Origin of the sequence: Lacinutrix sp. MedPE-SW (genome assembly GCF_001874145.1) — a bacterium.
Classification (GTDB): Bacteria; Bacteroidota; Bacteroidia; order Flavobacteriales; family Flavobacteriaceae; genus Lacinutrix.
In genome coordinates, this window is record NZ_MPCX01000006.1 from 1 (window position 1) to 57671 (window position 57671).

At 30.4% G+C, this 57671-nt stretch carries 45 protein-coding genes (1 of these 45 running past the window's edge); 19 read left to right on the forward strand and 26 right to left on the reverse strand.

All coding sequences use genetic code 11. From position 1 onward, the window contains the following. Window positions 1–102: 102 nt before the first annotated feature. The 4 genes from BM549_RS07105 to recG form a co-directional block, all read right to left on the reverse strand. On the reverse strand, window positions 103–1851 hold the full coding sequence (locus tag BM549_RS07105; RefSeq protein WP_290469633.1) for an FAD/NAD(P)-binding protein: 1749 nt from the start codon (window positions 1849–1851) through the stop codon (window positions 103–105). A 32-nt stretch (window positions 1852–1883) separates the two neighbouring features. Next, window positions 1884–2414, reverse strand: a complete 531-nt coding sequence (locus BM549_RS07110) for a CIA30 family protein (RefSeq protein WP_290469634.1) — start codon at window positions 2412–2414, stop codon at window positions 1884–1886. An 84-nt stretch (window positions 2415–2498) separates the two neighbouring features. After that, complete coding sequence (locus BM549_RS07115; RefSeq protein WP_290469781.1) at window positions 2499–3080, reverse strand: tRNA-(ms[2]io[6]A)-hydroxylase; 582 nt, start codon at window positions 3078–3080, stop codon at window positions 2499–2501. A 36-nt stretch (window positions 3081–3116) separates the two neighbouring features. Continuing rightward, on the reverse strand, window positions 3117–5219 hold the full coding sequence (gene recG / locus BM549_RS07120; protein WP_290469635.1) for an ATP-dependent DNA helicase RecG: 2103 nt from the start codon (window positions 5217–5219) through the stop codon (window positions 3117–3119). Window positions 5220–5377: 158 nt separating this feature from the next. On the opposite strand from recG, the gene BM549_RS07125 reads away from it, so the two are divergent. After that, window positions 5378–7429, forward strand: coding sequence for a M1 family metallopeptidase (locus tag BM549_RS07125; protein WP_290469636.1), 2052 nt, complete (start codon window positions 5378–5380; stop codon window positions 7427–7429). Between the two features lie 46 nt (window positions 7430–7475). After that, window positions 7476–8408 carry a patatin-like phospholipase family protein gene (locus BM549_RS07130; RefSeq protein ID WP_290469637.1) on the forward strand — a complete coding sequence of 311 codons (933 nt, stop codon included), beginning with the start codon at window positions 7476–7478 and terminating at the stop codon, window positions 8406–8408. 51 nt (window positions 8409–8459) lie between these two features. On the opposite strand, the gene BM549_RS07135 is transcribed toward BM549_RS07130, so the two are convergent. The 3 genes from BM549_RS07135 to BM549_RS07145 all read right to left on the reverse strand — a co-directional run bounded on the left by BM549_RS07135 (window position 8460) and on the right by BM549_RS07145 (window position 12190). Beyond that, window positions 8460–8978, reverse strand: coding sequence for a hypothetical protein (locus tag BM549_RS07135; protein ID WP_290469638.1), 519 nt, complete (start codon window positions 8976–8978; stop codon window positions 8460–8462). Between the two features lie 79 nt (window positions 8979–9057). Beyond that, entirely contained in the window at window positions 9058–10623 is a 1566-nt protein-coding gene (locus BM549_RS07140) for an FMN-binding glutamate synthase family protein (protein ID WP_290469639.1), read from the reverse strand. A gap of 220 nt (window positions 10624–10843) precedes the next feature. Next, on the reverse strand, window positions 10844–12190 hold the full coding sequence (locus tag BM549_RS07145) for a LuxR C-terminal-related transcriptional regulator (RefSeq protein WP_290469640.1): 1347 nt from the start codon (window positions 12188–12190) through the stop codon (window positions 10844–10846). Between the two features lie 153 nt (window positions 12191–12343). On the opposite strand from BM549_RS07145, the gene BM549_RS07150 reads away from it, so the two are divergent. After that, window positions 12344–14683, forward strand: a complete 2340-nt coding sequence (locus BM549_RS07150) for an ATP-dependent helicase (RefSeq protein WP_290469641.1) — start codon at window positions 12344–12346, stop codon at window positions 14681–14683. Here the strand turns inward: BM549_RS07150 and BM549_RS07155 are convergent, their stop codons facing one another. Then, the gene (locus BM549_RS07155; protein ID WP_290469642.1) at window positions 14684–15574 is read right to left on the reverse strand and encodes a hypothetical protein; all 891 of its coding nucleotides are present in this window, start codon (window positions 15572–15574) and stop codon (window positions 14684–14686) included. Between the two features lie 74 nt (window positions 15575–15648). After that, on the reverse strand, window positions 15649–16608 hold the full coding sequence (locus BM549_RS07160; protein WP_290469643.1) for an aspartyl protease family protein: 960 nt from the start codon (window positions 16606–16608) through the stop codon (window positions 15649–15651). Window positions 16609–16716: 108 nt separating this feature from the next. On the opposite strand from BM549_RS07160, the gene BM549_RS07165 reads away from it, so the two are divergent. Continuing rightward, window positions 16717–17337, forward strand: a complete 621-nt coding sequence (locus tag BM549_RS07165; RefSeq protein ID WP_290469644.1) for an L-threonylcarbamoyladenylate synthase — start codon at window positions 16717–16719, stop codon at window positions 17335–17337. On the opposite strand, the gene BM549_RS07170 is transcribed toward BM549_RS07165, so the two are convergent. The 4 genes from BM549_RS07170 to BM549_RS07185 form a co-directional block, all read right to left on the reverse strand. Further along, window positions 17334–18698 (reverse strand): cytochrome c peroxidase, encoded by a 1365-nt coding sequence (locus BM549_RS07170; protein ID WP_290469645.1) that lies wholly within the window; start codon window positions 18696–18698, stop codon window positions 17334–17336. The genes BM549_RS07165 and BM549_RS07170 overlap by 4 nt on opposite strands. A 163-nt stretch (window positions 18699–18861) precedes the next feature. Further along, window positions 18862–19722: an OmpA family protein gene (locus BM549_RS07175; RefSeq protein WP_290469646.1), complete on the reverse strand. Its 861-nt coding sequence runs from the start codon at window positions 19720–19722 to the stop codon at window positions 18862–18864. An 84-nt stretch (window positions 19723–19806) separates the two neighbouring features. Next, the gene (locus tag BM549_RS07180; protein ID WP_290469647.1) at window positions 19807–20805 is read right to left on the reverse strand and encodes a glycosyltransferase family 2 protein; all 999 of its coding nucleotides are present in this window, start codon (window positions 20803–20805) and stop codon (window positions 19807–19809) included. A 24-nt stretch (window positions 20806–20829) separates the two neighbouring features. Beyond that, a complete protein-coding gene (locus tag BM549_RS07185; RefSeq protein ID WP_365337177.1) occupies window positions 20830–21276 on the reverse strand; it encodes a type I restriction enzyme HsdR N-terminal domain-containing protein in 447 nt (148 codons plus the stop codon). A 117-nt stretch (window positions 21277–21393) separates the two neighbouring features. On the opposite strand from BM549_RS07185, the gene holA reads away from it, so the two are divergent. The 3 genes from holA to BM549_RS07200 all read left to right on the forward strand — a co-directional run bounded on the left by holA (window position 21394) and on the right by BM549_RS07200 (window position 24503). Beyond that, entirely contained in the window at window positions 21394–22398 is a 1005-nt protein-coding gene (gene holA, locus BM549_RS07190) for a DNA polymerase III subunit delta (protein WP_290469648.1), read from the forward strand. 174 nt (window positions 22399–22572) lie between these two features. Continuing rightward, window positions 22573–23133: a type 1 glutamine amidotransferase domain-containing protein gene (locus BM549_RS07195; protein WP_290469649.1), complete on the forward strand. Its 561-nt coding sequence runs from the start codon at window positions 22573–22575 to the stop codon at window positions 23131–23133. 236 nt (window positions 23134–23369) lie between these two features. Further along, window positions 23370–24503, forward strand: coding sequence for an MBL fold metallo-hydrolase (locus BM549_RS07200; protein ID WP_290469650.1), 1134 nt, complete (start codon window positions 23370–23372; stop codon window positions 24501–24503). 67 nt (window positions 24504–24570) lie between these two features. Here the strand turns inward: BM549_RS07200 and BM549_RS07205 are convergent, their stop codons facing one another. Then, the gene (locus BM549_RS07205) at window positions 24571–25041 is read right to left on the reverse strand and encodes a hypothetical protein (RefSeq protein ID WP_290469651.1); all 471 of its coding nucleotides are present in this window, start codon (window positions 25039–25041) and stop codon (window positions 24571–24573) included. Between the two features lie 173 nt (window positions 25042–25214). Here BM549_RS07205 and BM549_RS07210 point away from each other — a divergent pair, with 173 nt between their 5' ends. Then, window positions 25215–26051: an alpha/beta hydrolase gene (locus tag BM549_RS07210; protein WP_290469652.1), complete on the forward strand. Its 837-nt coding sequence runs from the start codon at window positions 25215–25217 to the stop codon at window positions 26049–26051. Between the two features lie 45 nt (window positions 26052–26096). Here BM549_RS07210 and BM549_RS07215 read toward each other — a convergent pair whose 3' ends face one another. From BM549_RS07215 to BM549_RS07250, 8 genes are all read right to left on the reverse strand, one after another. After that, window positions 26097–26360 (reverse strand): DUF202 domain-containing protein, encoded by a 264-nt coding sequence (locus tag BM549_RS07215; protein WP_290469653.1) that lies wholly within the window; start codon window positions 26358–26360, stop codon window positions 26097–26099. Next, on the reverse strand, window positions 26357–27964 hold the full coding sequence (locus BM549_RS07220) for a class I SAM-dependent methyltransferase (RefSeq protein ID WP_290469654.1): 1608 nt from the start codon (window positions 27962–27964) through the stop codon (window positions 26357–26359). The genes BM549_RS07215 and BM549_RS07220 overlap by 4 nt, the downstream gene beginning before the upstream one ends. Before the next feature lie 99 nt (window positions 27965–28063). Continuing rightward, window positions 28064–30472, reverse strand: coding sequence for a thiamine pyrophosphate-dependent enzyme (locus tag BM549_RS07225; protein ID WP_290469655.1), 2409 nt, complete (start codon window positions 30470–30472; stop codon window positions 28064–28066). Window positions 30473–30634: 162 nt separating this feature from the next. After that, window positions 30635–33460, reverse strand: a complete 2826-nt coding sequence (locus BM549_RS07230) for a metalloprotease (protein ID WP_290469656.1) — start codon at window positions 33458–33460, stop codon at window positions 30635–30637. 74 nt (window positions 33461–33534) lie between these two features. Next, window positions 33535–34224, reverse strand: a complete 690-nt coding sequence (locus tag BM549_RS07235) for a TIGR00730 family Rossman fold protein (protein ID WP_013871455.1) — start codon at window positions 34222–34224, stop codon at window positions 33535–33537. Between the two features lie 181 nt (window positions 34225–34405). Further along, window positions 34406–34573 carry a lmo0937 family membrane protein gene (locus BM549_RS07240; RefSeq protein ID WP_013871454.1) on the reverse strand — a complete coding sequence of 56 codons (168 nt, stop codon included), beginning with the start codon at window positions 34571–34573 and terminating at the stop codon, window positions 34406–34408. Between the two features lie 94 nt (window positions 34574–34667). Further along, the gene (gene uvrA / locus BM549_RS07245) at window positions 34668–37499 is read right to left on the reverse strand and encodes an excinuclease ABC subunit UvrA (protein ID WP_290469657.1); all 2832 of its coding nucleotides are present in this window, start codon (window positions 37497–37499) and stop codon (window positions 34668–34670) included. Window positions 37500–37620: 121 nt separating this feature from the next. After that, window positions 37621–37992 (reverse strand): hypothetical protein, encoded by a 372-nt coding sequence (locus BM549_RS07250; RefSeq protein WP_290469658.1) that lies wholly within the window; start codon window positions 37990–37992, stop codon window positions 37621–37623. Window positions 37993–38139: 147 nt separating this feature from the next. Between BM549_RS07250 and BM549_RS07255 the strand changes: the two genes are divergently transcribed. After that, the gene (locus BM549_RS07255; protein WP_290469659.1) at window positions 38140–38667 is read left to right on the forward strand and encodes a hypothetical protein; all 528 of its coding nucleotides are present in this window, start codon (window positions 38140–38142) and stop codon (window positions 38665–38667) included. Window positions 38668–38670: 3 nt separating this feature from the next. On the opposite strand, the gene BM549_RS07260 is transcribed toward BM549_RS07255, so the two are convergent. From BM549_RS07260 to BM549_RS07270, 3 genes are all read right to left on the reverse strand, one after another. Beyond that, a complete protein-coding gene (locus BM549_RS07260) occupies window positions 38671–39411 on the reverse strand; it encodes a hypothetical protein (RefSeq protein ID WP_290469660.1) in 741 nt (246 codons plus the stop codon). 72 nt (window positions 39412–39483) lie between these two features. Next, window positions 39484–41172 (reverse strand): gamma-glutamyltransferase, encoded by a 1689-nt coding sequence (ggt, locus tag BM549_RS07265; protein WP_290469661.1) that lies wholly within the window; start codon window positions 41170–41172, stop codon window positions 39484–39486. Between the two features lie 19 nt (window positions 41173–41191). Then, window positions 41192–41785 carry an acyl carrier protein phosphodiesterase gene (locus BM549_RS07270; RefSeq protein ID WP_290469662.1) on the reverse strand — a complete coding sequence of 198 codons (594 nt, stop codon included), beginning with the start codon at window positions 41783–41785 and terminating at the stop codon, window positions 41192–41194. Window positions 41786–41908: 123 nt separating this feature from the next. On the opposite strand from BM549_RS07270, the gene glmM reads away from it, so the two are divergent. Further along, complete coding sequence (gene glmM, locus BM549_RS07275; RefSeq protein WP_290469663.1) at window positions 41909–43297, forward strand: phosphoglucosamine mutase; 1389 nt, start codon at window positions 41909–41911, stop codon at window positions 43295–43297. Between the two features lie 27 nt (window positions 43298–43324). Then, the gene (locus BM549_RS07280; protein ID WP_290469664.1) at window positions 43325–44824 is read left to right on the forward strand and encodes an aminotransferase class V-fold PLP-dependent enzyme; all 1500 of its coding nucleotides are present in this window, start codon (window positions 43325–43327) and stop codon (window positions 44822–44824) included. Window positions 44825–44882: 58 nt separating this feature from the next. On the opposite strand, the gene BM549_RS07285 is transcribed toward BM549_RS07280, so the two are convergent. Further along, a complete protein-coding gene (locus BM549_RS07285) occupies window positions 44883–45773 on the reverse strand; it encodes a lysophospholipid acyltransferase family protein (RefSeq protein ID WP_290469665.1) in 891 nt (296 codons plus the stop codon). A 61-nt stretch (window positions 45774–45834) separates the two neighbouring features. On the opposite strand from BM549_RS07285, the gene BM549_RS07290 reads away from it, so the two are divergent. The 8 genes from BM549_RS07290 to BM549_RS07325 all read left to right on the forward strand — a co-directional run. Next, entirely contained in the window at window positions 45835–46482 is a 648-nt protein-coding gene (locus BM549_RS07290; protein ID WP_013871444.1) for a rhomboid family intramembrane serine protease, read from the forward strand. Window positions 46483–46485: 3 nt separating this feature from the next. Further along, a complete protein-coding gene (mnmE, locus tag BM549_RS07295; protein ID WP_290469666.1) occupies window positions 46486–47880 on the forward strand; it encodes a tRNA uridine-5-carboxymethylaminomethyl(34) synthesis GTPase MnmE in 1395 nt (464 codons plus the stop codon). A gap of 71 nt (window positions 47881–47951) precedes the next feature. Further along, a complete protein-coding gene (locus BM549_RS07300) occupies window positions 47952–51722 on the forward strand; it encodes a PAS domain S-box protein (RefSeq protein WP_290469667.1) in 3771 nt (1256 codons plus the stop codon). Between the two features lie 69 nt (window positions 51723–51791). Continuing rightward, window positions 51792–52169, forward strand: coding sequence for a response regulator (locus BM549_RS07305; protein WP_290469668.1), 378 nt, complete (start codon window positions 51792–51794; stop codon window positions 52167–52169). Beyond that, entirely contained in the window at window positions 52153–55527 is a 3375-nt protein-coding gene (locus tag BM549_RS07310) for a sigma 54-interacting transcriptional regulator (protein ID WP_290469669.1), read from the forward strand. Before BM549_RS07305 ends, BM549_RS07310 begins: the two co-directional genes overlap by 17 nt. Window positions 55528–55708: 181 nt before the next feature. Continuing rightward, the gene (locus BM549_RS07315) at window positions 55709–56122 is read left to right on the forward strand and encodes a hypothetical protein (protein WP_290469670.1); all 414 of its coding nucleotides are present in this window, start codon (window positions 55709–55711) and stop codon (window positions 56120–56122) included. A gap of 11 nt (window positions 56123–56133) precedes the next feature. Beyond that, the gene (locus BM549_RS07320; RefSeq protein ID WP_290469671.1) at window positions 56134–56550 is read left to right on the forward strand and encodes a hypothetical protein; all 417 of its coding nucleotides are present in this window, start codon (window positions 56134–56136) and stop codon (window positions 56548–56550) included. Continuing rightward, window positions 56537–57671: the 5' portion of a PAS domain S-box protein gene (locus BM549_RS07325; protein ID WP_290469672.1), read on the forward strand. Its footprint extends 713 nt past the window's final position; 1135 of the gene's 1848 nt are visible here — the first part of the coding sequence; the start codon lies at window positions 56537–56539; its stop codon lies beyond the right edge, outside the window. The genes BM549_RS07320 and BM549_RS07325 overlap by 14 nt, the downstream gene beginning before the upstream one ends.

Here is a 57671-nt window from a genome sequence, read left to right on the forward strand (position 1 = left end):
ATCAATTTTGTACCGGTTAGCAAACAAATTTGGCGGTATATACCAACTTTTATTAAAGTTTGTATATATTTTATTTTTGGCAGGTTATCGCAACTTTTTAGTTTAATTTTTATCATGAATTCGTTCAACCACACCATTTGCCCAATCTTTAATTCTAGGTCCAAAACATTCTAAAATAGCATCTACACCAACAACACTACCTTTTGCAAGCCTACCTAAAACGGCTAGATTAAGAGTTTGTTTTTTGTTTTTAGAAATTACTAATCCGTTAGGTTTAGTTTCTACACCTAATTTACTATGTATAGCTTGTATTAAATTGTCGCTTAATAAATTTGTTACAATTGGAGCGATTACTTTTTCAATTTTAGGGCTGTCTAAAACCGCATTAATCATAGTGTCTACTATAATTTCTTGGTTGTGTTTTTGCAGTTGCCAACCGTTTTCTTTCAATGTAATTTCTGGATTGTTTACAAAGTTTAAATTTAGAGTGCCTTGATAGGTTAAAGCTAAAAGTTGTTGTAAGCTTTCTATTGGTGGTCCAAAGGCGTAGCGTTTCATGCGTTCGTCTAGCGCAATAACTTGGTCTATAACTTGGTCTTTTAATTTAGAGTGCGACATCATAGCGTATAAAGTAGGTTCGCAGTGTCGCCAAACTTGACCTAGACAATAATCTAAACTTATAGGTTTTGTGGCGGTTGCCATGTCTACATAAGCTTGAATAATTACTTCTGGTGCGTTATCATGCGATAGTAGCAGCTCATGTGTATAACTATCGTCTTTTAAATACGCTTCAATAATTGTTTTTATAGCGTTTTCTGTAAAATTATGATGGTAAGCGTGGTTCCCTAATAGCATATACTGGTGTGCAACAACAGTTGCAATGGCTTCAATTAAAAATGTATTACCATTACTGTACGATTCATTATCTCTAATTTGAAGTAATTCTGACTTAAAACTTAAAATTTTAGAAGCACTTGGTGTAAATAATGCGTCTATTTTAGAGTTTAAAGGTTTGCTAGCCATTGGTAAACCATCTAAAGAAAAAGGAATAAGTTTTAATTCGCTTTCTCCTGGATGATATTTCATTTTATGAGTTTCTGTATTAACCACTTCAAAATGGCCGCCATTTACTTTAGTTAAAGCTCTAACAACATCTATAGTTGCTAGTCCAAAACCTCTAAGGCCTACGTTATGCGCTTCGGTTTTATAATCTATAGCAAGTAAATTTTCTATTGGGTACGATTTTAAAAAGAGGTTTACATCACTATTTTCTTTGGCATATTTTAACCAGTCTTTAAGCTGTTGCGAGCATTCGGTTTCTTGGTGGCCAATAGTTAGCACAACGTCGTCTGCATTATAGGTGTTACCATTTTTTGCAGTAATTGTAAAACACGGATTGTTGTTTTCAACCTCTATAACTTCAGTATTAAAAACAGATAAAATATCGTGCTCTTCTAGCGTTTTTGCAATAGAGTTGTAGCGTGCTTTTAAATATTTTCCTATTTCCGATCGTTTTGGGAAGACTTCATGTTTGTTATTTATAATGTCGTCTTTACTTTTTCCTGTCCAATCATGGTAAGATTGAAAACCTTCAATTTTAAAATGCTTAAAATCTAATGCAGGTCTTTGGTCTATAGTTAATGCACGTTCCGAAATATTTAACCAGTTAGTATCTGGTTGGTTTAAATTGTAAATTGAACCACAGCCTAATTGCGACGATTTTTCGAAAATTATAACCTTTGGAAGTGATTTAAACTCGGCTTTTGCTAAAGCAATCATTACATTTTCTAATGCTGAAAGACCTCTTGGTCCACATCCAATTATAGCAATGGTTTGTATGGGTTGGTTCATTTTTAGTTTTTAAAATTTTTACACTGAAAGACTTACTCTAAACTAATACTTTCTATAAGTAGCTTAAATTGTTCTTCTTTTTTATTGCCAATTAAAAACGCAAGTTCTTCTATTGAAGTTTTATCAAAATTTGGAATATCTAGCGTTTTACCTCGAAAAGTGGGATACATAGCATTTAAATCGATACTTATAGTTTGCCATTCGCCAGAGGTAGTAAATGGTTTTATGTACGAATGCCTATCGTTAGTATTTGCTTTTATTCTAAGTTGGTAGGTTTTGCCATCACCTTTTAATTTTACTATAATTTTAGAAGTTGCTTTAACCGCTATGGTTTTCATATTATAGCGTACAGATGAAAAGCCACCATTGTTTTCTAAAGATATTTTACCGCTAAACTCACCATAACCATTATTGTTTAGTGAAAAGGTTCCGTTAGATTTTCCGCCCATAACAACATCGTCTACAATACGCCAGTTAGAAATGTTAGCGTTTTTAGAAAATGTAAAAATAGGAGTAGTGCTCATTACTATAAATAAGGTTAAAATGTTAGCTAATAGTTTCATAGCGTGTTTTTACCAAATTTACATGTTATGATTGTTTTTCTATCTCAATAAAAAGTTAAAAGGTTTAGTAGGAATTAGAGCGCTTTAGCCGTGAATGGTTTCGCTTTTACCGTAGCTTTTAATTAACTCGCCTTCAAATGCTACAAGCTCTTTCCAGCGTTTATCTACATCAATGCCTTTGCCATATTTTCTTGCAAAGGTTATAAATGTAGTGTAATGTCCAGCTTCGCTAATCATTAAATCATGGTAAAATTTAGAGAGTTCTTTGTCTTTTATACGTTGCGATAAAAGTTTAAAACGTTCGCAACTACGTGCTTCTATCATGGCCGAAAATAATAAGCGATCGACAAAGCTTTGTTGTCTGCTTCCGCCTTTATTCATAAACTTATACAATTGGTTTACGTAATGGTCTTTACGCTCACGACCTAAAGTGTAGCCGCGTTTTTTAATAATATCGTGAACCATCTGGAAATGCTCCAATTCTTCTTGAGCTAATTTTATAAGCTCTGTTACCAACTCTTCATGTTCACTATTGTTGGTGATTATTGTTATAGCGTTTGTAGCTGCTTTTTGTTCGCACCAAGCATGATCGGTTAAAATTTCTTCAATATTACTTTCTACAATGGTTACCCAACGTGGATCGGTTTCTAATTTTAGGTGAAGCATGCTCATAATGTACTGTTTTTTGGCAAAGGTATTGTATTAGCTAATATAATTCCAAATATTCTTGTACTTACTCATTTGCCTGTATGTTTCTAGAATTACAGCATTTTCTGGGTGGCCAAGCGATGGATCTTTTTCTAAAACCTTTTTTGCGTAATATCTAGCGTGTTGTAAAATGTCGTTGTCTTTTACAATATCTGCAATTCTAAGATTTAATATACCACTTTGTTGTGTTCCCATAATATCTCCAGGACCACGAAGTTTTAAATCTACTTCGGCAATTTCAAAACCATCATTAGTTCTTACCATGGTTTCAATGCGTTTTTTGCTGTTTTCAGAGAGTTTATGGCTCGTCATTAAAATACAATAACTTTGCTCTGCACCACGGCCAACACGACCACGTAATTGGTGTAATTGTGATAGCCCAAAACGCTCTGCGCTTTCAATAATCATTACCGATGCATTTGGCACATTTACGCCAACTTCAATTACAGTTGTTGCTACCATAATTTGTGTTTGACCTTTAATAAATCTTTGCATTTCGAACTCCTTATCTGCAGGTTTCATTTTGCCATGAACAATAGAAATTTGAAACTCTGGAGCAGGAAAATCTCGGGCAATACTTTCGTAGCCATCCATTAAATCTTTGTAGTCCATTTGAGCACTTTCTTTTATCAATGGATAGACAATATAAACCTGTCTTTTTTTCTTAATTTCAGATCGTAAAAACTGAAAAACTTTTAGCCTATTTGAGTCGTATCTATGAACCGTTTTTATGGCCTTTCTTCCGGGTGGTAATTCGTCAATAATTGAGATGTCTAAATCACCATAAACCGACATGGCTAATGTTCGCGGAATTGGTGTTGCGGTCATCACCAAAACGTGAGGAGGAAAGGTGTTTTTTTTCCATAATTTAGAACGTTGTTTTACTCCAAATCGATGTTGCTCATCTATAATTGCCAGTCCTAAATTTTTAAATTTTACTTTATCTTCTAGTAAAGCATGAGTGCCAATTAAGATGTCTAATTCGCCATTTTCTAGCATGTCGTGTATTTCACGACGCTCTGAAGTTTTACTTGAACCTGTGAGTAATTTTATACTGATATTCAAATCTTTACATAGTTCAATTAAACCGTTATAGTGCTGAACTGACAAAATTTCAGTTGGCGCCATTAAGCAGGCTTGAAAACCATTGTCAAGCGCCATTAACATTGACATTAGTGCAACAATTGTTTTTCCAGAACCAACATCACCTTGTAAAAGTCGGTTCATTTGTGCATTACTACCTAAATCTGCTCTAATTTCTTTGAGTACTCGTTTTTGTGCACCAGTTAATTCAAACGGTAAATGGTGTTTAAAAAAGGTATTAAAAAGAGCTCCAACGTTTTCAAAAGGAAAGCCTTTTATTTTAGATTTATGAATTAAATTTTTTAAAATTAATTGTAATTGTATGTAGAATAATTCTTCAAATTTTAGTCTAAATTGTGCCTTAAAAAGTAGCTCTGGACTCTTAGGAAAATGGATGTTAAAAAGGGCTTCAGATTTAGAAATTATTTTAAGGTTTTCAAGGATGTTTTTCGAGAGCGTTTCAACAAATTTTCCACCCGTTTCTATAAACAGATTTTGCATGATTTTTATCATCATTCTGTTAGTGATTCCTTTGTTTGAAAGTTTCTCTGTAGAAGGATAAATGGGTTGCATTGTAGAGCGTAAATTTTGCTCGTGTTCTGTCTTTAATTCTATGTCTGGATGTGGCATGTTAAACTTGCCACCAAACAAATTTGTTTTACCAAAAATCACGTAAGGCACATTTTTTTTTAGCGATTCACGAATCCATTTTTGACCTCGAAACCAAACCAATTCCATGGTGCCTGTTTCGTCTTGAAAAGTAGCTACTAATCGTTTGCCTCTTTTTTGTGCGACTTCCTTAAAACTTGTAATTTTTCCTATAATTTGTACTTCGGCCGTACTTGGGTTTAACTGGTTAATTTTATAGTATTTTGTACGGTCTAAATAGCGATTTGGAAATAGATTTATTAAATCTTGGTAAGTGTGTATGCCAAGTTCTTTGCGAAGCAAATCGGCACGATTTGGTCCAACACCTTTTAAGTAGTCTATAGGAGTTTGTAGGTTAGTTGCCATTAGAAAACGAAATTAAGGTATTTCTATTTAAAGTGAAAGTATTATTTACACGTCATATTTTAGCTCGAATTAAAAAATTTAAGTTTTTATTGTGTTTTGCAATTTATGTAAAAATGTTAAAAATTGTATTTTGGTCGCATCCTTATAAAATACTATCTATGAAACAGTTCCTATGCATAATAATTGCGTTAATATTTTTTTCCGCGGAAGCGCAACAAACAGAATATGTAGATTTTATCTCGGCTAAAGTAAATGTAGCTACAAAAGCAGTAGATAAAGGAATTGGCGGACAAGTATTATATCAATTTAAAATTCTAAAAAATGTAGATTCTATTTATTTAGATGCTAAAAATTTTGAACAACTAGAATTTAAATTAAATAATAAATCTGTAGCTCATGATTATAATAATAAGCAAATAGTAATTAAACAATCGTTTAAAAAAGGAGATTCTCACAGTTTACTAATTAGCTATTATGTAAAACCTAAAAAAGCACTTTATTTTGTTGAACATAATGATTATAACCAAATCTGGACGCAAGGTCAAGGGAAATATACAAGTAACTGGCTGCCTAGTTTAGACGATACTAATGATAAAATAGAATTTAATTTAACTATAACGCATGACAACGATTATAGCGTTGTGGCTAACGGAAAACTTATAAATAAAGACATAGGAGAAAAAACTACAACTTGGCATTACAACATGCAAAAACCTATGCCTAGTTATCTTGTAGCATTAGCTATTGGTAAATACAATAAAAAGGAAATAACCTCTAAAAGCGGCGTGCCGATTGCGCTGTATTATTATCCTGAAGATTCGACTAAAGTTGAGCCAACATACCGCTACACAAAGCAAATGTTCGATTTCTTGGAAGAAGAAATTGGTTTAGCTTATCCTTGGCAAAACTACAAACAAGTACCAGTAAAAGACTTTTTGTATTCTGGTATGGAAAACACAACACTTACTATTTTTAGCGATGATTTTATGATTGATAAAACTTCGTTTGTAGATAAAAACTACGTAAACGTAAATGCTCACGAGCTTGCACACCAATGGTTTGGCGATTATGTTACAGCTACAGAAGGAAAACACCACTGGCTTCAAGAAGGTTTTGCTACTTATTATGCCTTATTAGCAGAGCGAGATATTTTTGGTGATGACTATTACTACAATACACTTTATGAATACGCAAAAGAGTTAATAAACCAACAAGTAAAAGATGAAGCCACACCATTGTTAGACCCAAAAGCAAGTAGTGTTACCTTTTATAAAAAAGGCGCTTGGGCTTTACATATTTTAAAAGAGAAAATAGGAGAGAAGCTATTTAAAACCGCTGTAAAAAACTATTTAAATAAATATGCGTTTAAAAATGTAAACACAGATAATTTTTTAACTGAAGTTGAAAAGGTTTCTGGACAGAATTTAGATGCTTTTAAAAAAGAGTGGTTACTGTCTAAAGATTTGCCAATTGCTAAAATGAGAACAACTCTAAAAAAGAATGAAAGTATTGCTTTTTTAGAAACTATTGAAGATGCAGATTATTTAAAATACAGAACAGACGAAAACGGTTACATACCATCAAGTCTAGTTATGGAATTACCAAAAGGGTATTATACTGAAAGAATAGCGGTTTTAAATGAAGCGTTAAAGAAGCCAGATTATCCTACTTATAAAGACTTAATTCAAGAGGCTTTTAACTCTAACGAAATAAAAGTAAGACAACTATTAGCAAATAGAATGCCTGAAGGATTTAAAAAAGAAAATGAGTCGTTATTACAAGACGCTTCTTACCTTACAAAAGAGCTTGCTTTAATTAATTTATGGAATAACTACCCTTATGATAGAGTAAAATATTTAGAAGCTACCAAAGATGTTATTGGTTTTAATAATAGAAATGTAAGATGTTTGTGGTTAACATTAGCACTTGTAACAAAAGAATATAATCCTAGATTAAATGCATTGTATATTAATGAGTTAACAAGTTATACTTCGCCAGAATATGGATTCCAAACTCGCGAAAATGCATTTAATTATATAAATAAGCTTCAAATATTTAATGTTGATTCGTTGTTAAATTTAATAGACGCTACATCGCATCATAACTGGCGATTTAAGAGTTTTGCTAGAGATTTATTGAAATCATTAAGCGAAGATGAAAAATATAAAGAGATAATTGTTAATTTGCAGGAGCAATTAAAAGAAAAGTAATTATTCTAATATTGCAACTAAACAATAACTAACTCAACAACTAATATTGAAAGCATTAGTAATTTCTGGTGGCGGAAGTAAAGGCGCATTTGCGGGTGGCGTAGCTCAATATCTCATAGAACAGGAAGGAAAAGAGTACGACATGTTTTTAGGAACCTCTACGGGAAGCTTACTTATTCCTTATTTAGCCACAGAAAATCTTGGTAAACTCTACGATATTTTTACACACGTAAACCAACATTCTATTTTTAGTATCAACCCTTTTGTTGTAAAAAAGAAAAAAGGTAGAGAATATGTGTCTATTAATTATTTTAATACCATGCTTCAGTTTATAAAAAAACGAAGAACATTTGGTGAAAGTAAAGCGCTAAGACGAAATATTAAAAAAAACTTCACTGAAGCAGAGTTTAATCAAATTAGAGCAACTAAAGAAGATGTTGTTGTAACAGTAGCTAACCTATCTAAAAACCGAACAGAATATAAATCTATAAACGATTTTGAATATGAAGAGTTTTGCGATTGGATTTGGATTTCATGCAACTACATTCCATTTATGTCTCTAGTAAAGAAAAATGGTTTTGAGTATGCTGATGGTGGTTTGGGTTGTGTTGTACCAATAAGAGAAGCCATTAATAGAGGTGCAACAGAAATTGACGCTATTATTCTTGAAAGTGAAAACCTAGAATACAATAAAGTATTAGGTAAAAATCCCTTTTCACTTATGATTAATCTTTTTGGCCATTTGCTTGATCAAGTAGAAAGAGGAGATATTACAATTGGAAAATTAGCAGCATTGCATAAAAATGTAACACTTAACTTATACTACACACCAACTAAATTGACAGAGAACTCGTTAATTTTTAATAAAGGATTAATGGAAAAATGGTGGATGGAAGGTTTTCTTTATGCTCAAGAAAAACATGGTGATAATAACCCTAATAGTTCTACAGTGCCTATAAAACCTATAAAAGATGAATAAAAAAAGCGATATCTAAATTTAGATATCGCTTTTTTTATAAAGTATTATAACTTACCAAAGTTCGCTAACTTCTTTTTTAATATATGAGAGTCCCGCGTTACTTGGCGCAGCTTTATCCATCATTTCTGTAATAATAGCTTCTCTAAGTTTTTCAGCAGAATCAATTTTATCGCTCATACTTATTTTTCTAATAAGTTGAATTGTAGCACTTTTTGATGCATTAATAACACTCCAGCAATTATCGCTAACATATATTTGTTGCGCTAAATTGTGATCGAACTCCTGTTCTATATTATTTATCAATAACATTTCATAATCGTTTTTATTTGAAGACACAGGATTTACTCGTAAAATTAATCGATTAGGATTAATACGCTCTAAAAATAGAGATAACCTTTCGTAAGCTTGTAGACGTTGTGGTAGAGATTCTTTTTGTAATTGTTTGTGAATTAAAAATTTACGTCTGTCATCTTCATTTTGAATGTGTTCTCTAAAAAATAAAAATGCTACAGAACCTACAATAAGTGAAGGTACAGCGTACATTAAAAGGTTTAATAATTGGTCTTCCATTAAAGTGTGTTTTAGTTATTAAACAAACTTAATATGTTTAAAAATGTTGTACAAGTAAATTGAAACTACATTTAAAAGTTTATTGTGTTGGTTTTTTATAACCACCTAAATGCTCACAATCTTTTAGAGCTTGCATGCCATTAAAAGGTACTGGTGTTTTATCGTATTGGTATGTAGTGCTTAATTCTGCAGATAAGTTATGGTCGTCAATATTCATTTCAATATCATTCATTTTAAACTGGCATGGATGCTCGTAACCTGCAGCATGAGTGATTTCTAAAAACTCTTTTCTAAAAGATTTAAAATATTGTCCTGCTCGTTCAGATTTTAATGGTACATCTATACCACGTTGCAACCATTTACTTTGAGTAGCAACACCACTAGGGCATCTATTAGTATGGCATACTTGAGCTTGTATACAACCAATACTCATCATGGCTTCTCTAGCAACATTTATAACATCTACACCCATAGAAAAAGCCATTGCTGCTTTACCTGGGAAACCTAATTTACCACTACCAATAAATACAACTTGTTTTTCTAATCCTTTTCTTTGAAATAGTTTGTATAAATCTCCAAAGCCATATACCCAAGGTAAACTAACATGATCTGCAAAGCTTGGTGGAGCTGCTCCGGTTCCACCTTCGCCACCATCTACAGTAATAAAATCTGGACCTTTTCCTGTTTTTACCATTATATCTGTTAGTTCTTCCCATTGCTCTAATTTTCCAATGGCAGCTTTAATACCTACAGGTAATCCTGTTTCATTGGCTATAGCTTCAATAAAATCTACCATTTCTGGTATTGTACTAAAGGCTTTATGTGTTGGCGGTGATAAAACATCTTTGCCAATTTCAACTCCGCGAATTTCTGCAATTTCTTTCGTGATTTTAGCTCCAGGTAAAACGCCTCCTTTACCAGGTTTAGCTCCTTGAGATAATTTTAACTCTATAGCACGTATAAAAGGATTTTTTTCTACTAATTTTTTCATTTTCTCCATAGAAAAGTTTCCGTCTTCAGAGCGAACTCCAAAATAACCAGTTCCAAAATGAAAAACAACATCTGCACCATTGCTATGGTAAGGTGATAATCCGCCTTCTCCAGTGTTATGGTAAGCACCTGCAATTTTACAGCCTTTATTTAAAGAGTCTACTGCTCTTGCAGATAGTGAGCCATAACTCATTGCAGAAACATTAATTATAGATGCAGGCCTGTATGGTCGTTTTCTGTTATTGTGAGCACCAATAACTTTAGCGCAAGGTAAAAAGTACTTATCTTTAGCATTAATATGATCTTCTTTTATTTTAAAAGGTATCATTGCATTGTTTATAAAGATGTGTTGGTGTGCGTAAATATCACGATCTGTACCAAAGCCTTCGTAATTGTTTTCGTTTTTTGATGAGGCATAAACCCAACCGCGCTCAATTCTATTAAATGGTAATTCTTCTCTATTATTTGCAATAAAATATTGTCTAATCTCTGGCCCTATACTTTCAAACCAATAACGTAAGTGCCCAACAATTGGGTAATTATGGCTAATAGTATGTTTTCTTTGAATAATATCTCGAAGCGCAATTATTACTAATACAATTATAATCCACATCCACCAAGTGATGTTTGCAATAAAGTTTAAAAAAGTATCCATGTGTAAGAAAGAATTTTCTCAAAAATAAGAATTAAACCTTTAATAGCTTTAAGAGAAAAAAGAAAACCGATATCAAAAGTTTTGAAGTCGGTTTTCTTAAATATATATAGATGATTAATAGCATTGTAAATTTAATGCAAATTTCATTTTTTATGCGAAAAAAACGGGTGGTTTTTGGGTAGGTTACTTGTTGGATGTCTTGGTTTTTGTACGGTTTAACTTATTTGTTAATAATTACAGGAATTTCTTTTCGACTTTTAATATTTAATTTCGTGTAAATGTTTTTAACATGATATTTTACAGTGTTTTCAGAAATATGCAAAGTCAATGCAATTTCTTTATTTGTTTGTCCTTTAGCAATAAGTTGCATGATTTCTGTTTCTCTAAAACTTAATAGCGTTTTTCTATTTTTAATTGTTTTTTTTACTGTTTGTTTGTTAACCGTTTTAGATAGTTCATTAATTTCTTTAATATAATTTACAATGGCATTTCTAATTTCTTTATTCTCTATTTTTAAAGCTTTTGTTCTATAAACTACAGCATAAGAAAGCACAAGCATTTCTATAATGCCACCAATTTTAACTTGGTTTGATGTAATCTCACAAATACTAAAGCCATATAGTTTTGAAACGTAGTAACAAAAACCTAAAACTAAAATAAAGGAATAGGCGAGAAGAAAGATTTTAGAGAAGTTGTTTCTTTTAAATAGAAATCCTGCTGCGATTATGTAAATTAAACAAACTATAAAGACTAAGGTTTCTAAATAAATAAAATATTTAAAATTAAAATTTGCTACATAGCAAACCGATAGTATTCCAATTATTATTACTAAAACAAGAGATAAGTATTTAAGTTTAGGATAATAGTTTTCTATTTGTAAATAAGAAGTTGCAAAAATTAAGGCTGTAACAGAAACTAAAAAGTGATCACTAGTCTCTATAAAATCTATCATTGTTTGTGTAACTCCTAATAAATTTAATAAACCATCACTTATAAATAAAGCGATAGTAATAGTAAGTAAAAAACAAGAGTAGTATAAAAATGTATAATCTCTAAAGTTTAAAAAATAAAATAGGTTAATTAATAATATAACTAAGGCAAAGCCATAATAAAATCCTGTAAAAAGAATTTGTTTTTTTTCGTTGTATTGAAAGTTAGTCGTTGTAGAAACTTTAATTGGTATGTATGCTTCTTTAGTAATATTTACCTTAATATATACTGTTTCGGGATTTGTAATTTTAAACGTTGTATGGCGCTCAAATTCTTCTGTTTTAATAGGTAGATTACTTTGGTAAGCAATTGCATTAGTAATATGCGCGTTTTTAAACTGTATATAATTATTTTTAGATTTAAAATCATCAATTTTAAACCAATAATTAAAAGTGTTTAAACCATCGTTTATCGTTTTTTTATATGTTTTAAACTCAACATTGTCAATAGTTTCAATGTTTAGATTTTTATCAAAATCTTTATAATAAGAGATGTTTTGTGCTGTAAGCATATTAAGTGTTACCGAAGTAATACACAAAAAGGCCAACAGAAATAGTTTTTCTGTATTCGAGCTCAAGAATTGGTTTTTTTAGAAATTAGTAATAGCATTACAAATATATCTAAAAATATGTTAGCCAAAATAATTGCTAATTGTTTATAATTATTAATAAAACCAAGAAGTAAACCGCACAACAATACTTATTTTTATACCCTTAAAAAAGAAAGAGATTTGGAAAAGTATTTAAGCCAATTAAACGAAGCGCAATTAGCGCCAACCATCCAAAAAGATGGCCCTATGATTGTTATTGCAGGAGCAGGTTCTGGTAAAACGAGAGTATTAACTTATCGTATTGCTTATTTAATGAATCAAGGTGTAGACTCGTTTAATATTTTAGCACTAACATTTACTAATAAAGCAGCAAAGGAAATGAAAGGCAGAATTGCCGAAATTGTTGGTGATGGTGAAGCTAAAAATTTATGGATGGGAACATTTCACTCTGTTTTTGCTAAAATTTTGCGTTTCGAAGGTCACCATTTAGGATTTCCAAGTAATTTTACAATTTACGACACACAAGACTCTCAAAAGCTTTTAGGTTCTATTATAAAAGAAATGGGACTAGAAAAAGACGTTTATAAAACAAAGCAAGTTTATAGTAGAATTTCTTCATACAAAAACAGTTTAATAACTGTAAAAGCATATTTTAAAAACCCAGAGTTAATGGAGGCAGATGCTATGGCACGCAGACCAAGAATGGGAGAAATATATGCAGAATATGTAAACCGTTGTTTTAAAGCAGGAGCAATGGATTTTGATGATTTATTATTAAGAACTAACGAGTTATTAACGCGTTTTCCAGCTGTTTTAGCAAAATACCAAGATAAGTTTCGTTACATATTGGTAGATGAGTATCAAGATACAAACCATTCGCAGTATTTAATAGTTAGAGCATTAGCAGATCGTTTTCAAAATATATGTGTGGTTGGTGATGATGCCCAAAGTATATACGCATTCCGTGGAGCAAATATTAATAACATATTAAATTTTCAGAAAGATTACGACAATGTAAAACTATACCGTTTAGAGCAAAATTATAGGTCAACAAAAAATATTGTTGGAGCAGCAAACTCAGTAATAGATCACAACCAAACAAAATTAGATAAAGTTGTTTGGACCGCAAATGATGATGGACCAAAAGTAAAAGTAAATCGCTCATTAACAGATGGAGATGAAGGTCGATTTGTAGCAAGTACTATTTGGGAAGAAAAAATGAATAACCAATTGCAAAACAGTGATTTTGCAGTTTTATATAGAACCAATGCACAATCTCGTGCAATTGAAGATGCCTTACGTAAAAGAGATATACCATATAGAATTTACGGTGGTCTTTCATTTTACCAACGTAAAGAGATAAAAGATGTTACGGCTTACCTGCGTTTAGTTTTAAATACATCAGACGAGGAAGCTTTAAAACGTGTTATTAATTATCCAGCAAGAGGTATTGGGCAAACAACAATAGATAGGTTAATAGTTGCTGCAAATGCAACCGGTAAAACTATTTTTGAAGTTTTAAAAGAAATAGATTCTATACAAATTAATATAAATGGAGGAACACGAAATAAATTAAAAGATTTCGTAACTCTAATTGAAAGCTATCAAGTAATGAACCAAACGGCAAATGCTTTCGACCTTGCCGAGCATATTACAAAAAGTAGTGGTTTAATAAGAGAATTTAATAAAGATGGTACTCCAGAAGGTGTTTTAAGACTTGAAAATGTTGAAGAACTCTTAAACGGTATTAAAGATTTTGTTGAAGGACAAATAGAAGTAGCAGATTCTACAGGTAATTTAGCCGAATTTTTAGAAGATGTTGCACTTGCAACAGATTTAGACGGTGATAAAGGTGACCCCAATCATGTCGCTTTAATGACAATTCACTTAGCAAAAGGATTAGAATTTAACCATGTATTTATAGTTGGTTTAGAAGAAGATTTGTTTCCAAGTGCAATGAGTATGAATACGCGTAGCGAACTCGAAGAAGAACGTAGGTTGTTTTATGTGGCTTTAACAAGAGCCGAAAAACAAGCCTATTTAACCTATGCGCTATCAAGATACCGTTGGGGAAAACTAATAGATTCTGAACCTAGTAGATTTATTGAAGAAATAGATGATAAATTTTTAGATATAACAACTCCAATTGAAGAAAGACGAATAAACCCAATGCTTTCTCAAGATATATTTGGAGATGTAGAACCTAATAAAATAAGATTTAAAAAACCTGTACAGCCAAAATTTAAGAAGAAAACTACAGCCAAAAAAGAACCAGAAAACTTTAAATTAAGTGTTCCAAAAAAGCTTAAAAAAGTAGAAAAGGCTATGGTTGCAGATAATACTAACTTATTTGATAGCGAATTAGCAGTAGGAAACATTGTTAGTCATTTACGCTTTGGAAAAGGAGAAGTAATTAAAATAGAAGGAAAAGGAAGCGATATTAAAGCTGAAATTAAATTTGATGTTGGCGGAAGCAAAAAACTATTATTACGCTTTGCAAAATTAAATATTATAGGCTAATTATTTAACCATACAAACCGAGTTAATATTACCTTGGTCGTCATATTCTCTAACAGAGTTGTCAGGATCTGTTATCCATTTATTGTCTACAATAAATTTATAATGGTGTTTACCTCCAGACATAACTAAAGAAAATGTCCAGGTATTATTAACTTTTGTCATTCTATATTTTGTCTCATTCCAATTATTAAAACTTCCTGTAAGTATAACGTTTTTGGCATCTGGAAAGGCGTTGAGTTTAAAGGTAACTCTTCGTTGCACATTTATGTGTGAGTTGTACTCGCCAAACTCATTAGTAACTTTATCTGGGTTACTTGGGTCTTCCATCCATTTGCCATCAACAATAAATTTGTATTCGTAATTACCTGGGTCTAATTTTAAAATAATTTCCCAACCATTAGTAATTTTATACATTTTAAAAATAGATTCGTTCCATCTATTAAAAGTACCAGAAAGTACTACGTTTTTAGCATTTTCATAGCCACGAAGTCTAAATCTAACATTCCCATTTTTATCTGGATATGCACCTGTATACATTTTAAGATTGTATACATTTAAATGTGTACCATCTTTAGTTGCTTGTATTATATTAGGGTCTTTTTTAGAAGGTTCTGCCCAAAAATTATTATTGATAACAAACTTAAACTCCCAAGAAAAATCATCGCTAAAATCGGTTAGCTTTTTTCTGAGTTCATAATTCTCATTATCAATTTTTTTCATGTACCACTTATCTTTCGACCAATTATTAAAGTTTCCAGAGACAACAACATTTTCAATGTCGAAATCTTTAAAATCTTCAGCTATACCAAAGGCATCATGAGATACTTTTTTATAATCATTTTTATTAAAAGTAAAAACAACTTCATCGCCTTCTATTTTATAACCTTTCATAGTGTTTTCTTGGGCAAAAGAATGTTTGCCTATAAAAAATATAAGTATAAAAACTAGGTATGTGTTTATTGTTTTCAATGTCTTTTAAATGGAAAATTAATAAAATATATTTTCTCTTTTCGATAGTTTATTATAGTTCTTTTTTGTGCAAAAAAATCATACCCAAAAATACCGTCTAAATCTGTACCAAAAGCAATATTAATTTTATTTAAGTTAGTTAATATGGTATTCATTGGTCCAAAATAAACAGTTTCACTTAGTTTTACACGGTGCAATTTCCCTGCCAAAACTTCTATTTTTTTATTGCTAACACCTACCAATTGTAATCTTTTCTTCGGAATAAAATATTTTAAAACTTTTTTAGATACATTTTTATTAATTTGATTAAACTCTGCAGCGGTATCTAATCCAAATTTTAACTTTTGATTATTTATTGTGCAATTTAAAATTATAGTATGGTTTTTTAATTTAAAATTTACACTATCAACTATCTTTTCAAGATATACATTTTCATCTAGTTTATTGCCATATTTATCTACTTTAGAAAGCGTAATTTGATTTAGATGTAAATCTATAAAAACTTCGTAATCTTTAAGTATACTATAGCCTATTACACCTAAAAGGTTCATGTTTTTTGTTTTTTCTATATGAGATAAATCTAAAACATCGCAACGTTTATTTTTTATGTTTAAACTTTGTATTGTAAATGCTTTTAAACTACGTTCAAGCGGTTTATCTATTAAAGAAATAATTCCCGATGTTTCTGATGATTTTTTAGATTGAATGTATTTTGATGGAAAATGAACTTTATTTAATAGCAAAGCTTCAGATCCTGTATCAATAATAAAATTTCCCTTTTTATTTAGTACTTCGGCTTCAACAACTATAAGGTTGTCTACAAGTTTAAATGGTATTCTAGTTGTATATTTGTTTACCATTTCTGCCTTAGAAAAGAGTATAGGGTTACTGTTGTCTGCATTGCTAGTTTGCAAACAAAAAAAGAGTAGTACTATTACAATTATTACTTTTGGCACATTATAAAGACATTATAAATTTTAAAAAGTTACAGAAAATTAAATTTTTAACTTTATTTTAGATTTAACGAACCAGTTGTAAACAGCATAAATTATAGATTTTTACTTATGGCAGATTTTATAAGAATTTACGAAGAAAACCCTAATCCTAAGGAGATAAAAAAGGTTGTAGACGTGTTAAAAAAAGGCGGATTGGTTATTTATCCAACAGATACTGTTTATGGTTTAGGCTGTGATATTAATAATACTAAAGCGTTAGAGCGTATAGCCAGAATTAAAGGTGTAAAATTAGAAAAAGCCAACCTTTCTTTTATATGTGAAGATTTAAGTAATTTAAGTGACTACGTAAAGCAAATAGATACTACTACATTTAAAATATTAAAGCGTGCTTTGCCTGGACCTTATACATTTATTCTTCCTGGTTCTAAATCTTTGCCTTCGGTTTTTAAAAAGAAAAAAGAAGTTGGTATTCGTATTCCAAACAATAATATAACCTTAGAAATAGTAAAAGCTTTAGGTAACCCTTTAGTATCAACATCTATTAGAGATGAAGATGTGGTTTTAGAATATACTACAGATCCAGAGCTTATTTTAGAAAAATGGGATAACCTAGTAGATTTAGTTATAGATGGTGGTTATGGCGGTAATCAAGGTTCTACAATTATTGACTTATCTAACAACGAGCCAGAAATTGTTAGAGAAGGAAAAGGTAGTTTAGAGATTTTTTAATTACAGCCTAAATCTATTTGTGATTGTTCGTCACTGTTAGGTATGCAATTACCAGAAAATACACTTGCCGGAACATAGCGTTCTAAATTAGGGTCAAATAACGCATTTTCAACAAAAGCAGTTAAATCTATAATTTCTTGAGTTGTTAAATTTAAATTAGTGAACTCTGGCGCTAATTGGCTATCTGGAACTATTTCATTTTCTTTTTCTCCGCTTACAATATAAGTTATTACTTCTTGTATAGAGTTAAAAGTACCACCATGGCCATAGAATTGGTTAGATTTTAAATTATATAAATTAGGCACTTTAAATTTGTAATTATCGTTACTGTTGTTTGTAAAGCCGCCGCGACCTAAACGCTTAAACTCAAAATCCTGTTGGTTTATTACAGTACCATTGCTATGGTTAATGTCTCCCATACCAAGCGCATAAAAATTGTTAGATTTTAGTGCTGGTCCTGTATGGCAATTAACACATTGTGCTTTATCGAAAAATAAAATAGCACCTTTTTTCTCTTGAGTACTCATTTCGTAATAATCACCTTTAAGCCAATTTTGCCAAGGCGATTGGTTTGCTAATAGTGTTCTGTTAAAAGCGGCAATTGCTAAACCTGCAGTAACTTTTGTATAGCGCTCACTTTCTGCAAAGTCTGGAAAAGCAGCATCAAACATATCTTTGTAGTTATACTCAATAGCAAATTCTTCGTCAATTTTTAATCTGTGTGCAGTTTGTCCTACCATGCCTTGTGTTTCCAAACCTTGATAGCCTAAAAGATTTTCTGGAATTGTATTTGCATTTTGTGCTACAAAAGGAGCGTTAATGCCAGTGCCTCCTAAAGAGCCATTCCAAAGCATAACGTCTTGATAGGCAACATTTAATAAGCTTGGTACTTTAATTGGTAAAATATCAATAGAGTCTACAGGCATGTTGGCATCTAAAATTCTATTGTCTCCATTAAAACCAAAACCACTTCCACCTTCACCAATTCCTTGTAAATTACCAGAATAAAAACCTGCAGCTACAGGATGACAGCTAGCGCATGAATATGAATTTTGTGCAGCTTCCATTTTAGGGTTTCCTCCAGTAGCAGTTTCATGAACTAACATTTTTCCTAATTCTACTTTGCTTGCATTTAAAGGGTTATTAGGGTCTTGTGGTATATTTAAATAATCTGTTGAGTTTGGTAGTATAAAATAATCTAGACCTTGACCATTAGAATTAGAATTTAATAATGATAATAATTCTGTGTCTAAATTTGATGCTGCTTCATAATATGGTTCGTCTGTACAAGAAACAATAAAACATATTGCTATAATAACAAAGATTTTATTTAAGCTATTTTTTAAATTAATAATTAGCATTTATACATTGGTTAGTTATTTCTAATATATAAATTAAGTAAAACTTTTGTAAGTAATATTTCTTTTTTCGACTAATTACTTTTTCAGTGGTTTAAAGGCTATTTATAAACAATAAAAAAAGCCCAATCTTTCGATTGGGCTTCTTACATATTAAATTTAATTTTTATCCTTCTTTAGAAAGTTCTTTCATTTCTGTTTCAATCATTTCGTAAAATTGATCGATTTTTGGAAGAATGTAAATTTTTGTTCTTCTGTTAATGGCTCTGTTTTCAGCAGTATCGTTAGATACTAATGGTAAATGATCTCCACGTCCAGCAGCAATTAATTGTTCTGGTTTTACACCTAACTCTTGTAATGCTCTTACAATAGATGTACTTCTTTTTACACTTAAGTCCCAGTTGTCTAGTAATACGCCACCTCTGTTATATGGAACATTGTCTGTATGACCTTCAACCATTGCTTCAAAGTTAGGCTTACCATTAATTACTGTAGCTACTTTTGCTAAAATTTCTTTAGCTCTGTTTGTAATGTTATAGCTTCCGCTTTTAAATAATAATTTGTCTGATAATGAGATAAATACTACACTTTTTTCAACATTAATTTCAATGTCTTCATCGTTTAAACCAACTTCTTTCTTCAAGCTAGTTACTAAAGCTAAAGTTACACTGTCTTTTTTAGTTAAAGCATCTTGTAATCTTGAGATTTTTAAATCTTTTTCTTTTAAGCTTTCAAGAGATTTTTCAACATTTTTAGCACCTTGTGCTGTTAAAACAGTTAAATCTTTAGACGTTTCAATCAATGCTTGGTTGCTTGATTTCATATCTGCTAAACGATCTTTTAATTCTTGTAATCGTGCAGCAGAAGCAGCTTCGTCTGCTAAGCACTTATTTAGTTTAACAGTTGCTGTATTTAATAAATCTTGAGTTTCCTTGTGTTTGTCTTCAAGTGCCATATAGTCTTTTTTAGACACACATGAACTTAAAGTTAATAATGCCGCAGCACCAAATATTAATAGTTTTTTCATAGTTATTATGTAATAAAATTAAATTTTAACATTTCAAAAGTAGCTAATTTTAAAATGTTAAAAGAAGCATTAACAAAACTTTTACTAAAAACTTTTTAATTTTAAATAAAGCTTCTTATTGTCAATAAAATAAGACCAAACAATAGATTTGGTTGTGTAATACTTGTTTTTTTGATTTAGTTTTTTTCGTTGTTTAATTAGCCTAGGTAATCTTGAATAATAACTTATATGTGCTTTTAATATTGCAAGGATGTGACGAAATTTTAATTCGAATAAAAACTTTAAAGCGGCTATACCATCTAATGTTAACCGTACTAATATTAGTATGAATAAGTTACCAGATGCATTTTTTGTTAAGGTTGCTAAACTATTTCTAAAATTTAAATATGTTTTTTTAGGATTTGTAGCATTTAAGGTAGCGCCTCCAACATGATACACTGTAGATTTCCAAATATATTTAGCAATTAAACCTTGATTGTATGCTCGCCAACATAAATCTATTTCTTCCATATGTGCAAAAAACGATTCGTCAAACCCATTTAAGCTGTTAAACACGTCTCTTCTAATAAAAAAACAAGCACCAGTCGCCCATAAAATTTTTGTATTGTTATTGTATTGCCCTAAATCTTTTTCTATAGTATTAAAAATACGACCTCGGCAAAAAGGATAACCAAATTTATCTATAAAACCACCTGCTGCACCAGCGTATTCAAAATAAGATTTATTTTTATAATCTAATATTTTAGGTTGAATAATTGCTGTGTTTTCTTCGTTTTTAAAAGTTTGTATAATTGGAGTTAGCCACTGTTCTGTAACTTCTATATCGCTATTTATTAAGCAAAAAATGTCTTCTTTTAAACCTTTTAATGCGTCATTATAACCTTTAGCATAGCCACCATTTTCCTTATTTTTTATAATTTTTACTGTGGCATAATTATTTTCAACAAATGCTATAGAATCATCACTTGATGCGTTATCTGCAACATAAATGGTTGCTTCTTTTGAATATGCTATAATAGAAGGTAAAAAGGTTTCAAGAAGTTTTTTACCATTCCAGTTTAATATAACGACTGCTATTTTCAAATTCTTATTGTTATGTATTAAATTCTAATGCTTAAAATCTGGGATATCTTGAAGAAAATTATATTTTTCTGCTTCAAAATCCATCATGCAATAATAATGGTTTAAACCGTTAGTTACCATTAAATATGTTGCGTTTAATGCCAAGTTGTAACGGGCAACTTGATCAAAACTAGCCTGACTAATTTTTATTTTTGGTGCTTTACACTCTACAATTAAATGTATGCTTCCGTTTGTATTAAAAACAACAATATCATATCTTTTTTTTAAATCGTTGATTTTTAGTTCTTTTTCTACATTAATTAACGATTTAGGGTAGCCTTTTACATCAATTAAATACTGTACACAATGTTGCCTAACCCATTCTTCTGGTTGTAAAATCACAAATTTTTTACGAATTGCATCGAATATAGATACTTTATTTTCGCTATTTTTGAAACGGAACGAAAACTTTGGAAAGTTAAGCTCTTGCATGCAGTGTTTTATAGTTTTTTCAAAGTTAAACTTCAACAATTAAATACCAAATAACAAACGCTTTTTATTAGTTTCTATTTTGGAATTTTTATTTTTTAATTTGGAATTGCTATAACTTTGGACGAAGTAAAACAACTGGTAACAGACATAAAAAACAATAAACTAGCACCTATTTATTTATTAATGGGTGAAGAAGCATATTATATTGATAAAATTTCAGAATTTATTGAAAACAATGTTTTAGCAGAAGAAGAACGTGGTTTTAACCAAATGGTATTATACGGTCGTGATGTAACAATAGAAGATATTGTTGGTAATGCCAAACGGTTTCCTATGATGGCAGATAAGCAAGTGGTTGTTGTTAAAGAAGCACAAGACTTATCTAGAACTATAGACAAACTATCAGATTATGCTAAAAATCCACAGCCATCAACTGTTTTGGTTTTGTGTTACAAATACAAATCTGTAGATAAACGTAAGGCTGTTTATAAAGCAATTAAAAAATCGGGTATTGTTTTCGAGAGTAAGAAACTTTACGATAATCAAGTACCAGATTGGATTAGAAGAACCTTATCTACAAAAGGTTATAAAATTACTCCAAAGGCTTCGCAGATGCTTGTTGAATTTTTAGGTACTAATCTTGCTAAAATTAATAATGAATTAGAAAAACTTCAAATAGTACTTCCCGAAGGTTCAGAAATTACACCATCGCATATAGAAGAAAATATAGGTATTAGTAAAGACTATAATAATTTCGAACTACGTAAAGCTATTGGAGCCCGAAATGATGCAAAAGCATTTAAAATTATAACCTATTTTGGTGATAACCCAAAAGACAACCCAATGGTTGTAACTGTTTCACTACTTTATAATTTCTTTTCTCAATTATTGCAATTACATGGTATGAATGATAAGTCTCCACGAAGCGTAGCTTCTGCATTGCGTGTAAACCCATACTTTGTAAGCGAATATTTAGATGCTGCACGTAATTTTCCTATGCGTAAAGTAAGTGGTATTGTTGCTACTTTACGTGAATTTGATGTTAAAAGCAAAGGTGTGAATGCCAATGCAGTGCCGCAAAAAGATTTATTAAAAGAGTTGTTGGTAAGAATTTTAAATTAACCTTTCTCGTTTCTAATCTTAATTTTATTAACGTTTTATTTTTAAATTAACACTTGAGATTATTTCGTTAACATCTCGTGCTAAATTGAAGTTAAAGCAAGCTTCAAATTCTTATAAAAGCCTTTAATCATAGTATCTTCGAGTAAACAATTTATTAATCTTAAAACACTAACAATGGAAAATTTAAATAGAAAGACCGTTGCAATTTTAGCAACTAATGGATTTGAGGAAAGCGAATTAAGAGAACCAAAAAAAGCTTTAGAAGATGCAGGAGCAGATGTGCATATTGTCTCTCTTGAAAAAGGAGAAATTAAAGCTTGGGATAACGGTAATTGGAGTGATAGTTATAAAGTAGACAAAACTTTAAGCGAAGTTTCAGAAAAAGATTATAATGCATTAATGTTGCCTGGAGGCGTAATAAATCCAGATACTTTAAGGCAAAATGATGATGCTATAGATTTTATAAAATCATTTTTCGAAAATCATAAACCAGTAGGAGCGATATGTCACGCACCATGGCTTTTAGCCGAAGCTGGAGTTCTTGAAGGTAGAAAAGTAACCTCATATAATTCTATAAAAACCGATATTGAAAATGCAGGTGCTAAATGGTATGATGAAGAAGTAGTTTGCGATAGCGGTTTAGTAACGAGTAGAAATCCAAACGATTTACCTGCTTTTAACTCTAAATTAGTAGAGGAAGTTTACGAAGGTAAACATGAAGAGCAAGTAGCTTAATAAATATAAAGAGCAAAATAAAAAAGCAGCCATTAGGTTGCTTTTTTTTTGTAATAAATTGCAACATGGAGATTATTATGAGTAAAATAGTATTATTTACAAGAGTGATTTCCATATTGACAGATACTTAATATCATACAACTAAAGTAATAATGTATATGGTGTTACAATGCTTATTAAAAAATGGCTGGAAGATTGTATTTTTGATAAAATAATATTGAGCCAATTTAAATAGAATGTTTAAAAAAATACTTAAATCTGTAATGCTTATAACACTTGTAATTATTGGTATGCTTGTAATAACATATCTGTTATTCACTAATTTTTATCCTAGTTTTGGAGGAGACATAAGTAAGGAGCAACAACTTGTTTATTCAGAATCGAAACAGTATAAGAACGGAAAGTTTAAAAACACAAATCCTGTTCCAAAAGAATTAAGTTTTTTAGAAACCATGAAACTTACTTATACTTTTTTTACTAAAAAAGTACCTAACGCAAGACCAAAGGCAGACTTAGTTCCAACCAAAATAGACTCTGCATCTATTGCAAATTATAAAGGAGAAGCTAGAATGCTTTGGTTTGGGCATTCGTCTTTTTTATTGCAAATAGATAATAAAAATATACTTTTAGACCCAATGTTTGGTAAGGTTGCTGCGCCATTAGAAATTTTAGGAGCAAATCGCTTTAACAAAGAATTTCCTTTAGAAGTTGAAAAGCTGCCAGAAATAGATGCAGTTATTTTTTCTCATGACCATTACGATCATTTAGATTATAAAACAATACTAAGTTTAAAAGATAAAACAAAACAATTTTATGTACCACTTGGCGTTGGAGAGCATTTAAGAGCTTGGAAAGTACCTAATAATAAAATTTCAGAGTTAGATTGGTGGCAAAGCAAACAATTAGATAACTTAAAATTAGTTTGCACACCAGCTCAACATTTTTCTGGAAGAAAACTTAATAATGGTCAAAGTACACTTTGGAGTTCATGGGTAATAAGCTCTAAAACTGAAAATATTTACTTTAGTGGAGATAGCGGATATGCTTCTCACTTTAAAACTATTGGAGATAAATATGGACCTTTTGATTTAGCTTTAATGGAATGTGGTCAATACAATAAAATGTGGCCAGATATACATATGATGCCAGAAGAAACAGCACAGGCTGGAGTAGATGTTAAGGCAAAAAGAATAATGCCAATACATTGGGCAGGTTTTAAATTAGCGCTACACGAATGGACAGATCCTGTAGAACGTGTTACAAAAAGAGCCAAAGCTTTAAATCTAGATGTTATAACACCAACTATTGGACAGCAAATTATGGTAAAAGACACCACAAATAATTATACCCAATGGTGGAAAAACCTTTAAAATATAAGACCTTAATACTATAAACAGAATACTTATAAGCGAAGTTTAAACTAATTATAGCGGTAATTTACATGTATTCTAATTGTAAATTATAGTCGTATTGTAAATCTTCATGTAGTTTTAAAACCTTTTTAGTGATAGCTTCAATATTACGGTTATAAAGGTTTGTAAGTGTTGTATTCCTTGATATAGAAGGTTTCATAGCCTTAAGCTTTTTACAAAAATAGAGTAGTAGTTCAACTTCAGTTTCTTTATTAAGAGAGTATCTAATATATTTTTTAGTGTTTCGTAGAATTTTACGTACACTCTTTTTAATGTAGAAAAAACTATTGGTATTAATTAAATTAAACTGTTCATCTATTTCTTGCTTTACAGTTTCTATGTAACCAGTTTCACTATCTGCTTCAAAAAGCAAATAGGTTAATAGCTCTTTATTTTCTTTTTTAAAACGAGATAAACGTAGGCATAACTCGGCAAGTTCTTGATTGCTTTTGTGTTTTAACTCTTTTCTAATGGTAACTACAGAAACAGCTTTCATATATTTTCTTTTTAAAAAGAAGGGTTTGTTTTTTAGTTTATGCTTTCAATATAACATTTAAATTTATCACAATTAAAAATTATTTAACAGTATTTTTTTTAGAATTGAAGTACCTTTTGGTTGCTGAATGTTTTAGTTCAGTTTAAAGAAAATTTTAACCAAAAATTAAATAGATGCCATTTATTTCAAACAAAAAAAGTACAGAACAAGTAGATATATTTTATGAAGATTACGGTAAAGGACAACCTGTAATATTAATTCATGGTTGGCCACTAAGCAGAAAGTCCTGGGAGCACCAGGTTTGGAAAATTGTAGAAGCCGGTTACCGTTGTATCTCTTACGATAGAAGAGGTTTTGGTATATCTTCTGCACCTTGGGATGGATATGATTATTCATCTTTAGCTAGTGATTTAAATGCAATTATTGAAGATTTAGAACTTAAAGATGCAATTATAGTTGGTTTCTCTATGGGTGGTGGCGAAGTAGTACGTTATTTAACAGAATATGGAGATAGTAAAATTGCTAAAGCAGCATTAATTTCTTCTATTGTCCCGTTAGTAAAACAAAAGGATGATAATGAAGCAGGTGTACCAGAATCTGCACTTAAAGACATACAAAATGCTTTAGAAAATGATCGCGTTGGCTTTTTAAAAGATTTTCATAAAGGGTTTTATAATTTTGATGAAACTAAAAAAGAAGGACGTATTAGTCAAGCTGTTTTAGATTACGATTTTATAGTGGCTTCTCACGCTTCTCCAAGAGGTACAATTCAAGCAGCTTTAGCTTGGATGCATACAGATTTTAGACCCGAATTAAAAAATGTAAAAGTGCCAACTTTAATTGTGCATGGCGATGAAGATAATACAGTGCCAATAGGAACATCTGCAGAGCAAGCAGCAAAAGGCATAGCTAATTCTACTTATAAAATTATAAAAGGTGCGCCACATGGTTTAAACGTTACGCATAAGGAAGAGTTAAATTCTATTTTAATAGATTTTTTAAAATCTTAAAATTGAAATACAGTTAATTTAAAAGCCTGCAATTGCAGGCTTTTTTTATAATTTATAGTGTTTTTTTATAACACGTTTAGTCTTTAATAATCTAAAAATACCAATTAAAAGTATAAGTGGTGATATAGCAGTTAATAAGGCACCAAATGTTTTTAATTCGGTTAAAAACTCTAATTTTAGTATGGTTATACCAGAACCTAAAAAAACAATGAAGGTTCTAAAATAAGCTAAAAACGTTCTTTCGTTTGCTAGCTTAGTTCGCTCTATAGCTAACCAATCTCTAGTAGTTAAATCATTATCCGTTATCATATTTGTCCTTTTAATAAATTAATACTTACAGTGGCTAGATCACTATTTGGAAATTTTGAAAAATATTTAGGGTCTTGAATCAAACCTGCTTCTTCTGCAATTTTATTAAACACATCTACTTCAAGAATGTATTGATCACTATAACCATGTGTAGCATCGTAGGCAGTTGCTGCGGTTTTACCAATATTATTAGCTGTTAAATTAGGTTTGATGGTGTGAAGTTCTATAATTAATAAACCAAATTTTTCTACATATGGTTTCCATTTTTGAAAATGTTCTAACAAAGAATCTTCAACTAAGTTATTACTTATTCGTTGACCTTGATATGCGAAAGCACCACAAGAACTACTTATACGATTTGATGGTTTTTTAGGTGTTTCCCAAATACGATTATGGTCTAAAAATGTACGTACATTAAGTAAATCGCTTAGCTCAATATTATAATCTTCTTTTAAATCTTTAGCCAATAAATCTGGTCTGCCAATGTCTCCCCAAATAACTTTAGCCCAAATATCTGCTTTAATTAAATTTGCTCTTGTTACTTTTAAAGCTGCTTTATTAAAATCTGCACCAACAAGTAATAATGGATATTCTTCAAGCATTTTACCGCGTAAGGTTTGGTGTTCTATAACATCAAAAATATGTTGTATAAAAGCACCATTACCACAACCCATATCTAATATGCCTTTAGGTTGCTCGTCTATTGGTTTATTAAATAGCTCAATTATTACTTGATCTATTACTTTAAAATATGTAGAATGTGCGCCGCCGCTTCCCCAAACATTCATTTCTCTATGTACGTGTTTCTCTGTAGTTTCGGGATCATCATTTTTAAGAATTGTAGGGTTACCAAATAGTAATTCGTCTAATTTTAAAAATGTTGGTAAATAGGAAACAGTAACACCGTAAGCCGATGCTCTTTTTGCAAAAAATAAGCCTTCGTCTGTAAACTGGTAAGTATTATTTTTCTTTTTAAACCATCCTAAATAACTTAAAAAATCTAATATTTTTTTAAAACTTTCTGGATCTTTATGGTACTCTTCTGCAGTAAAAGAGGCTTCCATAAAATATTTATGAAACAAACCGTTAACACCTAATAGTACAATAATTGGAGCAGTAATACAACCTTCAATATGTTTTAGTATTTGAAATTCTACTGTATCAACTTCGGCTTTATCTAACCCAAAATTATCTCTATATTTTGTGAACACGCGTTCTAAAGCTAAAAAGGCATCACTACCAATACGCTCTTCAGGAAACTTTACAGCATAATTTAATATAGAAACAGCATCTTCGTAAACATGTGCTAGTGAAAAGGCAGTATTACTTTTATCGTTTGTTGTAAAAGACACAATATCTTTTGCGTTATCTACCTCTTGATTAAGCCAACCTTGAGAACAAAGTAGTCTAAGTGCTATATTTAAATAACCTTCATTAGCATTAAAATGATTTGATAGGCTAGATAATGTTGTAGTTTTATTATCAAGCAAGTAATTTAGTACACCTTTTTTGTGCAATGCATAAGTTGTTGTTGCTATTGCAATTCCATCTAAGTGTCTAAAAATAGTACTCCTTAAAAGTTCTTTGTCTTTTTTAGTTAGCATAATTTTTAAGTTAGATTTTAAAAATAAATAAAAACCTTTACAAAAAAGCAAAAAACTTTAAAGTAGTATAAATAAGTATACCTATTGTTAATTGAGTTATTACCTTAGTTTAGGAAATGTTTTTGGGTTTGCTTCGTGCATTACAGCATAAACAGCTTCAAAAATATCTTCTGCAGATGGTTTAGAGAAATAATCGCCATCACTACCATAAGCAGGTCTGTGCGCTTTTGCTGTTAATGTTTTTGGTGCACTATCTAAAAACTGATACCCGTTTTGTTTATTTAAAACTTGATCTAATAGGTAAGCAGAAGCGCCTCCAGGAACATCTTCATCTATAACCATTAAACGATTCGTTTTTTCAAGACTTTTTACAACATCATGATTAATATCAAAAGGTAATAGAGATTGTGCATCTATAACCTCGGCATTAATACCTACTTGTTGTAATTCTTTAGCAACTTCTTCTACAATTCTTAATGTAGAACCGTAAGAAAGTAATGTAATATCGTTTCCTTCTTTTATTGTTTCTACAACACCAATAGGTGTTTTAAACTCTCCAAAGTTAGATGGTTTTTTCTCTTTTAAACGATAACCATTTAAACATTCTACAATTAAAGCAGGCTCGTCACTTTCTAATAAAGTATTATAAAATCCTGCAGCCTTTGTCATGTTTCTTGGTACTAAAACGTGTATACCGCGAATTAAATTTAAAACGCCACCCATTTGCGAACCAGAATGCCAAATACCTTCTAATCTATGACCACGAGTACGAACAATTAATGGCGCTTTTTGGCGTCCTTTTGTTCTGTAATGTAAGGTTGCTAAATCGTCACTCATTATTTGTAACGCATATAGAATGTAATCTAAATATTGAATTTCGGCAATTGGTCTTAAACCACGCATTGCCATACCAATACCTTGACCTAAAATGGTAGCTTCACGAATTCCAGCATCTGCAACACGTAACTCACCATATTTTTCTTGTAATCCTTCTAATCCTTGGTTTACATCACCAATATTTCCTGCATCTTCACCAAATATTAAAGATTCTGGATAGTTGTTAAATAGAGCATCAAAATTATCTCTAATTACTACACGACCATCAACTTCTTCATCTGTATCGTAAGTAGGTTTAACTTCTTTTATATTTATTGCTGCTGATTTTGTTTCGTTATGTAAATGCGAACTGTATTTTGGTTGAATTTTATTGAAATAACCATCAATCCAGTTTATTAATGTTGTTTTAGCTGAAGAATCTTCGTTAACAACATAACGTAGTACTTTTCTAGCTGTAGAAAGAATATCTTTTCTACCTGGCTCACTAATAGCTGATAAATCGTTAATTAATTTTTCTATAAAAACTTTATTAGCACTAGTTTCTGCTACTTTAGTAAGTATTTTAGAGACTTCTTTTCTTTCTTCTAAAATTGGATTTAAAAAGGCAGTCCAAGCGGCTTTTTTACCTTCGCGTACAGCTTTTTTAATATCTTTTTCAATGGCAGTTAATTCTTCGTCTGTAGAGATGCCAGTTTCAAGCATCCATTCTCTAAGTTTAACATTACAATCGTTTTGCTTTTCCCATTTTAAACGATCTGCATCTTTATAACGTTCGTGAGAACCAGATGTAGAATGGCCTTGAGGTTGAGTAAGTTCGTTAACGTGAATTAAAACAGGTACATGTTCTTTTCTTGCAATTCTTGCAGCTTCTTGATAGGTTTCAATTAAAGCAACATAATCCCAACCTTTAACTTTTAAAATTTCATAACCATTGGCATCTTTATCACGTTGGAAACCACTTAAAATTTCAGAAATGTTTTCTTTAGTTGTTTGGTGTCTTGCATGTACAGAAATACCATATTCATCATCCCAAACACTAATTACCATTGGTACTTGTAAAACTCCAGCAGCATTTATGGTCTCGAAAAACAAACCTTCACTTGTACTAGCATTACCAATTGTTCCCCAAGCGATTTCGTTTCCTTTTTTAGAAAAATTAGTTGTATCAATACCTTTTACATTTCTGTAAACTTTAGAAGCTTGTGCTAAGCCTAAAAGTCTTGGCATTTGTCCTGCAGTAGGAGAGATGTCTGCACTAGAATTTTTTTGTTTTGTAAGGTTGTTCCAGTTTCCGTTTTCGTCTAAACTAAACGTAGAAAAGTGTCCGCCCATTTGGCGACCACCAGACATTGGCTCTTGTGATAAATCTGTATTGGCGTATAACCCAGCAAAAAACTGTTGTATAGTTAATTCGCCAATGGCCATCATGAAAGTTTGATCTCTATAATAGCCTGATCTAAAATCACCATTTGCAAAGGCTTTTGCCCATGCTAATTGCGGTACTTCTTTACCATCGCCAAAAATACCAAACTTAGCTTTGCCGGTTAAAACTTCACGGCGTCCAAGTAAGCTACATTCTCGACTGGTTACAGCAATCTTATAATCTTCTAAAACTTGTGTTTTAAAATCGTTAAAGGAAAGCTCTTTTTTTAAGTCGGAATTTGTGCTCATATGTTTAGTTTTTTTGATAAGCAAATTTAGCGAATAAAACTGATTTTGGCAACATTAAAATGTCTTAAAAAAATGATAAATTAATACTTAAAGCTGATTTTTGATAAGAATAATGTATAATTATTGGTTTAAATGAATATCTGTTGAAAATAATTCAATTAATTAATACCAGCGTCTAGTAAATAATTTCACAAGTGTACTTGGAGATAAAGTTACAATAAAACGGATGCTTTTATCGTATTCTGGTTGTGCAATTTCCCAACCTTTGTTAGAGTAAACAGGTAAGTATAATTCGAAATAATCTTGTACTAGATTTAATCGTATTCCAGCATCATAAACAAATTTAGGACTTAAATTGTGGTTTTTTACAAAACCTACATCACCATAAGCCATGATGTATTGCCAAATAGTTGTACTCGCATTTATAGTAGAAATCCAATGATTTGCAAAAGCAGGTTCTAATTGTGATTTAAAGCCGCCTTCGGCAAGAATAAGTTGTTGGCTAGTTATGCCTTCATCTTCGCTTCGTCCTAAATAATCATAATCGAAAAGGTAATCTGTTGGCCTGTCTAAAGCAAAGCTAAAAAAATCGGTGTCTTGAAAAGTATTGTTATATAAAAAGGCTCCTACATAAGCTCTTATATTATATTGTCGGTTTTTTTGGGTTAATTTTCTAAACTCTATTGTTGCAGAAAGTTTTCCAAAATCTTTAGCTAATTGTAAATCTGTAGTTAGAGAGCTAAAGTATTTTAAATTATTATTTATAGAGGCATAATTAGCATTAAAAACACCATATTTTGGTTCGCCTTCTGTTTCAAATTCTCCTGTTGGGTCTTCGTCACGATCTACACTTACATATCTAAAATTTAAATATTGTTTTTTGTTTTTTCTTAAATCGTTTGGGTCTCTAAAGGCAAAACTTATAGATGGTGTAAAAGTTGTGTAAGATAAATCTTTAGCATAATTGTAGTTTTCAACTCTTACTGTATATCTAGTGCTAAAATTCTTAACGTTTTCTTTTCTGTGTATATAACTTAAGTAAGCGCTACCAACTAAATCATTACTTTTTATACCGTATTTAGGGCTAAATTTATATAGAAAGTCTTTTGAAAGTACTGTTTTGTTATAGAGTTTAAGTCCTGGCGAAAAACCATCGTATAGATTGTATGCAAACTCTGGCATAAAAAATATTTGGCTATAATCGGGATCTTCAACATCTTTAAATAGCCTAAACTGTATTGGTTTATCTAACACTTTATTTACCGCTTTCCAATTGTTTCTATCTTTAACCTCTGGAATAATTTTGTCGTAGTTTAAAGCTAGTCTATCTACATCTGCTCCTGGAATAGTAATTGTTTTTTCACCTTTAAAGCCTTCAACCCAAATTTTATTTACGGCAGTATCATTTTTAATAGAAAATAATGAAATTGGAACATTATTTTCTTTTTTGTTAAGAATAGTAACAACTAATGAATCTCCTTTTTTATCTATGTCTTTTATACGGTAATCTATTTTAGTATTCGAATTTAAAAAATCATTATAAAACCAATCTATATTTTTAATACTATTATTTTTTAAATAGTTATAGAAATCTATTCCTGTGGTGGTTTTTAATTTTTTATCTGCTATAAATTGTTTTACTGCATTTTCTGTTACTTTACTATTGTTATAGCTGTTTAAATATCTTAATCCTGATCCTGCTTTATATTTATTACCAATATTTTTATTGTATTTTAATAAAGAGTCTTTTGCCATTGTTAGTGGCTGATCTAAGTTTGTCCTTGCCATATGTAAATAGGCAAGATTGTATTGGTCATTAAATTTTAAATCTGCAGCATGAAAAGCTCTAATTCCCCAGATATTTCCTAATGTTCCAGTAAGTTTTATATTAGGATAATTGTCTTCTACATACTTTATTAAAAAATAGGTTTGAATACCATCTATTACCCATTGGTCTTCTCTTGGGTTTATTAAAACAACATTTTCAAGGTAATTTCTTAACGCTGTTTTTAATATTTTCATTTCGTATTGAAATGTATCTTGAAACGGACGAATAAAATCTGGTAATAAATTTAAACCATAAATTGGTTCTTTTTTATAATCTATCCAAGTTAACAGTAATTTTTCATGAGGGTATTCGCCAATATTTTCAGTAATATATTTTGTTACTCTATCTGTTATAATTGCAACATCTGTGCTTGGTAGATTTTCTGTATCTATATTTGATTGTATCGCAAAATAATCTGTTTCAACGGTATTAAAATCGTTGTTTTGTTTTAATGTGAATTTTGTGTTTATACGGTCTTTACCATGTATTGTAGTTATTTTTCTACCTTGATTTTCTTCAGATTTTATTTCATTTAACTCTGAAATTAATGTGTAAGCTGCATCGTAATTAGCTTCAATTGTTATTTCTGCTTTTGGTATATAAGCATCATTTAAATCTTTATTACTATAATATTGCCATTTTCCATTAAATATTGCTGGTGTAATGTACCAGTAACGTAGCATGAAATTATTATCATCACTTATACCGTAGCGTGTAAACTTATCGTTTTGCACTTGTACGGTATAATTTAGTGTGATATTGTATGTGTTTCCAGGTTGTAGTGGTTTACTTAAAACGACTTTTATAACATCTGGATGCTGTTTTAGTCGTGAGTGATATAGTTCTTGATTTTCGTCTTTAATAGAAGATATTAGTGTAAAACCACGATCTTCATCTTTTGCAAAATGAAATGTGTTTTTAAATTCTTCGGCAAAACGTGTTGCTAAAGGCGTTGTTTTAGATGAATAGCTATTACTCCAATCGTTTAAGTATATAGTGTCTAATACTTTGTTAGAAGTATTTAAATACTTTATAGTTTGATAAATATGTATGCTTTTTGTTGAAACATCAAAGTTTGCTTTAATGTCAATAGTATTTTGGCTAATAACCAGATTACTAAAAATAAGGCATAGAGAGAGTAATATGTAATTCTTTTTCAAAGGATATACAGCGCTTTTTTTACTAATAACGTAATAATTTTTTAAAAACGTATGCCAATTTAACAGTTTAACTTTTAGAAGTTTGGACTTAGGTTATATTCTTTGTAGAAAGCGTCTAAAATAGTTACTACTTCTTCTTCTGTATCTACAAGGTGAATTAAATCTAAATCTCCAGGACTTACGTTAGTAAATTTATCTAAAACAGTTTCTTTAACCCAATCAATTAATCCAGACCAAAAGTCTGTACCAACAAGTATTATTGGGAATTTTTCAATTTTGTTTGTTTGTATAAGTGTAATGGCTTCAAAAAGCTCGTCTAGTGTACCAAAACCACCTGGCATAACAACAAAACCTTGAGAGTATTTTACAAACATTACTTTACGAACAAAGAAATAATCGAAATCCAGACTTTTATCATTATCTATATATGGATTATCATGTTGCTCGAAAGGTAATTCTATGTTTAATCCAACAGATGTTCCTCCTGCTAAATGTGCACCTTTGTTACCTGCTTCCATAATACCTGGTCCACCACCAGTAATTACACCATAACCTGCTTCGCAAATACGTTTTGCTACATTTTCAGCTAGTTTATAATATTTATGATCTGGTTTTGTTCTTGCAGAACCAAAAATTGAAACACAAGGTCCAATTTGGCTCATTTTTTCAAACCCGTTAACAAACTCTCCCATGATTTTGAAGATTGCCCAAGAATCGTTTGTTTTATTTTCATTCCAACCTTTGTGATGTTGTTCTTTTCTCATGTATATAATGTTATTTACTTTCTATTTTTGAAAGATGTAATTAGTATTTATCTATTAATAATAGGTTGCATAATTTTCAGCATCACAAATTTAACAGAAATAGTGACTTTAAGCTTAAAATATTGAAATAAAAAACGGCAACCATTTAGGTTGCCGTTTTAAATATGTTTAAACTAAATTCTTATAGTGGTTTTCTACCTGAAATTATGTTATAAAGAATTACTATAACTGCGATTACTAATAAAATGTGAATTAAACTATTACCATCTAATCCTGGCATTACGCCTAAAAAGCCTAAAAGCCACATTATAATACAAATTACGGCTACAAGCCAAAGTATACTTCTCATAATTTTTTGATTTTTATGGTTAACTATTTTAAATATACAAAATATTAAAACGCCTTACTGTTAACAAAGTAATAAAGACACAATGGTTTGTTATTTAATTAAGCTCTTTTTTTAAAAATCTTGCAGTATAACTTTTTTTATGTTTAGCTACTTTTTCTGGAGTACCTTCAACAATTATTTGTCCGCCACCTTGACCACCTTCGTAACCAACATCTATAATATGGTCTACGGTTTTAATTACATCAAGATTATGCTCGATTATTAAAACGGTATTACCTTTATCTGCCAGTTTGTTTAGTACTAGCATAAGTACTCTAATGTCTTCAAAATGCAGTCCGGTAGTTGGTTCATCTAAAATATAAAACGTATTTCCAGTATCTCTTTTACTTAACTCTGTGGCTAATTTAATGCGTTGAGCTTCTCCACCAGAAAGCGTTGTGCTCTGTTGGCCTAAAGTAATATAGCCTAAACCAACATCTTTTATGGTTTTAAGTTTTTTATGAATTTTTGGTATGTTTTCAAAAAAGTCAACGCCTTCATTAATTGTCATGTTTAAAACATCGCTAATACTTTTACCTTTGTATCTAATTTCTAAGGTTTCACGGTTAAAACGTTTACCTTGGCATGTTTCACATTCTACATAAACATCTGGAAGGAAATTCATTTCTATAACACGTAAACCGCCACCTTTACAAGTTTCACAACGACCGCCTTTAACGTTAAAGCTAAATCTTCCAGGTTTGTAACCACGTATCATGGCTTCTGGTATTTTAGCAAATAAACTTCTTATTTCACTAAAAGTACCTGTATATGTTGCAGGATTACTTCTAGGAGTTCTACCTATTGGAGATTGGTTTATATCTATAACTTTATCGCAATGCTCTAAACCTTTAATACTTTTGTATGGCATGGGTTTTTTTACACCGTTATAATAGTAGGCGTTAAGAATAGGGTATAAAGTTTCGTTAATAAGTGTAGATTTTCCGCTGCCAGAAACGCCAGTAACTCCAATCATTTTTCCTAAAGGAAATTTAACCGAAACATTTTTTAAATTATTTCCGGTACAGCCTTTAAGTTCTATAAACTTACCATTGCCTTCACGACGTTTTTTAGGAACTTCAATTTCTTTTTTACCATTTAGGTATGCAGCAGTAAGTGTGTTTTCTTTTAATAATTGCTTTGGTGTGCCTTCGCTTATAATTTCTCCTCCATGTTTTCCTGCTCTTGGTCCAATGTCTATAACATGATCTGCTCTTTCAATCATATCTTTATCATGCTCAACAACAATTACCGAGTTTCCAATATCACGAAGTGAAACTAATGAGTTTATTAGTTTTTCGTTATCACGCTGGTGTAAACCAATACTTGGTTCATCTAAAATATATAAAACACCAACCAGTTGCGAACCAATTTGTGTTGCTAATCGAATACGTTGTGCTTCGCCACCAGAAAGTGATTTAGAGCTTCGGTTTAAGGATAGGTAATTTAGACCGACATCTAGTAAAAACTGAAGTCTGGCTTTTATTTCTTTAATTATTTCTTCAGCAATTTTAATTTGCTTATCGCTAAGATGTTTTTCTAAATCTTGAAACCATTCAGCTAAATCAACAATATCTTTATTGGCTAATTCTGCAATGTTTTTTTCGGCTACTTTAAAATAAAGAGATTCTTTTCTAAGTCTTGAGCCTTCGCAAACGGGACATTTAATCTTGTCCATATAATCTTTTGCCCAACGTTTTAAAGATCGAGATTCTGCCGTTTTGTATTGGTTTTCTATAAAATTTGCAACACCTTCAAAATCTATATTATAATCTCTGGTTATACCTAGCGTTTTACTTTCAACAGAAAACTTATCATTACCACCGTATAAAATAATTTGTTTTGCTTCGTTTGGTATGTCTTTATAAGGATCTGTTAATTTAAAATTAAACCGCTCTGCAATAAGTTGTAGTTGCTTAAAAATCCAGCTTTTCTTTTCTGGACCGTGTGGTGCTAATGCGCCGTTTTTAATAGAAAGCGTATTGTCTGGAACAATTTTTCTTTCATTTACTTGATATAAATTACCAATTCCGTTACAATTTGGGCAAGCACCTTTTGGCGAGTTAAATGAAAAATTATTTGGCTCTGGATTTGGATATGATATTCCCGAACTTGGGCACATTAAATTTCTACTAAAATAACGAGCTTCTTGCGTATCTTGATCTATAACCATTAAAACATCGTCACCATGATACATGGCTGTGTTTATAGTTTCATCTAATCGTTTATCATTTGCAATATTATCATCAACTTTAAGTCTATCAATAACAATTTCTATATCGTGGTTTTTATAACGATCTAGCTTCATGCCTTTAACTAAATCTTTAATTTCACCATCGGTTCTAACTTTTACAAAACCTTGTTTTGCAATTTGCTCGAACAATTCACGATAATGTCCTTTTCTAGAACGTATAACAGGAGAAAGTATGTTAATTCTTTTTCCTTTATAACTTTCTATAATTAACTTTTTTATTTGCTCGTCGCTATAGCTTACCATTTTCTCACCAGTATTATAACTGTACGCATCACTAGCACGAGCATAAAGTAAACGTAAAAAGTCGTAAATTTCTGTAATAGTGCCAACAGTAGATCTTGGTGATTTACTGGTTGTTTTTTGTTCTATAGCAATTACAGGAGATAAGCCATCAATTTTATCAACATCTGGACGTTCTAAACCACCTAAAAATTGTCTTGCATATGCAGAGAAAGTTTCAATGTAACGCCGTTGTCCTTCAGCATAAATAGTATCAAACGCCAGAGAAGATTTTCCGCTACCAGATAAACCAGTAATAACAACCAGTTTTTCTCTTGGTATGGTAACATCTATATTTTTTAAATTGTGAACTCTGGCACCTTGTACCTCAATGTTTTCTTCGTAATTGGTCATAAATTATTGTCCTTCCTTTTTACATTAAGAAAAGGTGTAAAGATACGGGTTTTTGTTGTAATAATATTGTGAGTTTAGTTTATAGAAATAGTGATGATACTTAATGTTTTAAGCGCGCTAATTAAGCTTTAAGTTTAGCTATTTCTTTAGCTTCTAATGCTTTTTCATAATTAATTTCTGCCGACTTTAAAAAGCCAAAAAACTTTGTACCGTCTTTTCTTTCTACGGTAATAATTGTTTCGCCATTTTTATTTTTAGCAACATTAGTTACTGTAACAATAGCATCTTTTACACTATTGTAGCTTGCAACTGCACCACGTTTAACTAAAATATTTGGTCTTGGAAAATTAATATGCTTGTAAGTTTCACCGGTATTTTCATTTACAATATAGTGATCACCAACTTCTGGCATATTTTGTAAAATTAAATTTGAGTTTTTTGCGCTTAAAGATAAGCTTAAAACTATAAAACAGATGGTTGTAAGTAATTTCATGATAATTTGTTTTTATTTTAAAAATACTATAGAAAAATAGAATTATCAAGTGCTTTTAGAAATTGTTAACAAACAAATTTTAAATTTTTATTCAATAAAATAAATGATACATTTAGCTTGTAAAAATAATTTTGAAAAATAATTAAAATGAAAATATTAGGAATAGGTTCAAGGATAAATCACACTGAATTAGGTAAAGGTGTTATAACAAATGTTGATAATAAACAGTATTGGGTAACTTTTATTGAAAACGGACTAGAAACTATTGATTTAGATGAAAGTATAGAGGTTATTGAAGCAGCAGAAAATGAAGTAGATACAGTTAGTTTTTTTGATGTAGAACAAAGCTTTATGCGCTTACTTAAAAAGTATAGCGATGTTAGTGAGGTTGTCCACATTGGAGATAAATGGAAAGGCGGAAAACTAATTTTAGAGCCAGGAGATACCAATTTAAAAAGCAAAGAAATAAAAATTGACGATTTTTTTCATAAAATAACAATGGTTCGTGACCGTTTGCGAGTTATGGAGCAAAAAATAAATTCAAGTAAAAATCTAGACGAACAAGAGAAAATAGATTTACAGCAATATATTACACGAAGCTACGGAAGCTTAACAACCTTTAATGTACTTTTTAAAGTGAAAGCACAGCAGTTTGTTGGGCAGAAGAGTAAATAGGAACTATAATGATTGTTTGGTTATAATATCTTCAATTTCAATGCCTAAAACCATCATTTTATGAAATGTTGGTAATTGAGCTCCGGTTTTGGTTGTTTTCCAATCGTTCCACGTTGCTTTTAAGCCGCCAATAGGTAGGATGTCTACCCACATTTGAAAACTTTTTGGTTTGTGTTCTTCATCAAGATGCCACAGGTATGAATCTCCAGGTGTTGAACCACCAGAATTATAAGTTACTAATAAGGCTTTTTCATTGTTTTCTTTTGTAACAATACTCCTTGTTGTACCATTATCAAACACTTTGTATGGTGCAACAAGCCAAAAAGAATCGTTATTAAAATAAGTGATTGCTTTTTCAATAAGTTCATTTTTGTCTTGGCTAGTAATTGGTGTTTCGTTTTTAAACACTTTACTATTAAACTTGTTGTTTAAATCTAGATTTACTTTGTAGTTTTTCCAGTAAACTTCACAAATATTTTTTGCTTTGTTCCATTTATAGTGATGACGTTTTTTAAAAGTCCACTCAATATAATCTGTTGCTTTATAAGCTTCAAAATTTAAAGCAGTTAGCATTTTATTTGCTAAAATATCTGCTTGTGGTGTATTTTCACCTTGAGGTAACTCTTCATTATATTTAAAGTAAACAAAACCATAGAGTAGTAGTGTTGGTAAGGTAAAGAACACTATAATTCCTGCAATAATTTTTAATATTCTTTTTACTGTAAGTTTTTTCTTTTTCCTCATTATATATAGATAAAAATACTTTTAAGCTAGGCTAATTTTTGTGCAAAAATACTGAAAAATATATAGTAAGTTTTAAAATCCTGCGGCAGCATCGTCACCACGAGAATCTGCGCCACCTTCAAGGGTACCATTTGGCAAAACTAATATACCATCAACAATGCCAATAACAGGTGAGCGTTCTTCATTTATGGTGTAGCCTTTTTGTTGTAAAGCTAAAATGGTGTCGTTACTAAAGCGGTTTGGTTCCATTCTAATTTCGTCTGGTAACCATTGGTGATGAAAACGTGGTGCTTCAACAGCTTCTTTCATACTCATTTTAAACTCATGCACATTTAAAATAGTTTGTAATACTGATGTTATAATTGTAGATCCGCCAGGAGTTCCAACGCTCATTAAAAGTTTACCGTCTTTTTCTACAATAGTTGGTGTCATAGAACTTAACATGCGTTTTTCTGGTAAAATGGCATTGGCTTCTGCGCCAATAAGACCATAAACATTTGGAATGCCAGGTTTACTAGAGAAATCGTCCATTTCATTATTTAAAAAGAAACCTAATTCCTGGCAATATAGTTTAGAACCGTAACCAGAATTTAAAGTTGTGGTTACAGCAATAGCATTTCCAAATTGGTCTATAATAGAGTAGTGTGTGGTTTCGTTACTTTCAACAATATCTATAGTGCCATGAGAAACTTCACTTGATGGTGTTGCTTTTTTAAATGAAAAACTTGCCATTCTGTTTTTTAAATAAGCATCACTTATTAATTTATCTTGTGGTATGTTAGTAAAATCTGGATCACCTAAATAGTAACTTCTATCGGCATAGGCACGACGTTCTGCTTCTGCTAATACTTGAATAGTTTTTACGGAGTTATGTCCAAATTTATCTAAATCAAAAGCTTCTACAGATTTTAAAACTTGTGCCATTGCCACGCCACCGCTTGATGGTGGAGACATAGAAATTATACGTAAATCATCATAATTAAAAGTAATTGGTTCTCTCCATACTGGTTTGTAATTAGCTAAATCTTCTTTGGTTATTATACCGCTATTTTCCTGAATAAATCTAGCTAGTGTTTTAGCTGTTTGTCCTTTATAAAACTCATCGCTGCCATTATTCATAATACGAGTTAAGGTTTTAGCTAAATGTGGCTGTTTTATGGTGTCGTTTTCTTTCCAAACCTTTGTAAAAAGAATAGAATCTTTATTGGTGATTTTAAAATCTTTTAATTTTTCGGCTAATCTAACTTCTTGTTTTTTTGTAACTACAAATCCTTTTTTAGCTAATTCTATTACAGGTTTAATTATGGTTGTAATTGGTAAAGAGCCAAACTTTTTATGTACTTCAAAAACACCAGCAACAGTACCTGGAACACCAACAGCCATTGCACCGCGAGTACTTAAATGCGGTATAACGTTGCCTATTGAATCTAAATACATGTTTTTTGTTGCAGCTAAAGGCGCTTTTTCTCTATAATCTATGGCACCAATTTTACCACTGTTAAGTCTATAAACCATAAAACCGCCACCACCAAGATTTCCCGCATAAGGATAAGAAACTGCTAAAGCTAAATCTGTGGCCATCATAGCATCAAAAGCGTTTCCGCCTTGCTCTAAAATTTGTTTGCCAATATTAGAAGCTTCTGTTCTAGCAGAAACAACCATAGCATTTTTAGTAATTAATCCACGTATTGGTTCTTCTTTTTTACAAGAGAAAAAGACTGTTAATACTGCTAAATAAGTTAGCGTGTTCTGTAATTTCATATTACGGTAGTAAAGTAGTTTATCGGTTTTTTATTTCTTTTAATTTTTTTGCAGAAAAGTGGATGAGTTCATCAAAAAATTGGGTAAACTCGTCTTCAAAATCATTATAGAATTCTTGTAGTTCGTTTATGGCTAAATTCATTTGCGAACGATTTTGTGTTCTACGATTCATACCATCTAAAACTTTTGCAATGCCTTCTATTGAGGCATAGCTTAAAAGCCAGTTGTCTGAAATCATATAAGGCATCATTTTTTGAATTCTAGAAGGAAGTATTTCAAAATTATCTTGTAAATTAGTGTAGAAATCTTCAATATATTCTGCTAAAGGCACATTAGAATATTGGCTCCAGTTTTTAGCCAAGAAGTGATCATATAAAATATCTACAATTACACCAGAATAATGCCCGTAATTTTTGTGAAGCCTTTTCGTGCTAACTCTAACTGTTTTATGTGCATCTGTAAAAGTATCAATCTGGCGATGTAATAAAATACCGGTTTGTATATCTTTTGGGTATTTAAGATATTTTTTACCTCGAATACCATCAGCAATAAAATTACCAATAGTTATTTGTTTATTGTTACCAGAAAGATAAATGTGCGCTAGGAAATTCATAGTTTTTCCTGCAGAGGCAGGAATAATTTAGTTAGATTATTTACAATCGTCAATTTACAAATTCATAATTTATAATTACGCTTTTGAAATAGTATATTTGTGCAATAATTAAGAAAATAATTTATGACACTAATAAAATCTATTTCAGGAATTCGAGGTACAATAGGCGGAAACGTTGGCGATAACCTTACACCAATTGATGCTGTAAAGTTTGCATCTGCTTACGGTATATGGTTAAAATCACAACGTGATAAAAAAGATTATCGTGTGGTTGTTGGGCGTGATGCAAGAATATCTGGAGAAATGATACAGAACTTAGTAATGAATACTCTGGTAGGATTAGGTATTCATGTTATAGATTTAGGTTTGTCTACTACGCCAACAGTTGAAATTGCAGTACCTATGGAACATGCCGATGGTGGTATAATTTTAACTGCAAGTCATAACCCAAAACAATGGAATGCATTAAAATTATTAAATGCAAAAGGAGAATTTTTAGATGCAGTAGAAGGTGCAAAAATTCTAGATATCGCAGAAAGCGATGCCATGGCGTTTGTAGATGTAGATAATTTAGGAAAAATAACTAAAAATCAAGCTTATATAGATTTGCATATAGATGAGGTTTTAGAACTAGAATATGTAGATAAAAGTGCTATTGAAGCAGCTAATTTTAAAGTTGTTGTAGATGGAGTTAATTCAACAGGAGGTATTGCAATACCTTTGCTTTTAGAACGTTTAGGTGTAGAAGCAGTAAAATTATATTGTGAACCTAACGGGCATTTTCCTCATAACCCAGAACCGCTTAAAGAACATTTAACAGATTTATCTGCAGAGGTGCAAAAGCATAATGCAGATTTTGGAATTGTAGTAGATCCAGATGTAGACAGATTAGCATTTATGGACGAAAACGGAGATATGTTTGGTGAAGAGTACACCTTAGTAGCTTGTGCAGATCATGTTTTAAGTAAAAATCCAGGAAATACAGTAAGTAACATGAGCTCAACTCGAGCACTAAGAGATGTTACAGAAAAACATGGCGGAACGTATGAAGCTAGTGCAGTTGGAGAAGTAAATGTAGTAGCTTTAATGAAAAAAAATAATGCTGTAATTGGTGGTGAAGGAAATGGAGGAATTATTTATCCAGCATCTCATTATGGCCGTGACGCACTGGTTGGTGTCGCTTTATTTTTAACACTTTTAGCCGAAAAGAAAATGAGTGTTAGTGCGTTACGCAAAACTTATACAAGTTATTTTATGAGTAAAAAGAAAATTGCATTAACGCCACAAATAGATGTTGATGCGATTTTAAAACAAATGGCGGTAAAATATAAAGATGAAAATTTAAACACTGTTGATGGTGTGAAAATTGATTTTGCAGACAATTGGGTACACTTACGTAAAAGTAACACCGAGCCTATTATAAGAATTTATACTGAAGCATTATCACAAGAAAAAGCAGATGAATTAGCAGATAAGATTATTGCAGAAATTAAGCAAATAGCTAATATTTAGTATTTTAGTAACACAAAGATAATTTTCATGATTACTACAAAAGCACCAAGAGAACAAAAATCTGAATTAGAGGCTTATTTTTCTCAATTTAGAAAACATATAATAGGTATAGACCAAGAGTTTGAATCGCCATATGGTAAACAAAAAATGGTTTATACAGATTGGACAGCTTCAGGTAGATTATACAGGCCAATTGAAGAGAAAATTACAAATCAGTTTGGACCTTTTGTAGCTAATACGCATACCGAAACTACAGTATCTGGTACAGCAATGACGAATGCTTACCATAAAGCAAGACATATTATTAAAGGTCATGTAAACTCTAATGCAGATGATGTTTTAATAGTAGCAGGAAACGGGATGACAAGTGTAGTAAATAAGTTTCAACGTATTTTAGGTTTAAAAATACCAGAGAATATTAGAAAATATGCTACAATTCCAGATGAGTTACGACCAGTAGTTTTTGTAACACATATGGAGCACCATTCTAACCATACATCATGGCTAGAAACTATGGCTAAAGTAGAAGTTATTCCTGCTGGAGAAGATGGTAATTTTTGTATTAAAAATTTAGAAGTGCTTTTAGAGCAATATAAAGACTGTACATTAAAAATAGCATCTGTAATAGCTGGTAGTAATGTTACAGGAATACAAACACCACACCATAAAATTGCAAAAATGATGCATAAGCACGGCGGTGTTTGTTTTGTAGATTTTGCTTGCTCTGCACCTTATGTAGATATTAATATGCATCCAGAAGATGAAGACGAAGCATTAGATGCTATATTCTTTTCTCCTCATAAGTTTTTAGGAGGACCAGGAACTTCTGGTGTTTTAGTTTTTAATAAAAAACTATATAAAAACATGATTCCAGATTGTCCAGGTGGTGGTACTGTATCATGGACAAATCCTTGGGGAGAGCACAAATATATAGATAGTATAGAAGATAGAGAAGATGGCGGAACACCTGGATTTTTACAAACTATAAAAACGGCATTAGCAATTAAGCTAAAGGACCAAATGGGTGTAAAAAACATGTTAGATCGTGAGCATGAACTATTACATTTAATATTTAAAAACCTTGGAGATATAGATAACATTAAAATTTTAGCTCCAAACCAAAAAGATAGGTTGGGTGTAGTATCCTTTTATATTGAAGATTTACATTTTAATTTAGGAGTTAAAATATTAAACGATCGCTTTGGAATTCAAACTCGTGGCGGTTGTAGTTGTGCAGGTACTTATGGGCATTATTTATTAAATGTAGACCGTGAGAAGTCTAATGCTTTAACCTGTGAAATTACTTCGGGAGATTTAACACATAAACCAGGTTGGATACGTATGTCTATTCACCCAACTACAACTTGTGATGAGATAGACTATGTTTGTGAAAGCTTAATAGCATTAGCTAAAAACCACTTAGAATGGTCTAAAGACTACGAGTATAATAAAGCAAACAACGAGTTTATACATAAAACTTTTATACCAAAGCAAGATACTCGTGTAGAAGATTGGTTTAAGCTTTAAAAACAGGAGGTTATTCATTAAAAGTATTAATGTTTATGCTTTTAATGAGTGCCTTTTTTTATAAAAACTTTTTAGGCACTTTATCGCGGTGTTTCCAGCGTTTGTGAGTCCATAAATAATATTCTGGTTCTTCTTTTACCTGTTGCTCAACATAGTTTTTAAATATGTCTGTAATTTCATAATTATCAAATGTATTTGGGTTTTCTGCAATTGTTTTAAATGTTGTTTGGTAATAACCACGTCCAACTTTTCTAACATCAAAAAACACAACTGCCATATCTAATCGCTTAGCAAGCATTTCTGCACCTGTATGTATTGGAGCCATTACTCCCATAAACTCGTTCCAATGGTGTGCCTTATCTGGTTTTGGAGATTGGTCTGCAACAAACCCAGTAATACTTAACTCACCACTAGCTTTTACATCTTTTAAAGTTTGTATAGTTTCTTTGGTGGTGATTAAATGGCTATTATAACGAGCTCTAATACGTTTTATAAGTCTATCAAAATATTTGTTTCCTAATCTTTTATATACGCCAAAACCTTTATGACTTACGTAAGTTTGTAAAATAAAAATCCACTCCCAACTTGCGTAGTGGCCGCACATAATAATAATATCTCTGTTTTCCTGTTCAAGTTTCTTTATTACTTCAACATTAGTAAAAGTGTAGCGTTTTTTCATTTCGGCTTCAGAAATAGTCATAGATTTCATAGACTCTACAATCATATCACACAAGTGGTGATAGAATTTTTTTGTGATTGTATTTATTTCTTCTGAAGACTTTTCAGGAAATACTAATTGTAGATTATTAATTACAACTTTTTTTCGGTATCCAAAAATACGATAGATAAAAAGGTATAGAAAATCGGAAAAAGCATATAAAAGCTTAAACGGAAGGATAGAAATTATCCAGAAAAACGGATAAATTAAAATATAGACTAAAAATTGCATCAATTAGTTTTAGATTTGCAATACAAAGATATGCTATATTTAAAATAAAACTAAGTAGTTAATGGACATAAATATTATAACACTTGTAATTATTGGAGCTAATGTTATTGCTTCTTTAAAAGGTTTTAACGATTTTGAGTTTTTTGAAAAATACAAGTTTAGTATTGGCGCAATTATTAGAGGAGAGAAAATTAGAATGTTAAGCTCTGGTTTCTTGCATGTTAATTTGCAACATTTAATATTTAATATGTTTTCGTTGTACTTTTTTGCACCAGTTGTTGTTGGTATGTTAGGCGATATAAATTTTGTTATAATTTATTTGGGCAGTTTATTATTGGGTAATGTTTTATCATATTATTTTCATAAAAACGAATATCATTATACGGCAGTTGGAGCAAGTGGAGCAGTTATGGGTATTATTTACTCGGCAATACTATTGCAGCCAGGTATGAGTTTGTATTTATTTTTTATTCCTATACCAATTCCTGCTTATGTTTTTGGGGTTGGCTATTTGTTATATTCTATTTATGGCATGAAAGCCCGAAATGATAATATTGGTCATGACGCTCATTTTGGTGGAGCAATTGGAGGCTATGTATTAACCTTAATTTTGGCATCGTGGTTATTTAAAACCAGTATTTTAATGATTGTTTTATTAGCGGTACCAATTATACTTTTATTTATACTAAAACGCTTAGGAAAAATATAATTTATGAGTTTTAATAACGATACTATAGTTGCATTAGCAACCGCATCTGGCGCTGGCGCAGTTGCAATAATTCGTCTTTCTGGAGAAACAGCTATAACAATTGCTAATGCCAGTTTTAAGTCTGTAAAAAATAATAAATCACTTTTAAAGCAAAAAACACATACTATACATTTAGGCCATATTGTAGATGGAGATAGAATTGTAGATGAGGTTTTGGTTTCAGTTTTTAAAAATCCAAACTCTTATACAGGAGAAAATGTAGTAGAGATTTCGTGTCATGGTTCTGTTTATATACAGCAAGAAATAATTCAATTATTTTTAAGAAATGGTTGCCGTATGGCAGATGCAGGAGAATTTACTCTAAGAGCATTTTTAAATGGAAAACTAGATTTAAGTCAGGCAGAAGCTGTTGCAGATTTAATTGCGAGTGATAATGAAGCCTCGCACCAAATAGCAATGCAGCAAATGCGTGGCGGTTTTTCTTCAGAAATTGCAAAACTTCGTGAAGAGCTTTTAAATTTTGCCAGCTTATTAGAATTGGAATTAGATTTTGCAGAAGAAGATGTTGAATTCGCAGATAGAACACAGTTTAAAGAATTAATTAACCGAATAACCTTTGTATTAAAACGTTTAATAGATTCTTTTGCAGTAGGAAACGTAATTAAAAACGGCATACCAGTTGCCATTGTAGGAGAACCAAATGTTGGAAAATCTACATTGTTAAATGCTCTTTTAAATGAAGAACGTGCCATTGTAAGCGACATTGCAGGAACCACTCGCGATACTATTGAAGATGAATTAGTAATAGAAGGAATAGGTTTCAGGTTTATAGATACTGCAGGAATTAGAGAAACTAAAGATGTAGTAGAAAGCATAGGTATTAAAAAAACTTTTGAAAAAATGGAGCAAGCGCAAGTAGTGATTTTGCTGTTTTCTGCTGAAGAGTTTCAAACTGAAAGTCAACGATTAATTTTAGAAATTGAAAAGATAAAAAATCGTTTTCCGCTTAAGCCATTAGTTATTATTGCAAATAAAATAGATACTTTAAACGCATCTGAAACCGAAGAATTAAAATCTAAAATTGATAATATTCATTTATTATCAGCTAAATCTGGAATAGGAGTAGAGGCATTAAAAGAAAAATTAATAGGTTTTGTAAACACTGGAGCGCTAAGAAATAACGAGACCATTGTAACAAATACACGTCATTACGATTCACTATTAAAAGCCTTTGAAGAAATAAATAAAGTAAAAGCAGGTTTGGAGTCTGGATTATCTGGCGACCTAATGGCTATAGATGTTAGGCAAGCTTTATATCACTTTGGAGAGATAACTGGAGCTATTACAAATGACGATTTATTAGGTAATATATTTGCAAACTTCTGTATTGGTAAGTAAAATAATAAATTTTTAAAATTTCATTTTGAGAAAATAAATACTATCTTGTTAAGCCTACTAACGCTTAACTTATGAATTTTTATATAATAATATTACTAGAGTTTACGCTGGTATCTTCAAGTATACTTCTGTTATTTAAATATAGAAATAAAATAGGTTTAGCACCATTATATTTATTTTTAGGTGCAATTCAATACTTTCAAATTCTTTTTGGAACACTATCTAGCTTTAAAGTTTTAAACAGTATAACTATTTATCCAGGTTCTGTTATAATATTTAGCGCAACCTTATTTGCAGTGCTTTTAATATATATAAAAGAAGGAGTAAAAAGTACTAGACGATTAATAATTGGAATAATTATTTCTAATATACTTTTAACAACTCTATTTAATATAACTAGTAAATTAGAATATTTGCTTCGTGGAGAAGTTTTACCAGTTTTAGTAATAAATTATAAATATTTTATAACAGGTACAATATTATTTATTTTAGATTTTATATTACTTGTTGTGTTATATCAATATTTAATAAAAAAAACAAAACGATTTTATTTCCTTTTAGTAATATTTATATCTCTTTTCACAGCATTACTTTTCGATGGACTAGCATTTAATTTAATTTTAAAAAGTAACACAGCAGACTTCTATCCATCACTAATGGGACATTTAATAGGGAAAACTATTTCTGCCTTTGTGTTTTCGTTAATTCTATTTTTATATTTAAAATATATAGATGTAGATAACTATAGAACTAATTTTATTTCTGGAAAACATAGAGATGTCTTTTCAATAATAAATTATAGAGCACGCCAAGATGATTCTAATTATGAAAAAACACTGGCAAATCAACTTGTAGATACCTTAAATAATATAACCGATGGGTTTATTTCTTTAGATAAAAAATGGTGCTATACATATTTAAATAATAAAGCCGCACAATACGTTAATAAAGATCCAGAAAACTTAATAGGTCAAAGTATTTGGAAACACTTTCCAGAAGACGAAGCGTCAATATTTTATAAATATTATAAAAAAGCTGTAAAAACTAGAGAAACACAACATTTTAAAGCCTTTTATGCACCATTAAATAAATGGTTTGAGAATAGAGTTTATCCTACCTCTACCGGACTAACTATTTATTTTACAGATATAACAAATAAAAAAGAACAAGAGGATAATAATTTAATGCTAGAATCTTTAATTGAAACTAGTGACGAATTTATTGGACTAGCAACTTTACAAGGAAAGCCTATATATTTAAATAGTAATGGAAAAAAATTAGTAGGTATTGGTAGCAATAAAGAATTACCAGAATCAATAACAAAGTTTTTTCCAAAAGCTTATCACAAAGTTATTTTAAATGAACACCTTCCAAGTATATTCACAAAAAACAAATGGAATGGTGAAGCGCAGTTTCAAAACTTTAAAACAAAAGAATTAATACCAATAGACATGTCTGGCTTTTTAATTAAAGATTCTTCTACAAAAGAGCCAATTGCAATGGGAATAGTTGCAAAAGACATATCCATTAGAAAAAAAGCGCAAATAGAGCTAGAAGATACACAAAGACGTTTAAAAGCTGCAATTAGAATAGGCAAAATTGGCTATTGGAGTTGGAACATTTTAAATAAAGAAATGTATTGGTCAGACCTTATGTACAATATTTATAATGTAGAAAAAGATGTATCGCTTAATCTCCCTTACATAATTAATATTGCACATCCAGAAGATAGAGAATATATAAAAGAAACTATTAACAATAGTATAAAAACTAAAGTAGCTAAGCCAATAGAACATAGACTATTATGGCAAGATGGTACTATTAAGTTTGTTAGGGTACACATGGAAATTATTGAAGATGACCATGGTAATGTAATAAAATTTCAAGGTACAGTAGTAGATATAACAGAGAAAAAAGAAACAGAAATAGAACTAATTAATAGAGAAATACTCTATAGAGAATTAACAACTAATGTACCTGTTGGTATTTTTAAAATGAGTATGGACGGCTCATGTAACTATGTTAATAAAAAATGGATTGAATATTCCGGTATTTCTTTTAACGAAGCAATTGGTTTTGGTTGGGTAAATGCTTTACATCCAGATGATAAAAATAGAATTATAAATAGTTGGATGGAAGCGGTATCTCTAAAAAAAGATTTTTATACAGATTTAAGGTTTGTAAAAAGTAATGGTTCAATAAAAGAAATATCTGTAAATATTGTAAAAACATACGATGCCAATAATAAATTATACGGTTACATAGGTATGTGTTTAGATATTACCAAACGCAAACAAGCCGAAGAAAAATTAATTAAAAGTGAAAAATTATTTAGAGAATTATCATCTAAAGCTCCTGTAGCCATTTTTCAAACCGATGCGAAAGGCGCTTGTAATTATGTTAATCAAGAATGGATGGACTATACAGGTTACACATTTGACGAAGCAATGGGCTATGGTTGGGTAGACGTCGTCTATCATGAAGATAAAAATAGAGTAATAAAAGACTGGAAACATGCTATAGCGACAAAATCAGAATTTATTTCAGAATTTAGATTTAGAAATAAGAAAGGTGATATTTTCTGGTCTTCTAGCAAATCTGTTAGAACCTATGATATTAATAATAATTTTAGCGGATACATTGGTATAACACTAGATATTACAAGCCAAAAAAATGCAGAAAAAATTGAAAAAGAAAATAAGCAATACCTTCTAAATATAATAAATACTATTGGAGATCCTGTATTTGTAAAAAATGAAGAAAGTAAATTAATACTTGTTAACGATGCACTTTGTTCAATTTTTAATTTAAAAAGAGAAGATATTTTAGGTAAAACTTTAGCATCAAAAGTACCATTAAAAGAAAGAAATACATTTTTAGATATAGATAAAAAAGTATTAGAAACTGGTGTAGAGAATATAAACGAAGAAACAGTAAGTATAAATAATCAAGCAGTGAGAACGCTTTCTGTGAAAAAAAACAGGTATATAGATAGTAATAATAATAAATACTTAGTTGGTGTTATAAGAGATATTACTAGCCGTAAACAAGCAGAGGTAGAATTGCAAAACCATAAAGATAATCTAGAATCTTTAGTAAAAATTAGAACTATAGAATTAGAAAAAGAAAAGGAAAAAGCCCAATCTGCAGATTTTATGAAATCAGCATTTTTGGCCACAATGTCGCATGAATTAAGAACACCAATGAATTCTATAATAGGATTTACAGGAATACTACTTAAAGAATTAGCAGGACCATTAAACCAAGAGCAAAAAAAACAGCTTTACATGGTTAAAAATAGTGCCACAAACCTATTAAACTTATTAAATGATGTCTTAGATATTTCTAAAATAGAAGCAGGTAAATTAAAAGTGTCATACTTTCCGTTTAATTATTTAGATTCTTTAGAAAAAATAATAGATTCATTATTACCACAAGCAGCTAGAAAGGGATTAAAAATAAATTCAGAAATCTCAAGTTTAGAAATTAATTTAGTAAGTGATGAAAGGCGTGTAGAACAAATTATACTAAACCTGTTATCTAATGCTATAAAGTTTTCTAGTAAGGGCGTAATTACCGTTAAAGTAAAAATAATAAATCAAATAGTTGTTACACAGGTTATAGACCAAGGTATTGGTATAGATAAAGAAAATATTAGTAAATTGTTTAAACCATTTGTACAGCTAGAATCTGGATTAAATAGAAAGCATGAAGGCACGGGATTAGGATTGTCTATATGTAAAAACTTAGTCGAAATTTTAGGAGGTACAATTCACGTAGAAAGTGAGTTAGGTAAAGGAAGTACCTTTACGTTTAAATTACCTTTAAACCATGTAACCTAAAAAAGAGCGGTAATTTTTAATATATTTAAACATAGTATTCAATTACTATATATTTAAAAAAGAATAATTTTGAAACCAAGAATTTTAATAGTAGAAGATAACGAGCAGAATATGTACATGTTATCTTTTTTACTTACAAATAATAATTATAAAGTTTTTCAAGCTTTTAATGGTACCGAAGGATTACAACTAGCAGAAGATAAAAATCCAGAAATTATTTTAATGGATATACAATTGCCAGACATGGACGGCTATCACGTATGTAAAAAAATTAGAGCAAATAAACATCACCAAAATTCAATTATAATCGCAGTAACATCTTACGCTATGGGAGGCGATAGAGAAAGAGCTATAAGATCTGGAGCAAATGGCTATATAGAAAAACCAATAAACCCAGAAACATTTATACAACAAATGGAAACAATCTACAATGAACAAAGACCATAAAAAAAACATACTACTAGTAGATGATTCTTTTGAAAACAGATACTTACTAAAACTAATATTAGAAGATTTTGGGTTTAACATTCTTGAAGCTAACGATGGTCAAGAAGGATTAATTATGCTAAAAAAGAATACGGTAGACTTGATCGTATCAGATATTTTAATGCCAGTTATGGACGGTTATATTTTTTGTAAAGCTTGCAAAAAAGAAAAACAATTTAAAAATATACCTTTTATATTTTACACATCTACTTATACAGAAAAGGTAGATGAAGAACTAGCAATAAAAATTGGCGCTAGTTATTTTTTACGCAAACCCTCAGACCAAGAAAAACTTATAATAGCAATAAAATCACTAATAAATCAAGAGGATGCTAATCTTGAAGTAGCAAATGATGATGTAGAGGAAGAGGAACTTGTAACAGAAAAAGAAGTTTTAAAGTTTTTTAGTAAAAGGCTAATAAACAAATTAGAACAAAAAAATATAGATTTAAAAAAAGAAGTATTAGAAAAAGAAAAAATTCAAAAACAATTAGAGCATGAAAATGAAGTTTTAGAATTATTATCAATAAATACATCTTTAAAAAAAGTTTTTAATAGGCTATTACTTAATTACGAAGCAGTAAACCCAGATAGTTTTGGCTCATTAAGTATATTAGAAGACGATGGTATACACCTTAAAGTTATTGCATCTCCATCGATGCCAAAAGATTTTACAGAAGCTATAAAAAGAATAGAAATAGGTGAAAACGTTGGTTCTTGTGGTACATCGGCTTTTAGAAAAGAACCAGTAATAGTTTCTAATATTTCAAAAGATAGACTCTGGAAAGATTATAAACACATTGCTGCTAAAGACGGTTTAGTATCATGCTGGTCTATACCTATTCTTTCTAAAAAAAAGCAAGTACTTGGTACTTTCGCAATATATTCTAAATCAATAAACACGCCATCTTTAGACAACATTCGTGAGCTTAATTTTGCAGTTAACTTAGCTAAAATAGCAATAGAGAAATTTAAAATTAGCAACGAGATAAAAAAGAAAGACGATTACTATCACGATCTTATAGATAGAGCAAACGATGCCATATTATCTTATACTTCAAGTGGAGAAATAGAAGGCTTTAATAAAGCCACTTATAAAAATTTAGGGTATACTAAAAAAGAATTTGCAAAATTACAAATACACGACATAGTTGTTGGAGAAGTATTTAAAAATAAAGAGATAAATAATAAACTAAAAAAAGGTTTACCTGTTTTAGTAATTAAAAAAGTAAAGCATAAAAGCGGTGAAATTTTAGAAGCAGAGGTATCTGCTAAAAAGCAAGATAATAATATTATAGTCGCTGTAGCTAGAGATATTACAGAGCGTCAAAAAAACTTAAAAGAATTACAAAAAGAAAAAGAATTTTCGTCAAGTCTTCTTGATACTATGAAAGAAGGTTTGTATGTAATAGATACACACTCTGAAATTATAAGAGTAAACCCATCTTTTTGCGAAATGACAGGATTTACAGAGCAAGAATTAATGGGCGTAAAACGACCATATCCATTTTCTCCACCAGAATTAGCAAAAGATAACAATAAACGTTATAAGCTATTAACAGAAAATAAAAACAAAACAGATTACGAAAACCTATACATGCGTAAAAATGGAGAGCGATTTCCTGTGCAGGTAATAGTATCTCGAATAGATGATGAAAACGGTAATAAAATTGCCAATTTTGCTACCGTACAAGATATAACACAGCGTAAAGCAACAGAAAATAAATTAAAAGAAAACATTGTAAGGTCTAACCAAAGAAAAAACACAATAATAGAGTTGGCAAATTTAATAGGAGAAGACTTTACATCATCACTAAAGCATATTGCATTTACATCTGCTAAAGCCTTAGATGTTGCACTAGTTACTATATGGGAATATAAAAATAGTGGAACCCAATTGTATAGTAAAGTACATTACAATACGTTAGAAAATAGTTTTGAAACAGGAAGCTTAACAATAACTCAAGAAGAATTTCCAGATTACTTTAATGCCTTTAAGCATAGAACAAGTTTAAGTATTCCAGATGTTTTAACTAACCCAATAACAAAAGCATTTTCTGAAAAGTTTTTTCTAATTAATAAAATGATGTCTCGTATAGATATTGTAATATATGGGAGGCAAAGCAATTTTGGTATAATAAGTTTTGAATGTATTCGGGAAAATAGAGTGTTTTCTGCAGAAGAAGAAAGCTTTGCTACTTCTATAGCAAACATTGTTTCATTAATGGTGGAAAGTAACAAAAGAACACTTGCCGAAAACAAAATAGCACTTACAAACCAAAAGCTTTTAGAAGCAAATAAAACATTAAGTAAGTTACAAAGCCAATTAAAACAAGAAAACGTTTATTTAAGAAACGAGTTAGATCTTGTATTTAATTTTGAAGAAATGGTTTATGGCAGCGTCGAGTTTAGTAATGTTTTAACAGAGGTTGAAACGGTCGCTAAAACAGACGCAACAGTATTATTATTAGGAGAGTCTGGTACAGGCAAAGAATTACTTGCTAGAGCAGTACACAATATAAGTGATCGTAGTAATAAACCCTTAATAAAAGTTAATTGCTCTGCAATACCTAGAGAACTAATAGAAAGTGAATTATTTGGACATAAAAAAGGATCTTTTACAGGAGCATTTAGTGATAAAATTGGAAAATTTGAATTAGCTCATGAAGGCACTTTATTTTTAGATGAAATAGGTGAACTTCCTCTAGATATGCAGCCAAAAATTTTAAGATTTTTACAAGAAGGAGAAATAGAGGTTGTTGGTGGAACAAGCATAAAAAAATTAGATGTAAGAGTTATTGCAGCAACAAACAGAAACCTTGAAGAAGAAATAAAGAAAAAACAATTTAGAGAAGATTTATATTTTAGGTTAAATGTATTTCCAATAAAAGTACCACCTTTAAGAGAGAGAAAAGACGATATACCATTATTAGTAGAACATTTTGTAGATAAATTTAATAAGGCTTATAACAAAAATATAAAGTTTATAGCAGATGATGCTATGCAAAAACTTAAAAGTTATAATTGGCCTGGAAATATAAGGGAACTAGAAAATTTAATAGAGCGAGCTTCAATACTATCTACAAGTGAAACCTTAGTGATTCCTGGATTTGAAACAACTACACAAAAATCTCAATCAATTTCAAATATAGACACATCATTAGATACAGCACAACGCAACCATATTCTTCAAATATTAAATCAATGTAATTGGAAAATTAGTGGAGCACAAAGTGCATCCGAGTTATTAAAATTAAAACCTAGTACGCTTCGAGATAAAATGAAAAAATTAGGCATAGAAAAGCCTATAAGAAAGTAACGGTATACCGTTAATAGTATTATTTTCTAATTTTTAAAGGCACGAAATACCGTGCTTTTTTTTTGTATTATAACTATAAATAAATTTAATAATTACCAAAACCCTTATAATATAAGCACTTCTTGTAGGTTTTAAAAAAAGTGGCACATCGATTGTTTTACATTTTGTAAACCAAATCGCTATGAGAAACGAACTACAATTTGACGGTATAATATTTTGGGTTGAAAACAACATCATTTATACTAACCTAAACTCTAAATTTTTTGAAAGCTATCAAAAAAAAGATGTGGAAGATATTTTTTATAACTCTATATCTTTTCTGTCTAACGGAAATTACTTACCTATTTTAATACAATTAGATCACGTAAACACCTACAATACGTTATCTCTTTTTAAAACTATTTCTACAAGTAAAACTATTAAAAATTTAGTGCTTTCTAGAATATTTTTAGTCAACTCTTTGGGTAAAAAAGCGTTACTATCTCTATATAATATTCTAGATAATCAAATTGTACCTAACAAGGTCTATACAGACTATAATATGGCTGTAAGATATTGTAATAATGACTATTTATTTTTTAATAATGTAAGCTAATAATGAATGTTATGAGTAAGATGATTGGATTTGCCAATGCAACATTCTGGACAGACGAGACAGAAATTCTTTATTGTGAATTTAATAATAAAGATGCAACAGCAAAATTAGAAATAGAAACTGTAAAATCTTATATAGATGCTATATGTACAATATGCAATGGAAACCCAATGCCGTTTTTAATAAATTTAAACGAAGCAAAAGGTACATTTAATATAGCAGCAGCAAAATTTGTAGCTAATAATAAAGATTTGAAGAAAGTAAGAATATGTGAATCTTACTTAATAAATACCATTGGAGTAAAACTATTAATAGGTTTTTATAAAAGATTATACGACCCTATAACACCTTTTAAAGTGTTTAATGATATAGCATCTGCAAAAAACTTTTGTTTACAAACTAAATTTAACCACTATGAAAGCTGCTAAATATAATTTACCATATACAGAAGATAAAAGAATAATAGATATAGTTGGAGAGCATTCAATTTTTACTGTTGTAGACAAATTTGGTAGAGTAGAGTATGCGAACTCTAATTTTTGTACCACTTTAGGCATTAATTTAAAAGAAGTTTTAGGCGAACCTTTAAAAATTTTAGAATCTCCATTGCATAGTGGCCTATTATACAAAAACCTTTGGAAGTCTATAAAAGCTAAAGAAAAATGGAATGGTGTTTTACAAGCAAAAAATATTAATGATGTTAATATTTGGTTAGATACTACAATTATACCAATAGAGAAAGAACACAAGTTGGTGTATTTGATTGTATTTAAAGATGTTACAGAAATACATCAAAAAAATATTGTACTATTAAATGAGCAAAAAAGTAAAAAAGTATTTTTAAAAAGTATTCCTTTCCATGTTTTTTCAATAACTAAATACGGTAAAATTTTAAAAGTAAATAAACAATTTCTTGATACAGAGGCAAGAAATGTAGTAGGCACTTATATTTACGATTATATAAGTTTTAGTTGTTATGATATATTTAAAACAAATATTTATACAGCATTTAAAAATAAAAAAACCAAACATTTTAAATTTTACGATTTCGATTTTAAAGGAGCAAAATCGTATTACAGAGCTGTAATTTCTCCCAATTTTAATGAGATTGGAGAAGTTGTGTCTTTAACACTTTGTGTAAATGACGTAACAGATTTTATAGAGATTGATAAAAAAGAGCAAGAGCGAGAAGCAAAGTATAGATTAATTTATAAGTCTATAGATGTAGGTATTATTGTTGTTGCTAATAGCGCTGGAAAAATTAAAGAATGGAACAAAGGCGCAGAACTCGCTTTTGGTTATAAAGAAAAAGAAATATTAGGTAGGCCTTTTGCAATACTTACAACCGAAAAAAATAGAGAACGCAATATTAAGGAGTTATTAACTGCTGTAGAAAAACTAGAAGACAATAAAAATGTAGATATTATAGAACTACAATGCTTAAGAAAAAACGGAGAAGAATTTCCAGTTGAATTTACATTAAGCAGTCTTACTATTAACGGTAAAACATCTTACTGCGCTATGATGTTAGATATCTCTAAAAGAAAGA

Excerpts from the sequence above, each read along its gene's own strand:
- BM549_RS07220 (WP_290469654.1), bottom strand. The coding sequence starts at position 27,964 with ATGCTAACTAAAAAAGACAAAGAACTTTTAAGGAGTACTATTTTTAGA.
- BM549_RS07165 (WP_290469644.1), top strand. The coding sequence starts at position 16,717 with ATGGCAGATTTTATAAGAATTTACGAAGAAAACCCTAATCCTAAGGAG.
- BM549_RS07300 (WP_290469667.1), top strand. The coding sequence starts at position 47,952 with ATGAATTTTTATATAATAATATTACTAGAGTTTACGCTGGTATCTTCA.
- BM549_RS07280 (WP_290469664.1), top strand. The coding sequence starts at position 43,325 with ATGATTACTACAAAAGCACCAAGAGAACAAAAATCTGAATTAGAGGCT.
- BM549_RS07115 (WP_290469781.1), bottom strand. The coding sequence starts at position 3,080 with ATGCTTCACCTAAAATTAGAAACCGATCCACGTTGGGTAACCATTGTA.
- uvrA (WP_290469657.1), bottom strand. The coding sequence starts at position 37,499 with ATGACCAATTACGAAGAAAACATTGAGGTACAAGGTGCCAGAGTTCAC.
- BM549_RS07315 (WP_290469670.1), top strand. The coding sequence starts at position 55,709 with ATGAGAAACGAACTACAATTTGACGGTATAATATTTTGGGTTGAAAAC.
- BM549_RS07110 (WP_290469634.1), bottom strand. The coding sequence starts at position 2,414 with ATGAAACTATTAGCTAACATTTTAACCTTATTTATAGTAATGAGCACT.
- BM549_RS07320 (WP_290469671.1), top strand. The coding sequence starts at position 56,134 with ATGAGTAAGATGATTGGATTTGCCAATGCAACATTCTGGACAGACGAG.
- BM549_RS07210 (WP_290469652.1), top strand. The coding sequence starts at position 25,215 with ATGCCATTTATTTCAAACAAAAAAAGTACAGAACAAGTAGATATATTT.
- BM549_RS07235 (WP_013871455.1), bottom strand. The coding sequence starts at position 34,224 with ATGAGAAAAGAACAACATCACAAAGGTTGGAATGAAAATAAAACAAAC.
- glmM (WP_290469663.1), top strand. The coding sequence starts at position 41,909 with ATGACACTAATAAAATCTATTTCAGGAATTCGAGGTACAATAGGCGGA.
- BM549_RS07125 (WP_290469636.1), top strand. The coding sequence starts at position 5,378 with ATGAAACAGTTCCTATGCATAATAATTGCGTTAATATTTTTTTCCGCG.
- BM549_RS07310 (WP_290469669.1), top strand. The coding sequence starts at position 52,153 with ATGAACAAAGACCATAAAAAAAACATACTACTAGTAGATGATTCTTTT.
- BM549_RS07105 (WP_290469633.1), bottom strand. The coding sequence starts at position 1,851 with ATGAACCAACCCATACAAACCATTGCTATAATTGGATGTGGACCAAGA.
- BM549_RS07185 (WP_365337177.1), bottom strand. The coding sequence starts at position 21,276 with ATGCAAGAGCTTAACTTTCCAAAGTTTTCGTTCCGTTTCAAAAATAGC.
- BM549_RS07215 (WP_290469653.1), bottom strand. The coding sequence starts at position 26,360 with ATGATAACGGATAATGATTTAACTACTAGAGATTGGTTAGCTATAGAG.
- BM549_RS07175 (WP_290469646.1), bottom strand. The coding sequence starts at position 19,722 with ATGAAAAAACTATTAATATTTGGTGCTGCGGCATTATTAACTTTAAGT.
- mnmE (WP_290469666.1), top strand. The coding sequence starts at position 46,486 with ATGAGTTTTAATAACGATACTATAGTTGCATTAGCAACCGCATCTGGC.
- BM549_RS07225 (WP_290469655.1), bottom strand. The coding sequence starts at position 30,472 with ATGAGCACAAATTCCGACTTAAAAAAAGAGCTTTCCTTTAACGATTTT.
- BM549_RS07255 (WP_290469659.1), top strand. The coding sequence starts at position 38,140 with ATGAAAATATTAGGAATAGGTTCAAGGATAAATCACACTGAATTAGGT.
- ggt (WP_290469661.1), bottom strand. The coding sequence starts at position 41,172 with ATGAAATTACAGAACACGCTAACTTATTTAGCAGTATTAACAGTCTTT.
- BM549_RS07260 (WP_290469660.1), bottom strand. The coding sequence starts at position 39,411 with ATGAGGAAAAAGAAAAAACTTACAGTAAAAAGAATATTAAAAATTATT.
- BM549_RS07270 (WP_290469662.1), bottom strand. The coding sequence starts at position 41,785 with ATGAATTTCCTAGCGCACATTTATCTTTCTGGTAACAATAAACAAATA.
- BM549_RS07155 (WP_290469642.1), bottom strand. The coding sequence starts at position 15,574 with ATGAAAGGTTATAAAATAGAAGGCGATGAAGTTGTTTTTACTTTTAAT.
- BM549_RS07135 (WP_290469638.1), bottom strand. The coding sequence starts at position 8,978 with ATGGAAGACCAATTATTAAACCTTTTAATGTACGCTGTACCTTCACTT.
- BM549_RS07195 (WP_290469649.1), top strand. The coding sequence starts at position 22,573 with ATGGAAAATTTAAATAGAAAGACCGTTGCAATTTTAGCAACTAATGGA.
- BM549_RS07250 (WP_290469658.1), bottom strand. The coding sequence starts at position 37,992 with ATGAAATTACTTACAACCATCTGTTTTATAGTTTTAAGCTTATCTTTA.
- BM549_RS07170 (WP_290469645.1), bottom strand. The coding sequence starts at position 18,698 with ATGCTAATTATTAATTTAAAAAATAGCTTAAATAAAATCTTTGTTATT.
- BM549_RS07290 (WP_013871444.1), top strand. The coding sequence starts at position 45,835 with ATGGACATAAATATTATAACACTTGTAATTATTGGAGCTAATGTTATT.
- BM549_RS07240 (WP_013871454.1), bottom strand. The coding sequence starts at position 34,573 with ATGAGAAGTATACTTTGGCTTGTAGCCGTAATTTGTATTATAATGTGG.
- BM549_RS07140 (WP_290469639.1), bottom strand. The coding sequence starts at position 10,623 with ATGGATACTTTTTTAAACTTTATTGCAAACATCACTTGGTGGATGTGG.
- BM549_RS07205 (WP_290469651.1), bottom strand. The coding sequence starts at position 25,041 with ATGAAAGCTGTTTCTGTAGTTACCATTAGAAAAGAGTTAAAACACAAA.
- BM549_RS07285 (WP_290469665.1), bottom strand. The coding sequence starts at position 45,773 with ATGCAATTTTTAGTCTATATTTTAATTTATCCGTTTTTCTGGATAATT.
- BM549_RS07200 (WP_290469650.1), top strand. The coding sequence starts at position 23,370 with ATGTTTAAAAAAATACTTAAATCTGTAATGCTTATAACACTTGTAATT.
- recG (WP_290469635.1), bottom strand. The coding sequence starts at position 5,219 with ATGGCAACTAACCTACAAACTCCTATAGACTACTTAAAAGGTGTTGGA.